The sequence below is a fragment of the Rhodococcus sp. NPDC058505 genome, from assembly GCF_042720095.1.
GTDB lineage: Bacteria > Actinomycetota > Actinomycetes > Mycobacteriales > Mycobacteriaceae > Rhodococcus_G.
In genome coordinates, this window is sequence record NZ_JBHXNB010000008.1 from 1 (window position 1) to 57,671 (window position 57,671).

Annotated in this window: 45 protein-coding genes, 1 rRNA gene and 1 pseudogene (1 of these 47 running past the window's edge); 24 read left to right on the top strand and 23 right to left on the bottom strand. The window is 68.9% G+C overall.

From position 1 onward, the window contains the following. Positions 1 to 93 (top strand): 5S ribosomal RNA (gene rrf / locus ACFWPA_RS08380); the annotation flags it as partial. A 1,037-nt stretch (positions 94 to 1,130) separates the two neighbouring features. Here the strand turns inward: rrf and ACFWPA_RS08385 are convergent. Next, the gene (locus ACFWPA_RS08385) at positions 1,131 to 1,487 is read right to left on the bottom strand and encodes an MmcQ/YjbR family DNA-binding protein (RefSeq protein ID WP_378569977.1); all 357 of its coding nucleotides are present in this window, start codon (positions 1,485 to 1,487) and stop codon (positions 1,131 to 1,133) included. An 84-nt stretch (positions 1,488 to 1,571) separates the two neighbouring features. On the opposite strand from ACFWPA_RS08385, the gene ACFWPA_RS08390 reads away from it, so the two are divergent. Both ACFWPA_RS08390 and ACFWPA_RS08395 read left to right on the top strand, forming a co-directional pair. Next, positions 1,572 to 2,030: a MarR family winged helix-turn-helix transcriptional regulator gene (locus tag ACFWPA_RS08390; protein ID WP_378506757.1), complete on the top strand. Its 459-nt coding sequence runs from the start codon at positions 1,572 to 1,574 to the stop codon at positions 2,028 to 2,030. Beyond that, positions 2,023 to 3,801: an AMP-dependent synthetase/ligase gene (locus ACFWPA_RS08395; RefSeq protein ID WP_378569978.1), complete on the top strand. Its 1,779-nt coding sequence runs from the start codon at positions 2,023 to 2,025 to the stop codon at positions 3,799 to 3,801. Before ACFWPA_RS08390 ends, ACFWPA_RS08395 begins: the two co-directional genes overlap by 8 nt. 6 nt (positions 3,802 to 3,807) lie before the next feature. Here ACFWPA_RS08395 and ACFWPA_RS08400 read toward each other — a convergent pair whose 3' ends face one another. Continuing rightward, on the bottom strand, positions 3,808 to 4,386 hold the full coding sequence (locus ACFWPA_RS08400; RefSeq protein WP_378569979.1) for a hypothetical protein: 579 nt from the start codon (positions 4,384 to 4,386) through the stop codon (positions 3,808 to 3,810). A gap of 120 nt (positions 4,387 to 4,506) precedes the next feature. On the opposite strand from ACFWPA_RS08400, the gene ACFWPA_RS08405 reads away from it, so the two are divergent. Continuing rightward, positions 4,507 to 6,063 carry a carboxylesterase/lipase family protein gene (locus ACFWPA_RS08405; RefSeq protein ID WP_378569980.1) on the top strand — a complete coding sequence of 519 codons (1,557 nt, stop codon included), beginning with the start codon at positions 4,507 to 4,509 and terminating at the stop codon, positions 6,061 to 6,063. On the opposite strand, the gene ACFWPA_RS08410 is transcribed toward ACFWPA_RS08405, so the two are convergent. Both ACFWPA_RS08410 and ACFWPA_RS08415 read right to left on the bottom strand, forming a co-directional pair. After that, positions 6,056 to 7,288: an MFS transporter gene (locus ACFWPA_RS08410; protein ID WP_378569981.1), complete on the bottom strand. Its 1,233-nt coding sequence runs from the start codon at positions 7,286 to 7,288 to the stop codon at positions 6,056 to 6,058. The genes ACFWPA_RS08405 and ACFWPA_RS08410 overlap by 8 nt on opposite strands. Positions 7,289 to 7,372: 84 nt before the next feature. Further along, positions 7,373 to 7,669: a DUF2470 domain-containing protein gene (locus tag ACFWPA_RS08415; RefSeq protein ID WP_378569982.1), complete on the bottom strand. Its 297-nt coding sequence runs from the start codon at positions 7,667 to 7,669 to the stop codon at positions 7,373 to 7,375. 65 nt (positions 7,670 to 7,734) lie between these two features. Between ACFWPA_RS08415 and ACFWPA_RS08420 the strand changes: the two genes are divergently transcribed. Continuing rightward, positions 7,735 to 8,100, top strand: coding sequence for a VOC family protein (locus tag ACFWPA_RS08420; RefSeq protein WP_378569983.1), 366 nt, complete (start codon positions 7,735 to 7,737; stop codon positions 8,098 to 8,100). A gap of 11 nt (positions 8,101 to 8,111) precedes the next feature. Here the strand turns inward: ACFWPA_RS08420 and ACFWPA_RS08425 are convergent, their stop codons facing one another. After that, complete coding sequence (locus ACFWPA_RS08425; protein ID WP_378569984.1) at positions 8,112 to 8,897, bottom strand: enoyl-CoA hydratase/isomerase family protein; 786 nt, start codon at positions 8,895 to 8,897, stop codon at positions 8,112 to 8,114. Between the two features lie 85 nt (positions 8,898 to 8,982). Between ACFWPA_RS08425 and ACFWPA_RS08430 the strand changes: the two genes are divergently transcribed. Continuing rightward, complete coding sequence (locus ACFWPA_RS08430) at positions 8,983 to 10,389, top strand: plasmid pRiA4b ORF-3 family protein (protein WP_378569985.1); 1,407 nt, start codon at positions 8,983 to 8,985, stop codon at positions 10,387 to 10,389. Positions 10,390 to 10,439: 50 nt separating this feature from the next. Here the strand turns inward: ACFWPA_RS08430 and ACFWPA_RS08435 are convergent, their stop codons facing one another. After that, positions 10,440 to 11,438 (bottom strand): MBL fold metallo-hydrolase, encoded by a 999-nt coding sequence (locus ACFWPA_RS08435; protein WP_378569986.1) that lies wholly within the window; start codon positions 11,436 to 11,438, stop codon positions 10,440 to 10,442. 481 nt (positions 11,439 to 11,919) lie between these two features. Between ACFWPA_RS08435 and recC the strand changes: the two genes are divergently transcribed. The 4 genes from recC (at position 11,920) to ACFWPA_RS08455 (ending at position 21,611) form a co-directional block, all read left to right on the top strand. Then, positions 11,920 to 15,186 carry an exodeoxyribonuclease V subunit gamma gene (gene recC, locus ACFWPA_RS08440; RefSeq protein ID WP_378569987.1) on the top strand — a complete coding sequence of 1,089 codons (3,267 nt, stop codon included), beginning with the start codon at positions 11,920 to 11,922 and terminating at the stop codon, positions 15,184 to 15,186. Further along, entirely contained in the window at positions 15,144 to 18,710 is a 3,567-nt protein-coding gene (locus tag ACFWPA_RS08445; protein WP_378569988.1) for a UvrD-helicase domain-containing protein, read from the top strand. The genes recC and ACFWPA_RS08445 overlap by 43 nt, the downstream gene beginning before the upstream one ends. After that, on the top strand, positions 18,707 to 20,548 hold the full coding sequence (gene recD / locus ACFWPA_RS08450) for an exodeoxyribonuclease V subunit alpha (RefSeq protein WP_378569989.1): 1,842 nt from the start codon (positions 18,707 to 18,709) through the stop codon (positions 20,546 to 20,548). The genes ACFWPA_RS08445 and recD overlap by 4 nt, the downstream gene beginning before the upstream one ends. Positions 20,549 to 20,639: 91 nt before the next feature. Continuing rightward, entirely contained in the window at positions 20,640 to 21,611 is a 972-nt protein-coding gene (locus ACFWPA_RS08455; RefSeq protein WP_378569990.1) for a hypothetical protein, read from the top strand. Between the two features lie 64 nt (positions 21,612 to 21,675). On the opposite strand, the gene ACFWPA_RS08460 is transcribed toward ACFWPA_RS08455, so the two are convergent. Then, positions 21,676 to 22,263 (bottom strand): hypothetical protein, encoded by a 588-nt coding sequence (locus ACFWPA_RS08460; protein WP_378506771.1) that lies wholly within the window; start codon positions 22,261 to 22,263, stop codon positions 21,676 to 21,678. A gap of 159 nt (positions 22,264 to 22,422) precedes the next feature. On the opposite strand from ACFWPA_RS08460, the gene ACFWPA_RS08465 reads away from it, so the two are divergent. Together ACFWPA_RS08465 and ACFWPA_RS08470 are read left to right on the top strand one after the other, a co-directional pair. After that, on the top strand, positions 22,423 to 22,932 hold the full coding sequence (locus tag ACFWPA_RS08465; protein WP_378569991.1) for a DUF3558 domain-containing protein: 510 nt from the start codon (positions 22,423 to 22,425) through the stop codon (positions 22,930 to 22,932). Between the two features lie 73 nt (positions 22,933 to 23,005). Next, positions 23,006 to 23,338, top strand: a complete 333-nt coding sequence (locus ACFWPA_RS08470) for a hypothetical protein (protein WP_378569992.1) — start codon at positions 23,006 to 23,008, stop codon at positions 23,336 to 23,338. A 33-nt stretch (positions 23,339 to 23,371) separates the two neighbouring features. On the opposite strand, the gene ACFWPA_RS08475 is transcribed toward ACFWPA_RS08470, so the two are convergent. Both ACFWPA_RS08475 and ACFWPA_RS08480 read right to left on the bottom strand, forming a co-directional pair. After that, positions 23,372 to 24,634 (bottom strand): hypothetical protein, encoded by a 1,263-nt coding sequence (locus ACFWPA_RS08475; RefSeq protein ID WP_378569993.1) that lies wholly within the window; start codon positions 24,632 to 24,634, stop codon positions 23,372 to 23,374. Between the two features lie 90 nt (positions 24,635 to 24,724). Beyond that, on the bottom strand, positions 24,725 to 26,164 hold the full coding sequence (locus tag ACFWPA_RS08480) for an MFS transporter (RefSeq protein ID WP_378569994.1): 1,440 nt from the start codon (positions 26,162 to 26,164) through the stop codon (positions 24,725 to 24,727). 102 nt (positions 26,165 to 26,266) lie between these two features. Between ACFWPA_RS08480 and ACFWPA_RS08485 the strand changes: the two genes are divergently transcribed. Then, positions 26,267 to 26,944 carry a helix-turn-helix domain-containing protein gene (locus ACFWPA_RS08485; RefSeq protein ID WP_378506776.1) on the top strand — a complete coding sequence of 226 codons (678 nt, stop codon included), beginning with the start codon at positions 26,267 to 26,269 and terminating at the stop codon, positions 26,942 to 26,944. Positions 26,945 to 26,978: 34 nt separating this feature from the next. Here ACFWPA_RS08485 and ACFWPA_RS08490 read toward each other — a convergent pair whose 3' ends face one another. From ACFWPA_RS08490 to ACFWPA_RS08505, 4 genes are all read right to left on the bottom strand, one after another. Next, positions 26,979 to 28,118 carry a DUF3322 domain-containing protein gene (locus tag ACFWPA_RS08490; protein WP_378569995.1) on the bottom strand — a complete coding sequence of 380 codons (1,140 nt, stop codon included), beginning with the start codon at positions 28,116 to 28,118 and terminating at the stop codon, positions 26,979 to 26,981. Next, positions 28,115 to 31,525 (bottom strand): ATP-binding protein, encoded by a 3,411-nt coding sequence (locus ACFWPA_RS08495; RefSeq protein ID WP_378570040.1) that lies wholly within the window; start codon positions 31,523 to 31,525, stop codon positions 28,115 to 28,117. Before ACFWPA_RS08495 ends, ACFWPA_RS08490 begins: the two co-directional genes overlap by 4 nt. A gap of 5 nt (positions 31,526 to 31,530) precedes the next feature. Then, a complete protein-coding gene (locus ACFWPA_RS08500; RefSeq protein WP_378570041.1) occupies positions 31,531 to 32,085 on the bottom strand; it encodes a DUF4194 domain-containing protein in 555 nt (184 codons plus the stop codon). Positions 32,086 to 32,165: 80 nt separating this feature from the next. Next, complete coding sequence (locus tag ACFWPA_RS08505) at positions 32,166 to 33,698, bottom strand: DUF3375 domain-containing protein (protein ID WP_378569996.1); 1,533 nt, start codon at positions 33,696 to 33,698, stop codon at positions 32,166 to 32,168. Between the two features lie 169 nt (positions 33,699 to 33,867). Here ACFWPA_RS08505 and ACFWPA_RS08510 point away from each other — a divergent pair, with 169 nt between their 5' ends. The 7 genes and pseudogenes from ACFWPA_RS08510 to ACFWPA_RS08540 all read left to right on the top strand — a co-directional run bounded on the left by ACFWPA_RS08510 (position 33,868) and on the right by ACFWPA_RS08540 (position 41,226). Beyond that, the gene (locus ACFWPA_RS08510; protein WP_378569997.1) at positions 33,868 to 34,269 is read left to right on the top strand and encodes an SseB family protein; all 402 of its coding nucleotides are present in this window, start codon (positions 33,868 to 33,870) and stop codon (positions 34,267 to 34,269) included. Beyond that, on the top strand, positions 34,266 to 34,781 hold the full coding sequence (locus ACFWPA_RS08515) for a WXG100 family type VII secretion target (RefSeq protein WP_378569998.1): 516 nt from the start codon (positions 34,266 to 34,268) through the stop codon (positions 34,779 to 34,781). Before ACFWPA_RS08510 ends, ACFWPA_RS08515 begins: the two co-directional genes overlap by 4 nt. Continuing rightward, positions 34,778 to 39,487: a putative T7SS-secreted protein gene (locus ACFWPA_RS08520; protein WP_378569999.1), complete on the top strand. Its 4,710-nt coding sequence runs from the start codon at positions 34,778 to 34,780 to the stop codon at positions 39,485 to 39,487. The genes ACFWPA_RS08515 and ACFWPA_RS08520 overlap by 4 nt, the downstream gene beginning before the upstream one ends. Then, on the top strand, positions 39,477 to 40,181 hold the full coding sequence (locus ACFWPA_RS08525) for a hypothetical protein (RefSeq protein ID WP_378570000.1): 705 nt from the start codon (positions 39,477 to 39,479) through the stop codon (positions 40,179 to 40,181). The genes ACFWPA_RS08520 and ACFWPA_RS08525 overlap by 11 nt, the downstream gene beginning before the upstream one ends. A gap of 176 nt (positions 40,182 to 40,357) precedes the next feature. After that, a pseudogene (locus ACFWPA_RS08530) lies at positions 40,358 to 40,423 on the top strand (hypothetical protein); the annotation flags it as partial. 87 nt (positions 40,424 to 40,510) lie between these two features. Then, positions 40,511 to 40,855 (top strand): hypothetical protein, encoded by a 345-nt coding sequence (locus ACFWPA_RS08535; RefSeq protein ID WP_378506781.1) that lies wholly within the window; start codon positions 40,511 to 40,513, stop codon positions 40,853 to 40,855. Further along, positions 40,852 to 41,226 carry a hypothetical protein gene (locus ACFWPA_RS08540; protein ID WP_378507056.1) on the top strand — a complete coding sequence of 125 codons (375 nt, stop codon included), beginning with the start codon at positions 40,852 to 40,854 and terminating at the stop codon, positions 41,224 to 41,226. The genes ACFWPA_RS08535 and ACFWPA_RS08540 overlap by 4 nt, the downstream gene beginning before the upstream one ends. Here ACFWPA_RS08540 and ACFWPA_RS08545 read toward each other — a convergent pair. The 5 genes from ACFWPA_RS08545 to queC form a co-directional block, all read right to left on the bottom strand. Continuing rightward, positions 41,139 to 41,492 (bottom strand): integrase core domain-containing protein, encoded by a 354-nt coding sequence (locus ACFWPA_RS08545; RefSeq protein WP_378506782.1) that lies wholly within the window; start codon positions 41,490 to 41,492, stop codon positions 41,139 to 41,141. The two genes, ACFWPA_RS08540 and ACFWPA_RS08545, sit on opposite strands and share 88 nt — an antisense overlap. Continuing rightward, complete coding sequence (locus ACFWPA_RS08550) at positions 41,476 to 42,027, bottom strand: VUT family protein (RefSeq protein WP_378506783.1); 552 nt, start codon at positions 42,025 to 42,027, stop codon at positions 41,476 to 41,478. The genes ACFWPA_RS08545 and ACFWPA_RS08550 overlap by 17 nt, the downstream gene beginning before the upstream one ends. Positions 42,028 to 42,104: 77 nt before the next feature. Continuing rightward, a complete protein-coding gene (gene queD, locus ACFWPA_RS08555; protein WP_378506784.1) occupies positions 42,105 to 42,482 on the bottom strand; it encodes a 6-carboxytetrahydropterin synthase QueD in 378 nt (125 codons plus the stop codon). After that, positions 42,479 to 43,114, bottom strand: a complete 636-nt coding sequence (gene queE / locus ACFWPA_RS08560; RefSeq protein WP_378506785.1) for a 7-carboxy-7-deazaguanine synthase — start codon at positions 43,112 to 43,114, stop codon at positions 42,479 to 42,481. The genes queD and queE overlap by 4 nt, the downstream gene beginning before the upstream one ends. 1 nt (position 43,115) lies before the next feature. Beyond that, positions 43,116 to 43,811 (bottom strand): 7-cyano-7-deazaguanine synthase QueC, encoded by a 696-nt coding sequence (queC, locus tag ACFWPA_RS08565; protein WP_378506786.1) that lies wholly within the window; start codon positions 43,809 to 43,811, stop codon positions 43,116 to 43,118. Between the two features lie 105 nt (positions 43,812 to 43,916). Between queC and ACFWPA_RS08570 the strand changes: the two genes are divergently transcribed. Genes ACFWPA_RS08570 through dbpB (ACFWPA_RS08585) form a run of 4 tightly spaced genes read left to right on the top strand, consistent with a single transcriptional unit; the run spans position 43,917 to position 48,270 of the window. Beyond that, positions 43,917 to 44,807 (top strand): hypothetical protein, encoded by an 891-nt coding sequence (locus ACFWPA_RS08570; RefSeq protein WP_378506787.1) that lies wholly within the window; start codon positions 43,917 to 43,919, stop codon positions 44,805 to 44,807. Beyond that, complete coding sequence (gene dbpB / locus ACFWPA_RS08575) at positions 44,804 to 45,943, top strand: DGQHR domain-containing protein DpdB (protein ID WP_378506788.1); 1,140 nt, start codon at positions 44,804 to 44,806, stop codon at positions 45,941 to 45,943. The genes ACFWPA_RS08570 and dbpB (ACFWPA_RS08575) overlap by 4 nt, the downstream gene beginning before the upstream one ends. Continuing rightward, positions 45,940 to 47,163, top strand: coding sequence for a tRNA-guanine transglycosylase DpdA (gene dpdA / locus ACFWPA_RS08580; protein WP_378506789.1), 1,224 nt, complete (start codon positions 45,940 to 45,942; stop codon positions 47,161 to 47,163). The genes dbpB (ACFWPA_RS08575) and dpdA overlap by 4 nt, the downstream gene beginning before the upstream one ends. A gap of 9 nt (positions 47,164 to 47,172) precedes the next feature. After that, positions 47,173 to 48,270, top strand: a complete 1,098-nt coding sequence (gene dbpB, locus ACFWPA_RS08585) for a DGQHR domain-containing protein DpdB (protein ID WP_378506790.1) — start codon at positions 47,173 to 47,175, stop codon at positions 48,268 to 48,270. A gap of 60 nt (positions 48,271 to 48,330) precedes the next feature. On the opposite strand, the gene ACFWPA_RS08590 is transcribed toward dbpB (ACFWPA_RS08585), so the two are convergent. The 5 genes in view from ACFWPA_RS08590 to dpdH are tightly spaced (each overlapping or abutting the next) and all read right to left on the bottom strand, a layout consistent with a single transcriptional unit that may run on beyond the window. After that, on the bottom strand, positions 48,331 to 50,322 hold the full coding sequence (locus ACFWPA_RS08590; RefSeq protein ID WP_378506791.1) for a hypothetical protein: 1,992 nt from the start codon (positions 50,320 to 50,322) through the stop codon (positions 48,331 to 48,333). Next, positions 50,319 to 50,843 (bottom strand): phospholipase D-like domain-containing protein DpdK, encoded by a 525-nt coding sequence (gene dpdK, locus ACFWPA_RS08595; protein WP_378506792.1) that lies wholly within the window; start codon positions 50,841 to 50,843, stop codon positions 50,319 to 50,321. Before dpdK ends, ACFWPA_RS08590 begins: the two co-directional genes overlap by 4 nt. After that, positions 50,840 to 55,237, bottom strand: coding sequence for a protein DpdJ (gene dpdJ, locus ACFWPA_RS08600; RefSeq protein ID WP_378506793.1), 4,398 nt, complete (start codon positions 55,235 to 55,237; stop codon positions 50,840 to 50,842). The genes dpdK and dpdJ overlap by 4 nt, the downstream gene beginning before the upstream one ends. Then, positions 55,234 to 55,920 (bottom strand): hypothetical protein, encoded by a 687-nt coding sequence (locus ACFWPA_RS08605; protein WP_378506794.1) that lies wholly within the window; start codon positions 55,918 to 55,920, stop codon positions 55,234 to 55,236. The genes dpdJ and ACFWPA_RS08605 overlap by 4 nt, the downstream gene beginning before the upstream one ends. After that, positions 55,913 to 57,671, bottom strand: the 3' portion of a protein-coding gene (gene dpdH, locus ACFWPA_RS08610; RefSeq protein WP_378506795.1) for a protein DpdH. The gene runs 1,247 nt beyond the window's last position; 1,759 of the gene's 3,006 nt are visible here — the last part of the coding sequence; its start codon lies beyond the right edge, outside the window; the stop codon is at positions 55,913 to 55,915. The genes ACFWPA_RS08605 and dpdH overlap by 8 nt, the downstream gene beginning before the upstream one ends.

Below are 57,671 nucleotides of genomic sequence, written 5' to 3' on the forward strand. Positions count from 1 at the left end.
ACGCCCGGTCCCATTCCGAACCCGGAAGCTAAGCCCTCCAGCGCCGATGGTACTGCACTCGACAGGGTGTGGGAGAGTAGGACACCGCCGTACATTACTTGTTCGGGAGCCCCGGAACTTGACCCCTTTTGGGGGGTTGGGTTCCGGGGCTTTCGGCGTTTTCGGGGGTGGGTCGCCCGGTGGGGTGGGTGTGTGCACGCGGCAGAAGCCGTGTGCGCAGGGGGGATGTGGTGTTCGCGGGGGTGTTGAGCGCGGAACACGGGTGTGGGTGCGGCAGAAGGTATGTGCACACGACCGCTGCCCGGTCCGCGCGGGTATTGCTGGCCTCGCCTCGGGGCGCACGCGGCCGCTGGCATGCATCACGCAGACGAGGTGTGCACACGGGAAATGTGGCGTCCGCGGGGGTATTGAGCGCCGAACCCCGCTGCGCGCATCCCACCCCTTCCACGGGCACCCATCAGCTGTGTGCACACGCGGGATGCGGTGTTCGCGGGGGTGTTGAGCGCGGAACACTGGTGTGCACGCCGCAGAAGCCGTGTGCACAGCGCGGGTGACCACGCCGCTGCCACCAGCCCGACCACGGACCCAGCGACGACACCGCCCACTGACGGCGACCGCCAGCCAACGCATGCGACGGCGACACCGCAGGTGTGCACACGCCCACTGCCGCGTCCGCAGACAGATTGCGCGCCGAACACCGGTGTGCACGCGGCAGGAGCAGCTGTGTGCACACGCCCGCTGCCGGGTCGGCACGGGTATTGCTGGCCTCGCCTCGGGGGCACACGCGACCGCAGGCATGCATCACGCAGACGAGGTGTGCACACGGGAAATGTGGTGTCCGCGGGGGTGTTGCGCGCCGAACACTGGTGTGCACGCGGCAGAAGCCGTGTGCACAGGGGGGATGTGGTGTCCGCGGGGGTGTTGAGCGCCGAACACTGGTGTGCACGCGGCAGAAGCCGTGTGCACAGGGGGGATGTGGTGTCCGCGGGGGTGTTGAGCGCCGAATACCGGTGTGGGCGCTGCAGAAGCTATGTGCACATGGGGAATGCGGAGTATCCGTGTGCACGCAGCAGGACCTGTGCGCACAGGGGCAGCGCCGCGCGCACATGGGTGTGGTGTGGACTAGGAGGCTACTCGTCGTAGAGGCTGCCGAACTCGTGTGCGTCGACGAGCCGCTTCGGCGCGGTCAGGCACCAGGCTTCGGTGACGAGCTCGAGGAGTTCGTCGGATTCGATGCCCTCCAGATGGACGACGATCCAGCCGAACTGGCCGGCGGTGAACTGGATCTCGAACACCTCGGGGCGCTCGGCGACCAACGCAATCTGTTCGTCCAGGGTCGCCTTCAGCCCGACGGTTCGGGTCTTCTCCCAGATGTAGCCGTAGCCCTTGCCGCAGACCTTCAGCGCGGTCCAGTTCCCGGCATCGACCTGCTCGGTCTCGGGCAACGTGTCCAGCATCGCGATGAAGCCGTCGAGGGTCACACTCATGCCCCACGTCTACCAGAGGTGTCCGACATTCAGCCTTCCATACCCGGGGTATCGGATAGCCGCGCGCGGCGTTATAGTTGCGGAATGCAACACAGTGCTGCCGTCGCTCGGGTCCACGACGAACTCGTGCACCTTGTTCGGCAGCTGATGACGGGGGATCGGGGTGGTGACGGAGCCCCGTCGTTCGCCCAGCATTCGGTGTTGTCGTACATCGACCGCAGCCCCGGCTGCCGCGCGACGGAGATCGCCGACGCGTTCGGGGTGCACCGCTCCACGGTGTCCCGGCAGATCCGTGGATGCGTGGACAGCGGCTGGGTCGTTGCCGAACCGGGGCCGGTGCGGACGGGGCACCCGCTCACGCTCACCGATGCCGGGCGCAGCGTGCTGGCAGCGGCGGGTGTGCGCCGCCGAAGCGAGGTCGCCGGCCGCGTCGAGGACTGGACCGACTCCGACATCGCGCTATTCGCCGACCTTCTGCACCGCTTTCGCGTGCCGACCCCCACGCCCGACAACGACACGACCGGAGGCGCTCCGCATGCGTGAGTACGCGACGACACCCACCTTCACGATCGCCGACGACGACGCCCTCGTCCGGACCGTGTACTCCCACGCCGACACGACCCCGGACCTCGTGCTGTTCTCCCGCCCGCGCGGCGACCGGTGGGTTGACGTCACGGCCGCCGAGTTCGCGGACCTGGTCACCGGCGTCGCGAAGGGGCTGATACAGGGCGGCGTGCAACCGGGGGACCGGGTGGTGCTGCTCTCGGCGACCCGATTCGAGTGGACGCTGCTTGACTTCGCGATCTGGGCGGCAGGTGCGGTGTCGGTGCCGATCTACGATTCATCGTCGGCAGATCAGGTGCAGTGGATCGTCGAGGATGCGGGTGCCACCGTCGCGATCGTCGAAACCTCCTCGCACGCAGAGTACTTCGCTGGCACCGGCGTCCGGGTGCTGGAGATCGAGGACGCAGCTATCGAGACGCTGCTCGCGTCCGGTGCCGATCTGGACGACTCCGCCGTCGAGCAGCGGGTTTCCGCACTGCGGGCCGACGACCCGGCCTCGCTCGTCTACACCTCCGGGACGACGGGGCGGCCCAAGGGATGCGTACTGACGCACCGGAACTTCCTGTCCGAGGTCCGGGGCATCCTCGCGGCGAGCATCGGTGACGTCGCACGCCCAGGGAATCGGATGCTGACGTTCCTTCCGCTCGCGCACGTGCTGGCACGCGCGGTGTCGCTGGCGATGTTCGAGGCGGGCGGTACCCAGGCGCACTGGTCGAACTTCGGCACCATCGTCGGGCAGTTCGATCGGTTCCGGCCGAATGTGATCCTTGGGGTGCCACGGGTTTTCGAGAAGGTCCGCGACGCGGCGGCACAGCAGGCGTCGACGGGTGGCGCGCTGCGGGCGCGAGTGTTCGCCTTCGCCGAGTCGACGGCTGTCGAGTACAGCGAGGCAATCGATCGGGGACGGCCGTCAATGCTGTTGCGGTTCAAGCATTTCGTGGCCGATCGCCTGGTATACTCGAAGTTGCGTGCGGTTCTCGGTGGCGAGTGCTGGTGGGCGATCTCCGGCGGCGGGGCGTTGATGCCGCGGCTCGGACACTTCTTCCGCGGGCTCGGGGTCCCGATCTACGAGGGCTACGGTCTGACCGAGTCCACCGCAGCGCACTGCGTCAACGTCCCGGGTGCACAGCGGATCGGCAGCGTCGGACAACCGCTCGGCGGCAACGCGGTCCGGATCGCCTCCGACGGGGAGATCGAACTGCGCGGTGGTGTCGTGTTCGGCCGCTACTGGAGGAACGAGACGGCCACCGTCGACGTATTCGACGACGGCTGGTTCCGCACCGGCGACCTCGGGTCCCTCGACGAGGACGGCTACCTCACCATCACCGGACGGAAGAAGGACCTCCTCATCACCGCAGGCGGCAAGAACGTGTCGCCGGGGCCGCTCGAGGATCGGATGCGCTCCCACGAACTGGTATCGCAGGCCGTGGTTGTCGGCGACGGCAGGCCGTTCATCGGGGCGCTGGTCACGGTCGACCCGGATGCGTTCGCGCGCTGGCGGTCCGAGAACGGCAAGGGCGGCGAGGCGACGGTCGCGGACCTCCGGGACGATCGTGACCTGCGGGCGGCGGTGCAGCGGGTGATCGACGACGCCAACACCACTGTCTCGCACGCCGAGGCGGTCAAACGTTTCGCGATCCTCGCCAGGGACCTCACCGAGGGGGACGGTGAACTGACCGCGACTCTGAAGATCAAGCGGAACGTGGTTGCGCAGCGCTACGGCGCCGAGATCGACGCGCTGTACTCCTGACTCCGGTCACCACAGGTCGTAGGCGACGTCCGACACGGTGAAGCCGTGGCCGGATCCGCTCTCGCAGGTGACCCCGGCGCGCCGATCGACGGTGCACGTGAACCCCTGCACGCGCAGCGGAGAGCCGTACGGCAGCGCCTTCGCGGGACCGTCGAAGCGGTGGAACGCCGGATCTCCGGTGCTGACAAACTCGCCGGGCTCCCCGGTGACGACCCGGATCGCGTTGGGGATGGTCGTTCCCGGGCCGCTGGGTGCTGGCACCCGCGGCGCGGTGCCAGGGAGACTGCCGTGACAGCCGGCGACCGGGGCCGGAGTGGTGATCACCGCGCACTCGAACTTCCCGCTGGGACTGGTGAAGTAGTACGAGCCGCCCGCCTCGCCCAGGTAGTCGGCGACCTGCGCGGCGGGTGCGAGGCTGGGGGTCACGGAGGTCGACCGCGTGGTCGTCGCCGCCGGGGCTGGTGCGGTCGTGGTGCCGGGACCGGGCTGCTCCGCGGCCGGGCCTGCGGCCCCGTCGACGGTGTTCGCGCAGCCCCCGACCACGCTCAGGGTGGTGAGCAGCAGGATGATTCGGGTGGTGCGCACGTCGGTCATGGTAGGGGACCGTCGCGGACCGGCCGGTCGGGAGTCCGTGTCGCGCGCACCTGCTCCCCGTGCCGGGTTGGTACGTTGGCGATGAGTGACCGCGACGGAAGGGAGGCTGTCGTGCACACCGACGAGACCAGTGCCGTCACGGGACCGCGAACGCTGACGGTTCGGGTGGCGGACGGCGCGGTGCGTGGTCACGCGGCGGGCTCGGTGTTCGCGTGGATGGGCGTGCCGTATGCGACGGCAGGACGCGATCGGCGGTTCCGCCGCGCGGCACCCGCCCGGGCGTGGGATGGCGAACGCGACTGCCGTGACCGCGGGCCGATCGCGCCGCAGGCCAAGGCAATGCAGGTTCCGATCGACCCGGGCCTGGCGCAGGACGAGGACTGCCTGTCCCTGAATGTGTGGGCGCCACGCCCCGCCGAGGAGCCGCGGCCGGTGATGGTGTGGATCCACGGCGGCGCGTACTGCGTGGGGGCATCTTCCCAGACCGTGTACGACGGTCGCGGACTCGCCGAGACCGGGGATCTGATCGTGGTCACCGTCAACTACCGGCTCGGGGTGTTCGGGTTCCTCGACCTGTCGTCCTTCGGGGATGGGTTCGAGCCCAACCTCGGGTTGTGGGACCTGGTGACCGCACTGGAATGGGTGCGGGACAACATCTCCGCGTTCGGCGGCGACCCGGGGAATGTGACCGTGTTCGGTGAGTCGTCGGGTGCCGGGGCGATCACGACGCTGATGACCGCACCGCGCGCGGAGGGACTGTTCCACCGCGCGATCGCCCAGAGCGCCCCCGCGACCTCCGTGTACGGCGCGGTGCGAGCGGCCGCCGTCGCGTCCCGTTTCCTCGAACTGGCCGGGGTCGCACCGTCCGAGGCCGACCGCCTGCACGACTTGCCGGTCGAGGACCTGCTCCGTGCCGGGGACGAACTCCTCGACGAGATCGTCATCACGGTGCCCGGCACGCTGGCGATGGCGCCGGTTGTCGACGGTGACCTGGTGCCCCGCTACCCGGTCGCCGCGTTTCAGAAGGGGGTCGCACATCGGATCCCGCTGATCATCGGAACGAACCGGGACGAGGCGTCGATCTTCCGGCTCACCCGATCCCCGATCCTGCCGGTGACGGCGGACACGGTGACGCAGATGTTCGCGGCGATCGCCGACGACCACCCGGACATGCCGCCGTCCCGGATCGCCGAGGTCATCGCCGCCTACCCGGACTACACGAAACCGACCGGGGCGATGGCGATCTCGCGTGACGCCGCATTCCGGATGCCGTGCCTGTGGATCGCGGACGCACACTGTCGGCACTCGCCGACATGGGTGTACCGCTTCGACCACGCAACCCCGATGCTCCGGGCGGCGCGCGTCGGGGCCGGCCACGCCACGGAATTGCCGTACGTATTCGGCAATTTCGGCACCCTCAACATGGACCCGACGTTCTGGCTCGGCGGCCGCAGGAGCGCCGTTCAGGTGTCCGGGCGCGTGCAGCGGCGGTGGCTCGCGTTCGCCGCATACGGCGTTCCGGCGGCGTTGGACGCGTCGAAGCACTGGGCTCCCTACACCGAGGAGGGCCGCTCGACCCTGCTGATCGACAAGACCGACACCCTCGTCCCCGACCCGGATGCGGCGTTGCGGGCCGCGTGGGGCAACGAGGTGATGGGGTTCAGCTGACCGGCGGGGTGTCGAGTTCCCGCAGCGCGGGCAGGCCGATGCAGGCCACGCCGAGCACGCACACCGGGATCGCCAACGCGAAGAACGTCGGCTGCAGGCCGACCGCGTCGATCATCGGGCCAGCGAACAGGTAGCCGAGCGGGCCGGCCGCATAGGCGGTGGAGGTCATCACCCCGACGACGCGGCCGCGCATGTGCTCGGGGCTGCGGGTCTGCATGGCGTAGTTGGCAATCGGGCCAACCGGCCCGAACACGAGTCCGACCAGGACGGCGAGGGACAGGGTCAGCCACAGCGGCGGCAGGAAGGCCATCCCCACCATGCAGAGGCCGAGCACGGTCACCGCGACGAGCATCAGGGTGCGCCGCCGGATCCGTGCCGCCAGCGACCCGTACGCCAGTGCGCCGACGACCCCGCCGACGCTCATTGCCATCAGCACCCATCCCAGCTGTGCGGGCTGCTCGAGGTCGGCGAAGTGCACCGGGAACAGGACGCTCTCGACCGGCAGGTACAGCGCAACGATCGCCATGTCGACGAGGGCCAGGGTGCGGAGCAACTTGTTGCGCCACACGAACTTCAGGCCCTCCACGGTGCCCGACCACATCGACGCCGGCCGCGACTCCCGGTCGGGTGGGCCCGCGCCGTCGAGACGAAGGAACGCGATCGTCACGATCGATCCGGCGAAGCAGAGTGCGGTCACCCATAGTGTGCTCACCGGCCCGAGCGCCGCGATCAGCACGCCGCCGACGCCGGGGCCGATCAGATACGCGACGTTGTAGTTCGCCTCGTACAGACTGTTGACCCGGTCCAGCCGCCACCCCGACGCGGTGGTCGCCGCGGGCAGCATCGACTCGCGGGCGGAGATGCCTGCCGGGTCGAAGGCGGCCCCGAGCGCGGCCAGGACCGCGATCAGCGGCACCGACAGCCCGATCGTCGCCGACGAGATCGGGATCAGGGCAACCGACAACGCGGACAGCACATCGGAGACGAGGGAGGTGCGGCGACGGCCGAACCGGTCCACCACCGTCCCCGAGAACAGCGACGACAGCAGCAGCGGCAGGGTCGCCGCTCCGGCGACAACGGCAGCGTCGGTGGCCCGTCCCGTCTGCTGCAGCACCAGCCACGGCAACGCGACGATCGTGATGCCGTTGCCGGTCGCCGACAGCAGGGTGGCGAGGTTGACCAGCAGCAGCGGCATCAGTCGGCGGGTCGCCGTCGACGTGGTCATGTCGGGACTCTTTCAGGACGGAGGAGACATGAGTCGACGCTAGCCCGCCGCGCGCCGACGCGCGAACCGTTTTCCGGCGCAGGCTCAGTGCCCGCCGGACTCGATTCCGAGCCGCTCGCACGCCGCGTGGTACAGCGCGACCACCTCGGTGCGGATCGAGGCCCGGTCGGTGACCGGCCCGAGCCACGGCACCCGCACCGGCCGTTCGGTGCCGTCGACCGTCGCCACCCACTCGCCCGCGGTGGTGTCCAGCCCGGTCATCCGGGCCGCGGTGGCATCGGGTTCGGCGAAAGCCCGCACGATCGCGAGATTGTCGGTGGCGTGATCGCCGTTCATGTGGCCGGTGACCGCGGCAATCACCGCGTCGTCGAAGTCGCTCATGGCGCAAGCCTACGGTGGGCTCGTCTGGGCGGCGGGGTCGGTGGCGTGCGCCTACGCTCGACGTCATGACCCGTCCCGCCATTGCCGTGGACTACACGGTGCTCGACTGCCCGGACCCGGCGGCGCTCGCCGGGTTCTATCGCGACGTGCTCGGGTGGCGCCTCACCCGATCCGAGGACGACTGGGTGATCCTGCAGGGCCCCGGTGAGCTGCGGCTGGCGTTCCAGCAGGCCCCCGACTTCATACCGGTCGACTGGCCGGCGCACGGCGCCCGGATGCATCTGGACCTGGTCGTCGACGACATGGACGCGGCGGAGCGGTGGGTGCTGGGGCTGGGGGCCCAGCTCGTCGAGGGCGACGCCGACCATCCGACGTTCCGGGTGTACCGGGACCCGGTGGGGCACCTGTTCTGCCTCTGCCGCCGCGGCTGACGGCCGCCGGCTCAGGCTCCTGCGGGTAGCGTCGTGAAGTCCGGCTCCCTGCCCTCCGCGAATGCGACGAGCGCCTCAAGGTTCGCTGGCCCACCCATCAGCTCGGCGAAGCAGGCGTTCTCCCGTTCCCGTGCGGCCGCGATCTCCGCCCGCAGCGGCGCCGTCATCGTCTGCTTCACCGCCATCAGGCTTGAGATCGGTTTGGCCGCCAGTGTTTCCGCGTGCCGGACGGCGACCTCCATCAGGTCGTCGGGCGCGCAGACCTGGAAGACCAGACCCATCTCCTTCGCCTGCTCGGCGCGGATCCACTCGGAACTCATCAGCACCCACGCCGCGTTCTGCCTGCCGATCAGCGCGGGCAGCAGATAGCTCGACGCCGCCTCCGGCGCCACCCCCAGCCCGGTGAACGGGCACTTGAGCTTGGCGTCGGTGGACATGAACGCCAGGTCCGCGAAGCCGATGATCGTGGTCCCGATGCCGAGACCGAGCCCGTTCACCGCGCAGATCAGCGGCTTCGGGAAGTCGGCGAGGGTGTCGAGCAGGCCCATGAAGCCGTGCGTGCCGGGGCGGAAGTTCGGGTCGCTGGTGCGGGCGTGCATTTCGCGCAGGTCGGTGCCCGCGCTGAACGCGCGACCGTTGCCGGTGAGCAGGACCACCGCGACCGACGGATCCTCGGCCGCGTCCCGCAACGCCTCGGTCGTCGCGTCGTACAGCGCTTCGTTGAACGCGTTCAGCGCGTCAGGGCGGTCGAGGGTCAGGGTCCGGACGCGGGCGCGGTCGTCGATGAGGATGCTCATGCCCGAATAGTAGAACGCGTTCCAGTGTGTCGGGGTCGTTCGCGGCCGCCGTGCCGCTGTCCCCGCCCTGTTCTAGGCTCGGGAGATGGGAGTCTCCGAGCCTGGCCGGCACCTGCGGGTGGTGCCCACCGACCCCGAGGCGCTGCGCACCTTCGTCGCCGAGATCGGTACCTCGCCGCGAGTCCCGGCCGGGCGGCGGATCGCCGCGTACCGCCTGCGGGTCGAGTTGAGCGGGGTCGTCCCCGCGGTGTGGCGCAGGCTGGTGGTGCCGTCCACCGTCACCCTCCACGAACTGCACGTCGCCGTCCAGGTCGCGATGGGCTGGACGGACACCCACCTGCACCAGTGGGTCCTCCCGGATCCGTCCGGTGCGGTGCGGGAACGGTTCTCGATGCGGGAGAGCATCGAGGACGGCTTCGGCGACGGCGACAGGTGCGACGAGGACGTTCGGCTCGGGGACGTGCTCGGCGCCCCCGGCGACCGGCTGATCTACGAGTACGACTTCGGCGACGGGTGGGAGCACAGCGTCGTGCTTGAGGACATCGACCCGGCCGCAACGCTGGACGCCCCGTCCTGCCTGGCCGGCGAGCGGGCCTGTCCGCCGGAGGATTGCGGCGGTGTGCCCGGGTACGAGCGGCTGGTGGACGTGCTCGGCGACGTCGGACACCCCGAGCATCACGAGCTGCGCGCATGGGCGGGCTACGGCTTCGACCCGGAGTCATTCGACGTGGCCGCGGCCGACGCGGCGGTCGCCGCCAGGGACGCGCTCCGGCTGCATCCGCCGGTACTGGACTCGCGGGTCGCGCCGCTCCTCGAGCGGATACCGTATCGCGCTGCACCCCATGTGCATTCGCTGCTTGAGCGGGCGGACCTGCAGAGTGGTGAGTGGTCGGAGATCGAGAGCATGATCGACGGTGCCCTGGTGCACCTGCAGTGGCTGCTGCGCCGGGCCGGCGCCGACGGCATCGCCCTGACCTCGGCCGGCTATCTGCCGCCCGCCGTCATTGCCGCGGCCCGCGACGAACTCGACTGGGGCACAAGGTGGGTCGGGTCCGGCGATCGCGAGGTGAGCAATCCGACGTTCCGGGAGTTACTCGAATCCGGTCGCGCGTTCGGCCTGACCCGAAAGTACCGGGGCAGGCTGCTGTTGACGAAAAGAGGTGCGACGCTGGCGCGTCAGCGAAACCAGCTGTGGGAGCATGTCCTCACCGCGCTCCCGCTCGGCAGGCACGAGGTGGAACGCGAGGCGGGACGGCTGCTGCTGCTGACCGTCGCGGCAGGCGCGTCTCGACACGAACGGCGGGCCGCGATGTCCGAGGGACTGGCGGCATTGGGGTGGCGCAACGCCGACGGCAGCAGGGTCACCGAGTTCGACGCGTACTGGGACGCGGCGGAGACCGCACGCTACCTCCGGATGATTGGGGCGCTCGGCGCGGTCGAGGGCACCCCGGACTGGGCGCGCGGCGTCGCCCGCATGTCGCTGTCGATGTGACGGGCGGGTGCCGGGCCGCGGCACCGTCGCCGCCGCCCGGCATCGACTGGCTACCGGCGGGCGAAGCGGGCGGGCTCGCTGCCCGGCACCTGACCGACCTGCTCCCGCGTCACCAGATGCCGCAGATGCGCGGCCGCCTCGGACACCGCCATGTTCCGCGCCAGCGGATGGAAGTCCGACCACGGCCGGTACCACTTCATCCGCTCTGCCACCTGCCACAGCGTCAGCTCGTCGTCGCCGAACGCGGCATACAAGTGATCCAGACGCTCCTCGTGGTGCTCGACGAGTTCCTTCGCTCGCCCCGGTAGGTCGGTGATCGGCAGGCCGTGCGCGCCGAGCCCGCGGGTGATGCCCATTGACTGCACCCGACGCAGCGAATCCATGAACTCCGCCAACGCGTCCCGCTCCTCGATCGGGTACACGAAGTTCCCGACGTGCGGGGTCGTCTTTTGCAGCACGTGGTCGCCGGTGAACATCACGTCGGCGTCCTCGAGGTAGAAGCAGGCGTGACCGGGGGTATGGCCCGGGGTGAAGGCGACCCGCAGGTTCCGCCCGGCGAGCGCGATGACCTCCCCGTCGGTGAGGGTGCGGTCCGGTGCGGATTCGGGACCGGCCGGGGGCTTGCCCAGCGCGGCCGCCCCGAACGCGTCCCGATGCTCCTGCGGTGCGCCGGCCCGAACCATGTTCTCCTGCTGGTCGGTCACCCACACCGCATCGTGGGACGCCGACATGAACCGGAACATCTCGTGGTCGGCCTCGTGCATCGCGATCCACGCGCCGGACGCGTCGCGGACCCGGCCGCACAGGCCGGTGTGGTCGGGGTGGAAGTGGGTCAGCACGACGCCCTCGACCTCGGTGATCGAGTGCCCGACCGATTCAAGTCCGCCCGTCAGACCCTCCCACCCTTCGTCGCCGTCCCACCCGGCGTCGACGAGCACGATGCCGCCTGGCGACTCCATCGCGTACACGAGGGTGCTGCCCAGCGGATTGTGGGTCATCGGAACCGTGATCTGGAAGATGCCATCGCCGATGGCCACTGCGTCGGACATAGTCACTACCTCTGTACCGGTGAAATTGGTTAACCCTTTCGTTCATCACTACCGCACGAGTGGTGTGCAGCACAGCCCGGGTGTCCACTCGGTGGACATCCTGTGACGCAGGTAACCGCGCGCTGCGGGGTGGGTGTGCCCGTCGACGGCCGTGTGCACACGGGTGTTGCCGCGTGTGCGGGGGTGTTGGGCGTGCAGTGGGGGTGTGGACGCAGCAGCGGGGGTGTGCACACGGGTGTCGGTGCGGGCGCCCGTCGGCGGCCGTGTGCACACGGGTGTTGCGGCGTGCGCGGGGGTGTTGGGCGTGCAGTGGGGGTGTGGACGCAGCAGCGGGGGTGTGCACAGGGGTGTTGGTGCGGGCCCTCTCGGCGGCCGTCCCGGCGGCGTCGGGGGTGATGTGGTGCCGGCTGCGCGCGGCCGACGGGGTGGTGTCAGTCGCCTGTGGTATCCCTGACTCGACCGAACCGATCGAGGGGGGAACGTGCTCACACTGCACCGCGCCGAGCGTTCGGACACGCTCGCCGACGCCCTCGCGGCCATTCTCGCCGCACCCCTCGCCGACCCGTTCACCCGCGAGGTGATCGCCGTCCCCGCCAAGGGCGTCGAACGGTGGCTGACGCAACGGCTTTCGGATTCCCTCGGTGCCGCACCGGACGGTGTCGACGGGGTCGCGGCGAACATCGACTTCCCGTCACCGACCCGGCTCGTCGACGAGGCGCTGGCCGCGGCGTCCGGGACCGACGCGGACGCCGACCCGTGGCACCCGGCGCGGGTCCTGTGGACACTGCTCGACGTCGTCGACGTGAGCCTCGACGAACCGTGGGCGGCGGTCCTGGCCCGGCACCTCGGGCACGGCGACGCGGGCGGGCATCGGATCGGGCGCCGCTACGGCACCGCCGCGCACCTCGCGGAACTGTTCCGCTCCTACGGGGACCAGCGGCCCGCGATGCTCGTCGCCTGGGCCGCGGGCCGCGACGACGACGGCGCAGGGGCCGCGCTGGCGGCGGACCTCGCCTGGCAGTCGCAGCTGTGGCGCAGGCTGCGGGACCGGATCGGGGCAGCGAGTCCGGCGGAGCGACTCGGCCCGGCCTGCGCGAGGATCCGCGCGCATCCCGACATCGCCGGGCTGCCGGACCGGATCTCGGTGTTCGGCCCCACCCGCCTCACGACCGCGCAACTCGAGGTGCTCGACGCGCTGTCCGCCAATCGCGAGGTGCACCTGTGGGTTCCGCACCCGAGCCCGACCATGTTCGACGCCCTCGACCGGTCCGTTCCCGCGCCAACCCGCGCCGCCGACACCAGCGGGCTTGAGGTGACGCACCCGCTGCTCGCGAGCCTCGGCCGCGACGTCCGCGAGCTGCAGGCCAGGCTGCGCCGCGACGACGTCGTGCACCGGCACCACCCGGCGGCGCCGCGCCCCACGACCCTCCTCGGATGCCTGCAGGATGACCTCGCCGCGGACCGCGCACCGAGTCCCGCGGACTGCGACACCACCATCCAGATCCACGCCTGTCACGGCCCGGCCCGGCAGGTGGAGGTGCTGCGCGAATCGTTGCTGCACCTGTTCACCGAGCTCCGCGACCTCGAACCCCGCGACGTGCTGATCATGTGCCCCGACGTCGACACCTACGCGCCGCTGATCCGGGCCGCGTTCGGGCAGGACGGCATCGGGCATCCCGGGCACGCGCTGCGGGTCCGGCTCGCGGATCGTGCCCTGCACCAGACCAATCCGGTCCTCGCGGTGCTGGCCACCCTCCTCGACCTCGCTGACGGTCGCGTCACCGCCAGCGAGATCCTCGATCTCGCCGCCGCCGAGCCGGTGCGCCGCCGGTTCGGGTTTTCCGACGACGACCTGGAACGTCTCCGGGAGTGGGCCACCGCGGCCGGCGCCCGCTGGGGCATCGGCCCCCGTGAACGCGCCGCCCACGGACTGCCGGACTTCCCGCAGAACACCGTCCGCTCGGCGCTGGACCGGATCCTGCTCGGCGCCGCCACCGACGACACCGGCGGCGAATGGCTGGGCCTCACCCTCCCACTCGACGGTGTGGACAGCGGCGACATCGACCTCACCGGCAAGCTTGCCGAGTTCGTCGACCGACTCGACGTGTCCCTGCGGGGGCTCGCGGGCCCGCAACCGGCCCCGGCGTGGGGAGCGGCGCTGACGCGGGCGCTGGACCTGCTCGTCGACGTGCGCGAGCGGGACGCCTGGCAGCTCGGGCAGGCGCATCGGGAACTGGCGGCGGCGATCGAGCACGGCGCGGCCGACCTGCGGTTGGCGGACGTGCGGGCGATGCTCGCGTCGCGGCTCGCGGGCAGGCCGACCCGGTCCAACTTCCGGACCGGCGAGCTGACGGTGTGCACGATGGTGCCGATGCGGTCGGTGCCGCACCGGGTGGTGGCGCTGCTCGGCCTCGATGACGAGGCATTTCCGCGCAGTCCCGGAGTCGACGGCGACAACGTCCTCGGACGCACCCCGCTGCCGGGGGAGCGGGATCCGCGCAGCGAGGACCGGCAGCTGCTGCTCGACGCGATCGGCGCTGCGGGGGAGCGGCTGCTGCTGTTCTACACCGGGATGGATCCCGTCAGCGGGGTGACGCGGCCGCCCGCCATCCCGCTCAGCGAGGTGCGGGACGTGCTCGACGCGATGGTCGGGCGGCCCGCGGCCGTGGTCACCACGCACCCGCTGCAGCCGTTCGACGCCCGCAACTTCCGCGGCCCGCGCCCGTTCAGCTTCGACACCGCCGCCCTGGCCGGGGCCATGTCCGCGCAACGTCCCGCCGCCCCCGACCGCGGGTTCCTGCCCGAGCCGCTGCCTGCGCTGGCGCCCGGGGACGTGGACCTGGCCGAGCTGATCGCGTTCGTCGTGCACCCGACGCAGGGGTTCCTCCGGCAGCGGCTCGGGGTGCGGATCGCGGACCTCGACGAGGAGATCGCCGATGCCCTCGACCTGGAGCTCGACTCGCTGGCCAGGTGGTCGATCGGGGAACGGATGCTCACCGCGATCCTCGCCGACGACCGGGACTTCCCCACCGCCGTCGCCGACTTCCGGGCAGCCGAGTGGCGCCGCGGCACCCTGCCCCCTGCCGCGTTGGGGGGCCGCGCGCTCGAGGGCATCGAGGAGGCGGTGCGGGTGTTGGCGTCGGCGGGGCGGATGCCCGGACGCCCCGGCACCGTCGACGTCGACCTCGACCTCGGGGACGGACGCCGGCTGACGGGCAGCGTCGACGGCGTCCACGAGGACGTCGTCGCCCGCACCACCTTCTCCAAGCTGGGTCCGAAGCATCGGCTCACCGCCTGGGTGCAGCTGCTGGCGCTGTCCGCCACCCAACCGGACCGGCGGTGGCGCGCCGACACGATCGGCAAGGGGCCGGTGCGGCGGCCGACGGCGTGGCGATCACACCTCGTCGCCCCCGCCGACGCGCGTGCGCAGCTCGATTCTCTGATCACCTTGCGGGACAGCGGCCTTCGGGCGCCGCTCCCGATCGCGACCGCGGCGACCGCCGCCTATGCGGCGCGCCGCGCCTACGGCGACGCGGTCGAGTCGGCGCTCGACTCCGCGGCCAAGGAATGGGGCAGCGCCTTCGGCGACGGGAAGGACAGACACGTGACGTACCTGTACGGCGCGGACGCCCCGCTCACGGTGCTCACCGCGACCCGCGCGAGCGGGACGGAGGGCACCCGGTTCGGGGACCTGGCCCGCGCGCTGTGGGAACCGCTGCTCGCCGCCGAGACGATGGGTGCGTCGTGAACGCCCCCGGCGCGGACCGGGCCGCGTTCGACCTGCTCGGTGACCTGCCGTCCGGGACGACGGTGCTCGAGGCCAGCGCCGGGACCGGCAAGACGTACGCGATCGTCGGGCTCGCCGTCCGGTACGTCGCCGAACGCGGCGTCGACCCGGAGCGGCTGCTGCTGGTGACGTTCAGCCGCGCCGCGACCAAGGAGCTGCGCGAACGCACCCGCGACCGGTTCGCCGGTGTCGCGGCCGGGCTCGCCGACCCGGCGGCGAGCAGCGACCCGCTGGTGCCGTTCCTCGCGGCCGCCGACCCCGACACGGTGGCGTTGCGCCGCCGCAGGCTGCTGCAGGCCCTGTCCAACTTCGACGCCGCCACCATCGCGACCACCCACAGCTTCTGCCAGCGGATGCTCGACGGCATCGGCATCGCGGGTGAGCGCGACCCCGACACCGAGCTCGTGGAGGAGGCCACCGAGCTGATCGACCAGACCATCTCGGACCTGTACCTCGCCCGGTTCGGCAGGGAACCGCAGCCGTCGCTGTCCCCGGACGAGGCCCGAAAGGCCGCACGGGCCGCCATTTTCGACCCGCAGGCCGTCCTCGCCCCGACCGGCGCCGATGGGACGGCCGGTGACATGGGCGGCACCGCCGCCGCTGGTGACGCCGTCGCGTTCGCGCAGGATGTCCGCGACGAGGTGTGTCGGCGTAAACGCGCGGCGGGCGTCCGCGACTTCGATGACCTGCCCGCTCTGCTGCACGGTGTCCTCACCGACGCGGAGCACGGGGCGGACGCGCGCCGCCGGGTCCGGGAACGCTACGACGTCGTGCTGGTCGACGAGTTCCAGGACACCGACCCGCAGCAGTGGGGGATCCTGCGCGCCGCCTTCCACGAGCACGTCACCCTGATCCTGGTCGGCGACCCGAAGCAGGCCATCTACGCGTTCCGCGGCGCGGAGGTGTTCGCCTACCTGGACGCGGTCACCGAGTCCCGCACCCTCGAACTGACCACCAACTGGCGCAGCGACCGACCACTGCTCGCCGCGCTGGCGCATGTGCAGGGCGGGGCCGCTCTTGGGCATCCCGGCATTGTCGTGCATCCCGTGTCGGCCGTGAAACCCGCACGGGTGACGGGGGTTCCGCCGATCCGCCTGCGCCACCTGACCCGCGCCGGCGCCGGACCGTTGGGCAAGAGCGGGTTCCCGGCCGTCGCCGCGCTCCGCTCCCGGGTCGCCGACGACGTCGCCGCGGACATCGTGCGGCTCGTGTCGGGCGCGCGACCCGGCGACGGCGGTGCCGCGAGTGTGGGCGACGGCGGTGCCGCGAGTGTGGGCGACGGCGGTGCCGCCAGTGTGGGCGACGGCGGGGTTGTCGACGGCGGTGCCGTCATCGATCTCGGTGCCGACGACCCGCTCGGTGCCGGGCCGCGTCCGGTCCTGCCCGGGGACATTGCGGTCCTGGTCCGCACCAACCGGCAGATCACCCTCGTTCACGACGCGCTCGACCGGGCCGGGATCCCGGCGGTCACGGTCGGCGGGCTGAGCGTGTTCGTCACCCCCGCCGCGCAGGACTGGCTGTGGGTGCTGCAGGCGCTCGAGCAGCCGCACCGCGCGGACCGGGTGCGGCTCGCCGCGTTGACGCCGCTGCTCGGCCGCACCGCCACCGACCTCGACGCGGGCGGGGACGAGCTGGTCGCGCGGATCGGTGGCGGGATCCGCGAGTTCGCGCGGGTGTTCGCGACCGCCGGGTTCGCGGCGATGGTGGAGCGGCTCGCCGCCTGGGGCGCGCTGGAGAAGCGGTTGTTGGGGCGGGTCGGCGGGGAACGAAGGCTGACCGACCTGCGGCACATCGCGCAGCTGCTCGGGGAGGTCGCCGTCGGGCAGGGCCTCGGGCTGACCGCGCTGACCCGGTGGCTGACCGACCGGATGCGCGACCCCACGTCCGGGACCGTCGACCGCAGCCGACGCCTCGACTCCGACGCCGCGGCGGTGCAGATCGCGACGGTGCACGCCACCAAGGGGCTCGAATACCCGATCGTGTACGTGCCGTACGGGTGGGACGCCGCGAAGAACCCGACCCCGGACCGGCTGCTGCTGCACGACGACGCGCACACCCGCATCCTCGACGTCGGCGGCCCCGACGGCCCCGACTACGGGGATCGGCGCAGGCGGCACGACGAGGAGGAGGCGGGCGAGGAGCTTCGGCTGCTGTACGTGGCGCTGACCCGCGCCAAGTGTGCGTTGGTGCTGTGGTGGGCGCCGGCCGCGTCGACGTCGTCGGCGCCGCTGCACCGAATGCTGCTCGCCCGCGCCCCCGGCGCCGCCGAGGTGCCGCGCGGACTGCGGGTCCCCGCGGATCCCGAGGTGGCACACCAGTTCTCCCGGTGGGCGGACGGTGTTCCCGGCATCCGGGTGGAGGCGGTGCCGCCCGGCCCGGTCCTGGCCGGGACGTGGGCGCCGCAGGCCGAGCGCGTGCAGACGCTGACCGCGGCCCGGTTCGACCGCGCGCTGGACGCGGACTGGCGCCGCACCTCCTATACGGCGATCACCGCGGCCGCGCACGCGCTCGCGCCTGCGGCGAGCGAGCCGGAGGAACCCGACCTCGGCGACGAGCCGGAGGATCCGCCGCTGACGGTGCCCGCCGCCGACCACGTGGGCGGGCACCTGCCGTCCCCGATGAACGGGCTGCCCGCCGGCGCGGCGTTCGGCACCCTGGTGCACGCCGTCCTCGAGTACGTCGACACCGCCGCCGCGGACCTCGCCGCCGAGGTGCGGCAGCGGTGCCGTGACGAGGTGACCGCCGGATTCTCCGGGGTCGACCCGGACGCGCTGGCGGACGCGCTGATGCCGGTCCTCGCGACACCGCTGGCGGCTCCGGCGGTGGGCCGCACCCTCGCCTCGATCGCGCCTGCCGACCGGTTGCCGGAACTCGACTTCGAACTGCCGCTGGACCATCCGGTCCGAGCGCCGGACGGCGACGCCGCGGATCGGGTGACGCTCGCGGGCGTGGTGACGCTGCTGCGTAGGCACCTGCCCGCCGGTGATGTGCTCGCCCCGTACCCCGACCTGCTGGCCGAGCTGGGGGCGGCGCCGCTGCGCGGCTACCTCACCGGCAGCATCGACGCCGTGCTGCGGCTTCCCGGTCCGCGGTTCGTGGTGGTGGACTACAAGACCAACCGGATCGCGCCCGGCGACGTCAGCACCGCGCACTTCACCAGGGATTCGATGGCCGCGGAGATGATGCGCTCGCACTACCCGCTGCAGGCCCTGCTGTATTCCGTTGCCCTGCACCGCTACCTGCGGTGGCGGCTGCCGGGATACGACCCGGCGGTGCACCTCGGCGGCGTGCAGTACCTGTTCGTCCGCGGCATGGCCGGACCCGACACCCCGGCCGGGTGCGGCGTATTCGACTGGCACCCGCCCGCCGAACTGGTGACCCGGCTGTCCGACCTGCTCGCCGGCCACCCGGACCGGGGTGAAGGGAACCTTCAGCCCGTCAGACCGGGTGAACGTGTCCTTCATCCGAGGGGGGAGACACCATGACCGACGCGCGGATTGCGCAGCGCGGCAAGGGCGCGCTGCGGGTGTTCAACGAGGCCGGTGTCCTCGGCGCCGCGGACGTGCACGTCGCGGTGCGGCTCGCGCAGCTCGCCGGTGAGACGTCCGAGGCGGCGGTGCTGGCGACGGCGCTGGCCGTCCGCGCGGTCCGCTCCGGATCGGTGTGCCTGGACGTCGGCGGCATGCGCGACATCGGCGTCGACGCCGTCGCCGCCGACGACGGCACCGAGGTCGACCTGGACGCGCTGCCGTGGCCCGACCCGGCGGACCTGCTCGCCGCGCTGCGGGTCAGCCCGCTCGTCGTCGGCGGCGAGGCGGGCCCGCTGCGGCCGCTGCGGCTCGTCGACACCGTCGGCGGCCCGCTGCTGTACCTGGAGAAGTACCACCGGCAGGAGGACACCGTCCGGCGGGTGCTCGACTCCCGCGCGGGCGATCGCCCGGACGTCGACGCGGCCGAACTGCGCGCGGGTCTCGCGGACCTGTTTCCGGAGCACGCGCCGGACCGGCAGCGGGTCGCGGTCGCGGTCGCCGCCACCCACCGCACCGCCGTCATTGCGGGCGGTCCGGGCACCGGGAAGACCCACACCGTCGCCCGGGTGCTCGCGATGCTGCTGCGGCTGCAGGGGCCGACGCTGCGGATCGGGCTCGCCGCCCCGACCGGGAAGGCCGCCGCCCGACTGCAGGAATCGGTGCACCAGCACCGGGACCGGCTCGCGCTGCCGGAATCGCTGTCCGCGTCCACGCTGCACCGGCTGCTCGGGTGGGGCCATCGCGGTCCCCGCTACCACGCCGGGAACCACCTGCCGCACGACGTGATCGTCGTCGACGAGACGTCGATGGTGTCGCTGACCATGATGTGCAGGCTGCTCGAGGCGCTACGACCGCAGGCCCGGCTGATCCTGGTCGGCGACCCGAACCAGCTCGCGTCGGTCGACGCCGGGGCCGTTCTCGCCGACCTCGTCGACCGGCCCGTCACCGCGGCCGCCCATCCCGTGCTGCCCGCCGTCGTCGGCGCCGACCTCGACGCCGACGGGTGGGACGACGGCGAACGGGACCGGGTGCGCGGCGGCATCGTCCGGCTCACCCGCGGGTGGCGATTCGACGAGGAGATCGGGGCCCTCGCCGACGCGGTCCGCGACGACCAACCCGACCGGGTCCTCGACCTGCTCAACTCCGGCAGCGACCGAATCGAATTCCTGGCCCCCGACGACCTCGACGCACTGCGCCGGGACGTGCTCGACACCGCAGCGGAGGTGACGGCCGCCGCCGAGGCGGGGGACGTGGCGGCGGCACTGGAACTCGCCGAGCGGCACCGACTGCTGTGCGCGCACCGCGACGGCCCGTTCGGCGTCGCGTGGTGGGAACGGGCGTCGCTGGAGTGGATCGGCACCGCGACCGGGCACCGCCTCGACCCCGACGCGTGGACCGCCGGCCGCCCACTGCTGGTGACCGCCAACGACTACGACGCGAAGATCTACAACGGCGACACCGGCGTCGTCGTGCGGGGCGGCAACGGCGAGGAAGGCGGCGGCGACCTGGTCGCCGCGTTCGGTCGCGGCGGAGACCCGCTGTTGCTGCACCCGAGCCGGATCTCGTCGGTGCAGTCCGTGTACGCGATGACCATCCACCGCAGTCAGGGCAGCCAGTACGGCACCGTGTCGGTGATCCTCCCCGACGAACGGTCCTCGCTGCTGACCCGGGAACTGCTGTACACCGCGATCACCAGGGCCAAGGACCGGGTGCGGATCATCGGCACCGAGGACGCCGTCCGCGCCGGCGTGCGGCGGCGGGTGCGGCGGGCGAGCGGGCTGCGGCTGGGGTGAGCGTGCTGATTGTCCACAGCCGAGGAAGTCGGGGGAACCGTAGCCGTGGACGGCGCATCGAACCAGGTACACACACCTTGGGGAGGCGCACATGGGGTACACCACCGAATTCACCGGCCAGATCCGGATCGATCCCCCGCTGAACGCGGCGGAACGCGACTATCTGACCCGGTTCGCGCGGAGCCGGAGGATGCGGCGCCCCGCCGGTCCGTACGCGCTCGGCGACGCGACCGACGAGCACCTCGACATCGCGCTACAGAACAATCCGCCCTACGGGCAGCCCGCGCTGAACTGCCAGTGGGTGCCCACCGCGGACGGTTCCGCGCTGGAATGGAACGGCCACGAGAAGTTCTACCGCTCGTCAGGGTGGATGACCTACCTGATCGACACGTTCCTGCGGCCCGGCGCGTTCCTCCGCAACGAGATGCGCTACGAGAGCGCCTGCGAATTCCCGCCCCAGCTGGCACATTTCACCTTCGACCACACCCTCACCGGGACCGTCGTCGCGACCGGGCAGGACGGCGCCCGGTGGTGCATCGAGGTGATCGACAACGAGGTGGCGGTGCGGGAGGTGAACGGACCCGCCCCCGTCGAATACGCGGTGTTCGTGGTGCCGCGGCACGACGACTACCAACTCGACCGCGAATTCGACGCGGCATTCGACCTGGGCCGCAACCAGTTCGCACGGATCAGGGCCGACGATCCGACGCTGCCCGAACTCGTCGCCGACTGCGTGCGGTCCGTGCACCCCGGCGTCGTGGACGGCGACTTCGAGGGACTCGCCTCACTGGTCGACCCGGGGATCGGGCTGCGGGTCACCATCATCGACGATGCGGTCCGGATCGGGCTGCTCGCCGACCCCGGACTCGACGACGCCGACCACACGTTCGGGCTGGTGCAGCGACTGGTCGCGGCGCTGACCGTGCAGCTGGGCTGGATCGCGTTCGACCCGGCGCAGCGGGTCGCGGTGCGCCCGACCACGGCGTTCCGCAACCGGGCGATCGACCTGATCCGCGGCTGGATCGACGAACCCGAGGGGCGCTACCTGTGGAACGTGGTCTGACGGGACGGCCGGTGCGGCGCCCCGAAGGGTGCCGCACCGGCCGCAGGTCCGGTGGTTGCCGCTGCTACTGCTGCGGGGCGCCGACCGGGATGCTGTCCCCGAGATCTCCGGCCTCGGCTGCGTCGCCACACCCGCAGTCGCCGCAGCCGCAGCCGCCGGCGCCGCACTCACCGGCGTAGCTGTCGTCGTCGGCATCGCAGTCGAGGGTGCCGCCGAACCGGGCCGCGAAGTCGTCGTCCAGCTCGTGGGTGAGGTCGTGCAGCTCGTCGACCAGATTCAGCAGGTGCTGCGGGGCGAACGGGTCCGCGTCCAGGATCGTCGACGCAAGCAGGTGCCCGTCGTCGAGGACGAAGCGCAGCCGCGGCCACTCGTGCGCCAGCCCGACCAGCTGGTCGGCAGCCTTGTCGCCGTCGGTGAGCCCGTCGAGCAGGGACGCCCACACGTGCAACTGCGGGCCGTCGTCGGCGACCGTGACGAACACCCCGAAGCCGTGCACGGGGATGACGATGTCACCGTCCTCGTCGGTCTCCGGTGCCTCGCCGAGCAACTCGGTCAATGCCCGCACACACAGCGTGTGCAGTTGGTCGCGGTCCTCGGTGGCGACGGCGAAAGCTCCGTCGAGCTGCAACGGCTGGTCGTCCTGGTCGGTCATGGTTCCTCTTCGCTGGTGAGCGCGGTAGCGGTCGCCGACCACGGTAGCGTGCCCGGCCGACAACAACGGTGCGGAGTGACGGACGGAACCAGCAGCGGACCCGCCGCGTCTGGGTACTGTGAGCGGACATTCTGCATGGGGGTGTGACGGATGAGGACGGTGGGGATACTGCTGTTCGCGGCGGCCGCGGTGGCGGTCGCCGGGTGCGGCACGGTCAGCGGGGAGGCGGGGCCCGAGCAGCCCACCGCCAGCAACCCGGCGTTCGATCCGTGCGACGACATTCCAGACGACGCGATCCGTGCGGTCGGGATGGATCCGGCCACCGAGTCGCGGGACATTCTCGGGGTGCACCAGCCGGGGTGGAATCTGTGCGGATGGAACAACGCGACGCACTTTCTGTCGGTGCTCGCGACGAACTATTCCATCGAGGATGTCAGGCGGAACGCTGACTACGAGAGTTTTAGCGATTCGACGATCGGTGAGCGATCAGTCGTGCAGTACCACGATGCGACGGATCGTGCCGGGACCGATTGTGACCTCGCGACCGCATCGGCTGGTGGCGCGGTCGTCATCTCAGTATCGGAGTCAGGTGAGAGACCCGCTGATCAACAGCCGTGCTCCGTGGTATGGGAAGCAGCGACGACGTTGCTTCCATTTGTCCCCGAGTAGTCAGTCCTTGATAGCGATCGGAGCCAACTTGCCGGAAAATGAGGTCTCAGAATGGAACTCGCTGGGTACTGCGGTGGACGAAGGTCGGCTCAGCCTTGAGCGTGGGGTGGCGACGAATTGCGCGCGGGCCTGTGCGGAGTTCGCCGACGAGCTTCGCGCACTCCGCGAGCGGGCGCGGCAGTTGGGGAAGATCGACGGATTCGGCACCTTCCCCAGCGGCATCGCCCTGGCGACGAAGTTCAGTCGCAAGGCGGTCGGTGGCGACTATTCGATGGTGCAGGCGTTGACCGATCACATCGCGGAGGTGGAGGCGATGCGGGAGGTGTTCGAGCGGATCGAGGCGCGGTACGCGGCCGCGGAGCAGCGCGGCGAGGAGCGGTTCGCGGCGATCGATCCGGGTCGCTGACCCCGCCCACCCGAGGTCGGCAACCGGTCGCGGTCAGTCGAACGGGTCTGGTTGGTCGGTGTTGAACAATTCCATCTGGCGCGGGCTCGGCGGGCCGAGCGCGACCACCCGCAGGGCGGCGCGGAGCGAGTCGACGGTGGCCTGCCAGCCCGCCATCTCGTGATCGCACGCCCCGGCCTCCTCGTCGTCGCCTGCGCCGCGTGCCGCGACACCCGACTCCCGCCATTCGTAGACCTGCTCCTCACAGATGTCGAGGTAGCGCAGGATCGTGTCCCGGTCGTGGTCGCACACCCGCGCGACCTGACCGGCATCGAGTGTCCCGGTTCCGGTGGCGTCCAACTGGATCAGCGTGAGCAGCCCGGCTGGCAGGTCGTCGGCGGAGTCCCGGTCGGGCTGCGCGCGCGCCGCCGCGCGGGAGTCGTCACAGAATCTGCCGCCGAGCCGCTGCTCGAACCGGTCGTCGAGGGTGCGCAGGAAGGTGGTCATCCGGTCGAGATGATCGCTCAGCTGCGCGCCGGCATACGGCGACCCGGGGAGGTCGATGACGGCGTTGATCTGATCGGCGGTCAGCGTCAGCCGGATGAAGGTCAGCTCCGCGTTGAGGTCGGCGAGCACCTCGGCGGCGCGGGTGCGTCCGGTGACCTCCCGCAGCAGCGGCACCAGGATCCGGACCTGCGGCTGCTTCGGATGGGGGAGCACATATCCGGCGAATCCGTCGAGGGTGACGGGAAAGTCGTCGTCCTCGTCGGTGATCGGCGGGGTGCCGTATTTCCAGGCCAGCGTCCGCGCGACCGCCTCCCGCAGCTCGCGCGGGTCGGCCGGGTGCTCCAGTTCGGGCAGCGTCATCGGCGCCGGCTCGACCGGTGCGTCCGCCATCGCCGCGGTCAGGGTGGCCGGGCCGGCGCCGGTGCGGGCGTGCACGAAGCTCGGATGGGTGAGGCCCGCGATGTCCCGCAGCACGGTCACCGATGCCGCGGCCGCGCGGTCGACCTGCCGGATCGGCACCTCGAGCGTCACCTGGTCCGGGTGCCCGGGCTCCTCGTCCCACCCGCCCGCGCGGGCCGCGTCGAACAGGACGCTGTCGACCGCGAGATCGTCGTGGCGGGCGGTGCAGACGAGGTGCATCCCGGCCCGCCAGAAGTCCACCGTCACCAGCAGCGTCGTCCGGTCCACCGACAGCGCCCCGAGCACCAGCGTGTCGTCGTGCTCGAGCAGCGCCAGCCGGTCGGCGAGGGCGGTGCGGAACTCCCGCCACGCACCGTCGACCGCGCTGTCGAATGCCTGTCCGTCGGACATCGGGGCCCCCTCCTGCGTGACGATCGTCGATGCGGACGGTACCGGCGTGCACCGACACGACGGCCGCCGCGGCGTCGACGGCCCAGGTCGTCAGGCCCTGCGGGAGTGGGCGACGAGGGCGACCGCTGCCGCGACGCCGACGAGGCTGCTGGCCGCCGCCACCCAGAACGCCAGCGAGTACGGGTAGGCGGGGTGGCCCGCGACGGCGCCCATCGCCAGCACCGCCGTCACCACCGGTGCCGCGGCCGCTGACCCGACCGTCCGCACCACACTGTTCAGTCCGACCGCGGCGGCGGTCTCCGCCGCGGGCGACAGGGCCACGACGAGTTGCGCGCAGATCGCGTACCCGATCCCGTTGCCGATGCCGAAGACCGCGAACCCGACGACCACGCCCCAGGTGGTCGGCCACAGCGCGAGCCCGGCGGCACCGACCGCCATCACCGCCGCGGCGATCACCGCGGTGCCGCCACCGCCGCACCGGGCGACCAGCGCGGGCGTCACCCGGCCGCCGACGAAGACCATGACGGCGCTCGGCAGCATCGTCACGGCCGAGACGGTCACGCTCATGCCCTGCCCGAATCCGGTGCTGGTCGGCGCCTGCAGAAGCAGTGGCAGCGCGACGTAGCAGACGTACGGGACGAACCCAATGACGACGGTCAGCACGCTGACCAGCGCGAGCGCGCCGTGCCGGAAGGTCCGCACGTCCACCACCGGTGCGGCGCTGCGCAATTCGACGCGGATCAGCAGGCCGAGCAGGACGAGACCCGCGGCGCCGACGCCGATCGTTGACGGCGACGCCCACCCCCAGGCGCCGCCCTGCGATACCGCGAGCAGCACGCCGACGAGTCCGGCGGTGAGCAGGATCGTCCCGGGCCAGTCGGTCGATCCGGCCGCCCGCGGCGACCCGCCGCGCGGCACCCACACCGCGACCGCCGCGGCCGACGCGACGATCAGCGCCGCGGCGACGACGAACAGCCAGCGCCACGACAACGCGTCAACGACCACCCCGCCGAGCACCAGCGCGATGCCGGCGCCGAGGCCCACCATCCCCGGAATCCAGCCGAACGCCGTCGCCAACTGCCGCCCGGTCAGCAGGTCCCTGGCGAGGGCGAGCGCCAACGGGAAGGTGGCGGTGCTCACGCCCTGCACCACCCGCGCCGCGAGCAGCACCCCGAGATTCGGGGCCGCCGCGGCGACGAGGGTCGCGGCGGCGAAGACGAGCACCGCGGCGAGCAGCACGCGGCGGTGTCCGAGCCGGTCCCCGAGGTTTCCGACGACGGGGGAGAGCACCGCGCCGGCGAGCAGGAAGGCGGTGAGGATCCACCCGGTGCCCTGCGCGGTCGCGCCGAGGTCGCGGCCGATCGTCGGCAGGGCGGGCACGACGAGCGTCTGCATCAGCGAGAACGCGAACACCACCGCGCTCAACGCGAAGATGAACAGTCCGGGGTGCGCGACCCGGTGATGGTCGGGGACGGCCGCGGGCGCCGCGGCCTCGATCCGGTCGGGGATCGTCTCGGGTGGCATTGGCATGGCGTGCTCGCTTTCGGTGCGCGTGGCTCAGATTCCAATCGGAACGGAATGTTCGTTCCGATTGAAAGTAGCACGCCGGAAGCGGCCCCTACACTGAGCGCCATGCACGCGTCCTCCGAACCGGGTCGTCCCCTGTCCGGCCGGCAGCGGGAGGCCCGGTCCAATGACCTGGCCGTGCTCGCCGCCGCCCGCGAGGTGTTTTCCGCCCAGGGGCACGGCGCCTCCATGGCCGACATCGCCCGCCACGCGGGCGTCGGGATCGGATCGATCTATCGGCGCTACCCGACCAAGCAGGACCTGGTCGGGGCGCTGCACCTGCAGGGGGTGCGGGAGGCCGGGCTCCTCGTCCACGCCGTCGCCGACGAGTGCGCCGCCGCAGCGCAGGCCGCGCGCGGCGGCGAACCGTCGGGCGCCGTCGCGACCTTCCTGTCCCGGCAGATCACCGGTGCCACCGGGCCGATCCTGCGACCGCCGGACGTCGGCAGGCTCATCGACGAGGAGCTCGCCGCCGCGTCCGAGGACCTGCGGTCCGGGCTGGAGCGTCTCATCGCCCACGACCGCGCGTTGCGCCTCATCCCCGAGGGATTCACCGCGGCCGACGTGATGCAGCTGCTGCTGCACCTGCGCCCGCCGCTCCCCGGCCCCCGCGCGCACGCCGACGCGCTGCACCTGCGTTACCTGCAGTGGGTCGTGCGGGGCCTGCGCGAGCTGGCGCGCGCGGACACCGCGCTCACCGACAGTCCCGAGTGGGACGAGTGGATGGGGTACTGGCGGGACTGAGTCGACCGGCCCAGGTGGTCGGCGACCACAGCGGTCAGGGGGAGGGGGCGTCGTCGAGGTGCTCGAGCACGTACGGCCACGGGATGCGTTCCTGCTCGAGTCGCAGACCCTGCCTCCGCAGCATCGCCAGGGTGGCGGCCTCGTCCTCGGTGAGGGCGGTGAATTCGCCGGTGGCCGGGGCGGGTTCAGGGACCGCGAGGCCACCCCAACGGTCGAGGGTGGTGCGGTCCATCAGCACGCTCCGCACACCGGGCAGGTGGTGGCGCAGCCGATCGAGGATCGCGAACCCGTGACTGTCCAGGTCGCCCCAGTACCGGACCGCGGTACCGGCCAGCCACGGCAGGGCCGCCACCTCGTGCACGGCGTACCCGCCGCCGTGCACCGCGACCGTGCCGGGCAGGTCGGGCAGCGCGTGCACGCCCTCCTTGTTCTCCAGGATCAGCACTGTCGCTGGCCGCAGCGGCAGGGTCGCGAGTTCGTCGATCGACGCGGCGAACACCCGCGGTGCGCCGGGTAGCAGACCGCGGTCCAGGACTGCGACGTCGAGCAGCCGTGGCAGCGTTCGCACCCCGAGCACGCCGTCACCGCGGATCCCGGTGAGCAGAGTCTCGGTCAGCCCGCGGTGCCGGGTGATCCACTTCGTGTCCACCCCCGGCACTGGAAGCTGCCGGATCAGCAGCCCGGACGCGGGATGCTCGAGCAGCCACCGCAGTGCCCCGCGGAGCCGGTCGAAGTCGGTCTCGTCCAGCGCATCCCACGCGGTGGCGGTGGACGCGAGGGCGGCGGGCAGGTCGGGCGCGTCGGGGGCCAGCGTCAGCAGCCGCGCCCGGCGGGCGAGGAGCCGCCGCCACTCGTCGGCGCGGCCCGCGGCGTCGGCGATGGATGCGGCGCCGCGCAGCACCACCCGCATCGGCACCTCCTGCGTGCCGAAACTCGGCCAACGTCGGGTCACCCATTCGACGTCGCCTGCGCCGTCGTGGCCGCGCCACACCCGCACCCACTCGCGGATCGCATCCGGGTCGGCGGCGACAGTCGCCTCCGACGGTGGGTGCAGTGCCACCGACAGCGAATCGTATTGCGCCGCAGCCGGATCGGTCAGCCAGCGCCGGCGTCGGGAGGTATACGCGGCGCGGGCCTTCACCGCGACCGCGGGCGGGGAGACGCGGCCGGTCACGCGGGGTCGGCGCCGTCGTCGGTGGGGGACCCGGACACGACCGGGTTCGGGCCCGCGGCCGCGGCGCTGGTCTCACTCGCGGCGTCCGTGCCCGGTGCCGGCTCGGCGCGGGGTGCTCCGGGTGTGTCGTCCTCCCAGCCGATCAGCGCGATCTGCGAGTACCGGTTGTCGCGGATGCTCACCGCTGCCGCGCCGCCGATGTACTCCTCGAGGGTCTGCAGCAGCTTCAGCGGGGTTGCGAGCACCATGTGGAAGCCGAACTGGGTGAACACGTCCAGCGCGCGCCGGGTGTAGGCGGAGTCGGCACGGTCGAAGGCCTCATCCAGGATCACCGTCCCGTACCGCGGCACGCCGTCGCCGTCCGGGGCGAGTTGGTAGCGCAGCGCCGCGGCGAGGCAGAAGAACACCAGCTTCTGCGCCTGACCGCCGGACAGCCCGGAACTCGAGTCGTGATAGTTGCGGACCTCCCCATCGCCGTCGACCTCGACGCCGATGAACCCGACGTGCAGGCGGGTGTCGAGGACCTGCCGACGCCAGCGCTGGTCGGCGGGCTCCCCGGACGCGAGCCGGTCCAGAACCGCGGACATTCGCGCGAACCGTTGCTCGGCGGCCGGTCGCCCCTCGTCGTCCCAGGCGCCGCTGTTGATCGCGTTGAGGTCGTCGAGGAACTCGGTGGCGGCGGGGGAGCGGCGTTCCCGCACGTCGATCCGCAGCCACCGGTCGGTGTCGAACGCGGACCGCTGCAGCGACACGTTCACCGGGTCGACACGGGAGCGGATCTCGCCGGGTGCCTTGCGGATCGCGCGCGCCAGTTCGCCGATGTTGCGCACCGACTGGTCGTGCAACAACTGGAAGAAGCGGTCCTCGTACTGGGGCAGCCCGTCGGACCGCAGCCGCGCCAACACGGTGAGGGCGTCGTCGACGTAGTCGGCATCCGCGCGCAACTCCCCGGCGCGCGATTCCCAGCGCGCCAGGTACTTCGTCAGGAGGCCGGTGATCCGCGTGTTCGCGGTGGACAGGTCGTGCTGGGCGCGACGGTTCTCGTCGGCGATGGCCTGGCTCACCGTGTACACGGCGCGGTCGATGTTTGCGGACGTCAACCTGCGGGACACCTTCGCGAAGCGGGCGTCGATGCGGGCGTCGACGGCGTCCGGCACCTCCGCGGTCGCCGCGTCCCGGGCCTCGGACACCTTCGCGTCGAGCTCGTCGAGCTGTTTCACGTGCATCGTGAGCGTCGCCTCGGCGTTCGATCGTGCCGCCGCGGCCTCCGTCTCGGTGACTCGGGTGCGGTCGAGTGCCGCGGTCAGCGCGGCATGTTCCGGATTGTCCTGCTGCCAGCCGGCCAGCCGGTCGTCGAGGGCGGCCAACGTCGACTCGGCGGCGGCCAGATCGATGTCCGTCCACTGCGCGTCGAGGACGGTCTGCGCGGACTGGTTCTGCCGGGCGAGGTCCCGGTCGCGGCGGTCGAGGTCATCGAGACGGGTGGTCAGCGCGGTGACGGTGGCGTCGAGGTCGCCGATGCGGCGGCGCAGGTCGGTGAGCTTGGCCTCGTTGTCGAAGCCGAGCACCCAGCGGCTGCGGTCGTCGACGCGGCGCCGGTCATCCTTCTCGTGCCGCTCGGCGGAATGCTTGACCTGTCCGGCGCGGGTCACGGCCTGCGGGTGGTCGGGCAGGTCGTCGACGGAGTCGACGCAGGCGTAGTCGAAGTGGTCGGCGAGATGCCGGTGGATCCACCCGGACATCGGTCCGGTGGCGACGTCGACGCGACGCACCAGCGACGACGGCCCGGTCTGCGTCGTCGGCGCCGACGTGATCCGCACCCGCCGGTACACCAGCCGGGCGCCGAGGTGGGTGCCGTCCACCGCGGCGGCGACGTCCGGGTAGGCGTCCTCGGGGACAAGCATGGTCCGGGCGAAACCGCCGAGGACCCGCTCGATCGGCCCGGTCCACTCGGTGTGCTCGGCGCGGACCGCGATCAGTTCGCCCGCAAAGGGCAGCTGGTCCTCGCCGAGCCCGGTTGCCGCGCAGAGGGTCTCCCTGACGCGGAGGAGTGCGGGGTCGATGTTGGAGCGGCGGCGGGCCAGCGCCTCCCGGTCCTCGGTGAGGCGGTCGCGGTCGCGGGCAGCGGCGGCCCGCCGGTCGGAGATCCGGTAGCGCTCGCCGAGTCGGTCCTCGTGCCCGTCGGCGGCGTGCGCGAGCTGGTCCTCGAGTTGGGTGCGCAGGACGACAAACTCCTCCGCGGTGGCGGGGACCGCCCCGTTCCACGCGGTGACGGCGTGTGCGATCCGGTCGCGTCGGGCCCGGACCCGCGCCACGGTGCGGACCTCGGCGTCCCGCTGCGCGGTCAGGACGGACAGGCGTCCACCGTCGACCCCCTCGATCCGGACGCTCAGGTCGACGGTGTCCTGCCTGGCCCGCTGCGCGGCGTCCGCGGCCTCGACGGCGCCCGCCTCGAGCAGCGGTGTGCGGGCCCGCATTTCGGTCTGCTCACCGAGGAGCAGCTCGAGGGACCGTTGGGCGCGGACCGCGTCGAGGTGCGCGGTCTCCTCGTCGGTGTCGCGGCGCGTGGTGAGCGCGGTGCGGCGAGCGGCGGCGAGCTCGTCGAGCGGGGCTAGGGCGTCGACCTGGTTCCGTGCGTCGACGACGACGCGGTGCGCGTCGCGCAGGTCATGGAACTGCGCGACCGCGCGGTCGGCCATGTCGAACGTGCCGGGGGTGTCGAGCATGTAGTCGCGCAGCAGCTGGTCGAGGCTGCTCAGCGACTTCGCGGACAGCGTGCGGTGCAGCAGCCGCTGCGCGCTCTCCGTCGAAATTCCCAGGCGGGAGCGGAAACTGCGGGCGAACGGGCCGTAGGACGGGTTGACGGTCGCGTCCGGCCAGCGTTTGCGGATGCCGCGGGTGTCGATTCCTCGGGTGACGAACGGTGCCAGCTCGGTGAGGTCCAGTTCCTGGTCGAGGATCAGGTGCAGGTGGCCGACGTCGGCGACCGCGTTCTGCCCGCGCCCGAGGTGCATCAGCTTGACCAGCGTGACCGGCGGTTCGTCGCTGCCTGTGCGGTAGGTCAGCGCGACCGCGCTCCAGGTGGCGCCGTCGCGCAGGTAGGCAGTGACCAGGCCATCGGTGTCGACGCCCGCCTCCCGCCGCCACGCGCCGCGCACGTAGCTGACCAGGGTGCGACCCGACTTGGCGGATTCCTGGGCGGCGGCGTTGAATTGAACCCGGTCGCCGGGCATCAGCACCGAGGAGATCGCGTCGATCAGCGTCGACTTGCCGGAGCCGGAGTTGCCGGTGATCAGAAAGCCGGTGCGGGCCACCGGGACATCGTGGTGGCCGTGCAGGGTCCCCCAGTTCACCACCTGCACGCGGGCCAGCCGGCGCTGGCCGGGATGCACCGGCGTTGGCGCGATGGTGGTCACGGGGACTCCTCCTCGGCGATCCGGCGGAACTCGGCGTCGACGGCGGCGACCTGGTCGGCGTCGAATAGTTGCCGCAGCACCGGGGAGATCTCCATCCGGTCGTCGGTGCTCGTTCTTGACAGCAGCGAGTACTTTCCGAGCTTCGTCCACGACGCGGTGACCCGTTTCGCGTAGCCGGCGGGGTCGGTGTCGCCGCCCGCGCGGTACATCTCGAGTTGTTCGGCGATCTCGTCGCGGTCGACGATGACTCGCTCCCCGGGTTGGGCCCGCAGCAGCCGCTGCCGCAGCGCGAGCAGCATGACGGTGTCCATGAACGTGAGTCGTTCGGTACGCAGCACGGTCGGGGTGTCGAGATCGCCGGTGTCCGCGGGCCGGGTGAATGCGAGTTCGTTCTCGTCGTCGACGACCAGGTCGAGGAACACGTCCGCGACCCGGGACCGCAGCAGCCGCTCCTCGCGGACCACGGTGCGCCACACCTCCGGGTGTTTCGCCGCGGTGATCAGCGGACCCTTGAGCAGCTGAACCAGGGCGCGGCGGGTCGGCAGGTCCAGGTCGCCGGTGTCGCCGGGATAGCGGGCGGTGGGCGGTTCGAGATCGGCTGGCGGATCGGCGTCGGCTGCGGCGGTCTCGGTCACGGCGTGACCTCCTGGATCGGGACGTCGAGTGGCCGGTCGGCGGCGGTCGCGGACGGCGGGCCTGCGCGGCGGGTGAACTCATCGGCGGTCGGATCGAACAGCAGCCGCCGGATCGTGGCGCGGCGTTCGGTGCCCGCCGCGGACGTCCACCCGATCTCCTCGACCTCGTCGACGCGGTGCCCATGCCGGGTGGCGAGCACCATCAACCCGACCGCGCTGGCCAGGCCCTGGGTGGCGGGATGCGCGCGCAGCACGTCCCCGACCGAGGCGCGGCCCCGGTCGCGGAGCGTGGCGGCGACGTTTCCGGTCAGTTCGTCGAAGTCGATCTCCGACTCGCGGACCAGGCGGCGCAGGTCCTCAAGGTCCACCACGCCCGGCTCCGCGGTCCGTACCGGCTCGGTCACGAGGTCGTCGCTCGGATTGTGCAGTCGCAGGGCAGCGACCGATTCGATGCCCATGCCGATCCGCACCAGGTCCAGGCCGACGGTGTCGAACGGGCGGCGGACCTTCGCGACCGCCACCGCCTGCTGCTGCGCTGCCCGCAGCAGTTTTTGCAACCGCCGGTGCTCCTCGTAGGTGCGGGACTGCACGAAATGGCGCAACGAACGGGAAAGCGATGTCATCGTCGAATGAACCTCGGACGCAGCGGTTTCCATCTCGGTGAGCAGCGCCCGGAAGCGGCGGCGCTGGTCGGCGTCGAGGGCGGCGGCGAACGGGCGGTCGAGGATCGCGTCGATCCAGTCGTCGAGCTGCGTGGACCGGGCGGGGTCGAGGATCATGTCGTAGAACGCGGTGAAGCTGCGGCCCGCGTCGGACTGGCCGATCAGGTCGACACCGCGGAACACGTCGCCGAGGGTGTCGCCGCGGTCGGTGTCGTCGTCGAGGATGCGGGCCCGAAGGTCCCGGTTCAGGTCCTCGAATCCGGCCCGGACCCGCGCGAAGTCGCCCGGCACCTCGGAGGCCAGCGCGAGGATCTCCGCGGACCGCTCGACGGCCCTGGCCCCGTCGAGGATCGGGAAGTCGCCGGACTCGACGGCCGCGATCTGCCGGTCCAGCTCGTCGCGTTCGGCACGCAACGCGGCCAGCCTGCTCTCGCTGCGGGGGTCGGAGTCCCTGGCGAGGGCCTGCAGTTGCGCGGACAGCGTCGTCAGCCGCGACTCCGTCACCGTGCTGACCTGCCCAGTAAGGCCGGCGACGAACGTCATCGCCGCGAACGCCCCGTCGGTCGGTTCCAGGGTCTCCTCCCGTGCCGCGTCGCTGCTGCGGCGCAGCAGAAATCCGGCGCGCACCCAGTCGGCGCAGTAGCCCTGCCCGGTGCGGGGCAGATCGAATCCAGCGTCCCGCAGCTCCTGCAGGTCCGCGTCGAGCAGCGCGAACAGTTCCGGGGCCGGCAGGCGGCGGGTGCCGTGGTCGAAGTGCCTGCTCAGCAGGGCGAGGACGGCGGGCGCATTGTCGGAGCGCAGCAGGGACCAGCCGGAGCTGTAGTGACGTTCTCGCTGGAGGCGGTGGACGTCGCCGGTTGCCGACACTGTGCCTCCTCTCGTCGCTGCCGATCGTGCGGGGCCATCGTGTCACGGGCGACCGACACGTTCGCGCCGTCACGCGCACGCACTGACCGGCCGGGGGCGGACCGGGCCCGCCGGCCGCTATGCTGACCGGGCGCGCCGTGGGGGAGCGCAGCGATCCGGGGGGATTGACGTGGGGGACAGTGCTGACGGCTGCGCGCGGTGGCGCGCCGAGGTCGAGGCATTCCGGCAGGGATTCGGGCATCCGGGCCAGCTGACCGCGGCGCTGCGGGACGCGCCGGTGCTGCTGCCCGTCACCCCCGACGACCGGCTGCTGATCAGTACCGTCCGCGGCGTCGACTGGCTGTGCGTGTTCACCGGCGAGGCGCAGTACGCCGCCTACCTCGACGCGCGCGGCGCCGCGGCGTTTGCCCGATACCGCGCGCTGCCCGGGGGCCGGGTCCTCGACGAGATCGCCGCCGCCCTGCCCCGGCCGACCGGCGTCGTGGTCGACGCCGCGGGTCCAACACCGATGGCGTTCCCGCCGGACACGGCGCCGGGGGCGTTCCTGGATCCCGCGCGGGCGGCGCGGTGAGCGGCGAACTCCGGGTCGAGCCGCAGGTCCTCGTCGACGCGGCGGCCGGGATCACCGCGATCACCGGTGTGCTCGCCGACCTTGGGATCGGGGAGACCGCGGCGTCGGGCCGCGGATTCTCGTTGCTCGCGCTGTCCCCGCTCGAGGCCGGGCACCGCGACGTGCAGACCGCGTTCGAGGCCTGCGTCGAACGGTGGTCGTGGGGTGTGCGGTATCTGGTGCAGGCCGCGAATTCGATCGCCCGCACCCTCGACCTGAACGCGGGCCGCTACCACGACATGGAGCAGGCCGCGGCGACGATGCTGAAGACGGTGTGGTCCGACGTCGTCGGCAACCCGCACCTGAGCGAGGCGGAGATCGCCGCCCGCGGCTGGGGCGAGACCCTCGCCGACAACCCGATCAACCACGTACGCAGCCCCGACTACAGCGTCGACGCGTTCGCCGAGGCGTACCGGTCGATCGGCGCGGATGCGGCCGTCGTGTCCGGCATCGTCGCCGGGGAGGCGCCGTGAGCTGGCTCAGCGACACCTGGGACGACGCGACCGGCGCCGCCGACGCGGCGGGCGAGTTCCTCACCGACACCGCCGAATCCGCCGCCGAGACGGTCGGACAGGCCGTCGACGCCGGACTCGACGGGGCGGCACGGCTCGCCCGCGGCGCCGGCGCGGACCCGGTCGCGGACGCCCTGGCCGGGCTCGGCGACCGGATCGCCGACGCCACCGGCGGCGCCGTCGACGAGCTCGAGCTCGGGCAGTCGGAGGATCCGCGGGACCTGGTGCGCGGCGATCCGGCGGCGATCGCCGACGCGGCGGCCGTCCTCGCCGACCTGGCGTCCGGCATCGCCGGGGCTGGGGACGCGTTCGCCGCCGTCGACGCCGCGGGCTGGACCGGCAGCGCCGCCGACGCGTTCGACGCCGTGTACGACCGGCAGCCGGGCCTGTGGCACGCCGCGGCCGACGCGATGACGGCGGCGGGGGAGGCGCTCACCGGGTGGGGGCACGCGGTCGCGGCCGCGCAGGGGCGGGCGGCGGACGCGGTCGCGGTGTGGCGGGAGGCCGGCCGCGCCGAGGCCGCCGTCGGGGACGATGCTGCGGCGTCCGACGCGGCGAAGGCGGCCGCGGCCGCGATGCTCCGCGGCGCCCGCGCCGAGCGGGACGGGGTCGCCGCTCGGGTCGCGGCCCGGCAGGCGGAGGTCCCCGCGGCGGCGCCGACCGCACCGCCGTTCACCGAACGCCTCGCCGCCGACGTCACCGACCTGCTCGCGGTCGGCGAGGCGGCGAAGGTGAACTTCACGGCGGGCCTGGTCACCTCGCTCAGCGGCATCGCCGGGTTCGTGCGGCAGGTCAACCCGGCCGACCGCTACAACCTGACGCACCCGGCCGAGTATGCGGCCGCGATGTCGGAACTGACCGCGGGACTGTTCGTCGCCGCCTCCGACCCGGGCGCCGTCGTCTCCGCGATGCTCACCGATCTGCGGGAGCACCCGTTCGAGGTGTCGGGTGGCCTCGCCGGGGACGCGCTGCTCACCGCCGCGACCGGCGGCGTCGGCGGGGTGGGGGCCGCCGCGGTGCGCGGGACCGAGCACATCGTGGACGCCGCCGACACGCTGGCCGACACCGCCCGGCTCGTCGACCGCGCGCCGGACGGGCATCGTGCCGCGGACCCGCCGCCGGACACCACGCCGGCCTCCGTCGACCCCGCGGCGCCGGGACCGGAGCCGCGGCCCGATCCGACGCCGACCCCGCAGCAGCTCGCCGACGCGGACCGCGGCGCCCACCACGCCGCGACCGACCGGGGTGTCGAGGCCGACCGGACCGGCCACCAGAACACCGAGGGCGGCGACCCCGTCGACGTGGCGACCGGCGAATTCCTGCTCCCGGAAACCGATCTCACGCTTCCGGGGGTGCTGCCGCTGGTGCTGCTGCGGCGGCACCGGTCGAACCACCGGTTCGGGCGCTGGTTCGGGCGGAGTTGGTCGGCGACCCTCGACCTGCGGGTGGTCGTCGAGGACGCGGGTGTCACGTTCCTCGCCGAGGACGGCGTCATGCTCAGCTATCCGCACCCGGAGGTCGGCGCGGCGGTGCTGCCCGCATCCGGGCAGCGGTGGCCGCTGACCCGCACGGAGGCGGGCGGCTACCGGATCGACGACCCGGACCGCCGGATCAGCTGGCACTTCGCACCGAAACCCGAGCTGGCGGGACTCGATTCGGCGCTCGGCAACGTGGCGATCAGCGCGATCACCGACCGGCACGGCAACCGCATCCTGCTGCGCTACGACGCGGACGGCGCGCCGAGGGAGGTCGTGCACTCCGGCGGCTACCGGGTGCGGGTCACCGCGGCGGCGGGCCGGGTGACGGCGCTGGCCGTGGTGGACGGCGACGCGGCCGTGACGGTGCGCGAATTCGGGTACACCGACGGCGATCTCACCTCGGTGACGACCGGGGACGGCGGCACCACCCGCTACGAGTACGACGCCGACGGCCGGATGCTGGCGTGGGTCGACTCCAACGGCACCCGGATGGACAACGGCTACGACGCGTCCGGACGGGTCGTCACCCAGCGCGGCACCGCGGAAATCATGAACTGCCGCTTCGACTACCGCGAGCTGCCCGCCGGCCGGGTCACCGTCGTCACCGATTCCCTCGGCGCCGCCACCACCCACGGCTTCGACACGGACCTGCGGCTGCGGGACCTGATCGACCCGGCGGGCGGGCACACCCACACCGACTACAACGACCGGCGCGAGCCGCTGCGGGTCCGCACCCCGGACGGCGCCGTCACCGGCTACACCTACACCCCGGACGGGGACGTCGCCCGCATCGTCCGCCCCGACGGCGAGACGCTGACCGTCGACTACGGCGCGCCGAAACAGGCTGTCGCCGTGCACCATCCGGGTTGGGAGGTCACCAGGCAGGCGTGGGACGGCCGCGGCAGGCTCGCCGCGGTGACCGACTCGTCCGGCGCGCGGACCACGTACCGGCACCACGACACCGGCGCGGTCGCCCGGATCACCGACCCGACGGGTGCGACCACCCTCGTCGACTGCGACGGGGCGGGGCTGCCGGTCGCGATCACGTGTCCGTCCGGCGGTGTCACCCGGATTGAGCGGGACGGGTTCGGGCGGCCGGTCCGGGTGACGGACCCGACCGGCGCCGTGACCACCCGGCGGTGGTCGCCCGGCGGCCGGCTGATCGAGGCCACGGATGCCGACGGCGGCACCGAAACCTGGTGTTACGACGGGGAGGGCAACCTCCTCACCCACAGAAATGCGGTCGGCGGGGTCACCGCGTACCGGTACGGCCCGTTCGACCTGCTCACCGAGCGCATCGACCCCGACGGCGTGAGTACCCGGTACACCTGGGACACCGAACGGCGCCTCACTGCCGTCACCAACCCGCTCGGCGACACCTGGACCTACCGGTACGACCCGGCCGGACGCCTGATCGCCGAGACCGACTACGCCGGCGCGACCACCACCTACACCCGCGACGCGATGGGCAGGGCTGCGGCGGTGACCGGCGCGACCGGGGTCACCCGCACCCACCGCCGCGACATCCTCGGCCGGCTGACCGAGGTGCGCGCCGACACCGGGGAGTACCGCCGCTTCGGCCACGACGCCGCCGGCCGGGTCACCGCCGCCGCGTCGGGGCGCGGTGACGACGTCACGCACCTGATCGAACGGGGTTACACCGCAGCAGGTCTCGTGTCGAGCGAGACCGTGGACGGCCGCCGGGCGGGATACGAGTACGACGCCGCGGGCCGCCGCACCCGCCGGTCGGGCGCGTCGGGCGGGGACACCGGGTGGCGGTGGGATCCGGCGGGACGGTTGGCGGCGCTCACCGCAGAGGGGCGCACGGTCGGGTTTACCCACGACCCGCGCGGCGCAGTGTCGGGGTGGCGGCTCGGCGAGGTCGCGGTGACGCACACCCACACGCAGTCCGGGCGCATCGCCGCGCGGACCGTGACCGCGCATCCCGCGCCGGCTCTCGACCTCGGGCTCGGCGGACCGTCGAGCACCGTCCTGCGCGAGGACGGGTACGACTACCGGGCCGACGGCCACCTCACCCGGCACACGCGCCGCGCGGGGGAGACGGGGATGCGCACCGACTACCGGCTCGACCCGGTCGGCCGGGTCACCTCCGTCGACCGCGGCGACGGGCCGGGGGAGCGGTACGGATACGACGGGCTCGGCAACATCACCCGCCGCGGCGACGACCGACGCGAATACCGCGGCAACCTGATCATCCGGGACGGCCGCACCCGCTACCGGCACGACGCGGCGGGACGACTGGTCCGCAAGACAGTCACCCGGCCGTCGCGGAAGCCGGAGGTGTGGCGGTACCGGTACGACGCATTCGACCAGCTCATCGAGGTCGTGACGCCCGACGGGCAGCGGTGGCGGTACAGCTACGACGCGTACGGTCGCCGCACCACCAAGAACCGGATCGCCCACGACGGGACCGTCGTCGAGCGGACCCGCTTCACCTGGGACGGCGCCCGACTCGTCGAACAGGAGTCGGCCGGGCAGATCACCCGGTGGACGTACCGGCCGGGCGGGTTCACGCCGCTGACCCAGTCGCGGGTCGACGGCGAGTTCTTCGCGATCGTCACCGACCTCGTCGGTTCACCGGTCGGGTTGGTCGACCCCGCTACCGGGGTGGAGGTCGGGTCGGCGTCCGCGGACTTGTGGGGGCGGGCCAGCTGGCAGGGGGAGTCGACGCCGCTGCGGTTCCCCGGCCAGTACCTCGACGACGAGACCGGGTTGCACTACAACCTGCACCGCTACTACGACCCCGCGCTCGGCCGGTACGTCACGCAGGACCCGCTCGGGTTGGCGCCCGCGGCGAATCCGAGTGCGTACCCGCACAATCCGACGGGGTGGATCGATCCGTTGGGGTTGGCGCCGGAGGCGTGCGGGGGTCACCGACCTCCCAATATGTCGCCCGATGGCGCGGGCCGCCATGGTGCGTTCAACCAGGTGAAACGCGATCTGGGTATCCCGGTCGGGCAGCAGCCGCTGGCTGTCGACCCGAACTATGATCGGCGAGGACGATTGCAGCCGGGTAGCAGCTATGTATTCGAGGTACCCGTCGAAGGTGGGGGGACGAGAAGAGTGACAATCCGAGACGACGCCGGGGGTCACATTTTCGTCGACGACCCATCCCAGAATCGGGGACCGCACTTCAACGCCCCGAACGGTGATCACTATGACTACTGAGAGCGGTGATCTGTCGCTGGACCGGGCATCGTGTGCGGACGTACCGCTCCTTCGGTCGGTTTCGGCGGAGCTTTCGGACATCGACGTCCTTGGTATCGAGGTGAATCGTTCATCAGTTGCAGGACTAACCCCAGCTGCCGGCGTAGCGGAGGCGGCGCACGCTGCATCGCAAGCGTTGTCCTTGCTGTCGGACGAGTTATGGGGGCTCATGCTGGTCGCAGCGTCCTGGCCTACCCAGCCCCCCAATCGACTTGCCGCAAGCCTCGCGATGAAGCACAGGGTCTGGGGGCAATGGGAGAGAGAATCCGTCATGCTTCCGGTGGGTGCCCGGCACGATTTTCCGCTCACCCGGTCGGACGACAGGCTGCGGTTCGCGGGATGGCTTGACTGCGATATCGAGGAGTTCGGAGTTGCCATCGAAGTGACGCGAACGCATCCAGCGCTCTGCGTTCTGCATCCGGAGTCGGTGTCGGGGGATTTGCACTCGGTCATTGACCGCGCACTACAGGGTCTCGGTGATCCGGATCCCGACGGGGGCGAACTCCTTCGTCGACTCATTCCAGCACTTCAGCTGGGGGCACTAATCGTTCGTGGATTTGGCGTCTTCGACGACCGACGTGTAGGCGTCGACATTTACGCGCAGGCGCGAAGGATCGATGCGATCGAGGACAAGCTACCTGGCCAGGCGCAATAGCACACAATTATCGGATCATACCGATCGGGAGTGCCCTGTTTGGCTGCGTCTCACTCGGCAACCCGTGTCGAACCGCCCCGAGACGGTCGAGGTTCGACCACTTGGCCGTACGCACTGATGTCACAGGCGGGTTCTGGTAGGACTCTTGCGACGACGAGACCGGGCTGCACTACAACCTGCACCGCTACTACGACCCCGCGCTCGGGCGGTACGTCACGCCGGACCCGCTCGGGTTGGCGCCCGCGGCGAATCCGAGTGCGTACCCGCACAATCCGACGGGGTGGATCGATCCGTTTGGGTTGGCGCCGGAGGCGTGTGGGGGAAATCGTGTGTCCACGCAGTCCGGCTACCCGGAGAGCCCAATCTCGGCTGAGTACTTGCGGTCTGAACTTCTCGATCGACAGCTGTCGAGTCTATTCACGGATGACGGACGATTGCATGACGATGTGCTCGCGGGGGCGTATGACGTCATTCGAGGGGAGAATATTGGCAATCCGGAGTTCGCCCGGCAGGTCGCGGAGCGAGGTGGTGATGTTCGTGACTGGGCGAAGTTCACGAGTGGGTCGATGCCTTGGCAGCATGGCCGCGTGGAGGCTCACTTCTACATGAACCGGATGACTCTGGAAGTGATGTACGAATTGGACTACAAGTCGAAAGTGATGTGGTCAAGGTGATCGTAGAGCTGAAGCCAGCAGGTGAGCGGGTTCCCAATACTGTTGGGGCGCCATATCCGACCCTGCTGGAGGGCAGATCAGATGTGCTGGAGATTGCAATCTCGCATCGGTCCGACACCACGTACCGGGTAATCGACAAGTCCGGGCTGGCGTCGATCTGGCCGGCTGGGATGTTCGACGTCGTGGACAACACGGTGCCTGATGGATGGATCTTGATCCCGGGTCGAGGTGGGGGGCTGATGATCACCCACGGAAGATTCGCTAGGGCGGGCTTCTGGGAGGACTACTTCGACGGCCATCCCGACGCGGTAGAGGAATTCGCGGACGTTGTTTCCGAACTTGGCGGTGGACGGTATCCGGTGAATCGGTGAGACGGGGCTGTCGGTGGGGCAGTCCCTTGGTCAAGCGACTGAAGGGGAACGTTCCTCCCGATGGCGGAGTGTTGCCGGTTGTGATTGTAGGTGTGCGACCACCCCGGCAGCACCGTCTGCCGGGCTTGTTCGGACTTGTAGTGCCGGGCGAAGGCCCACTCGGTCGCCATGGTGCGGTGAAACCGCTCGATCTTGCCGTGTGCCTCCGCCGATGAGGGCGGGTGGGGCAGTCCCAAAAGTGTACAGTGGCTACGCGGCAGGGGCACTCGTCAACCGCGTGGATACAGCCTTCCCTGCGGCAAGATAGAGCATGGTTGCCCACATCTTTCCGATCAACTGGCCCACCATGGCGGGTGCGACCGCCGCCCATCCGAAAGCGATCCACAAGAAGACAACGGTGTCTGCGATGGCGCCAGCGATCGACGAGGAGACGACAGCAGTGGCCCAACGCCGGTCTCCGAGGCGTGAGCGTTCCCGAAGTGGTGTGTAGACAGCGAAATTGAGCAATTCGGCCACCGCGAAAGCAGCGGCGGACGCCAGTGCGATGAAGGGGTCGGCGATGATATAGGAGATCAGGACTCCGACCGCCACTGTTGCCAGCATCCCTGCCTTGCCCAGTGCGTCCTGTGTGGCGTCCCGCGCTGCCAGAGCAAACCCTGCGAAGAACGTTCCCGCCGTGGCTTGTTGGCCGAATCCGACCGGCACGAATCCGAATCGAGTTGTTGCCCAGTTGGCCGCGACTACGCTGCCAAGCAGCGCGATCGCCGCACCCGAACCGATCAGGGTGGACTGGTTCTTCACACTTACAACGCTTTCTGCAGAGTCTGTTCCATCAACTGGAAGATTTGCGGACGTAACCACCGGTCATGCCGAGCGACTTATGGTCCGGCATACCCTCGGTAGGTGGACCCGGATGTGCAGGTCTCACGAACGGTGATCGCGGAGAGTCCCGGCAGACCCGGGTGCAGGCGCTCCCACAGCCAGACCGCGAGTACTTCGCTGGTCGGGTTCTCCAGTCCTTCGATCTCGTTGAGGTAGTAGTGGTCCAGTTGCTCGACGAGCGGTCGAACAACCTGCTTCAAGTCGCCGAAGTCCATGATCCAACCCAGCGTCGGGTCGACCTGGCCCTCGACGTGAACGGAGAACCTGTACGAGTGTCCATGCAGGCGTGCGCACTTGTGCCCTTCAGGCACATTGGGGAGTCGGTGAGCGGCCTCGAAGCTGAACTCGCGGAAGATCTCGCTGGTGACTGTCACGGTATTCCTAGGAACTTGTGGGTCTGGAGGCTGAGTTGCCACTGTGGGTTTCGTAGGCAGTAGTCAACCGCTGCTCGGGTGTTGTCCGCAACGTCTGCGCCGTCCATAGGCTGGAGGCGGAAGGACGTGAAGGCAAGGTTCTCGTAGTCGGCAGGGTTGTTGTCATCCTGTGGATAGACGAGTTTGAGTTCATTGCCACCTGACACAACCAACTCGGCGCCCTGCTTGGGACTAACGCACAGCCAGTCGATCCCGTCCGGGACCGGTTGTGTGCCATTCGTTTCGACCGCGACATAGAAGCCGCGGCGGTGGAGTTCCGACGTGAGGGCAGAGTCGAGTTGGAGCAGTGGTTCGCCGCCAGTGCAAACAACCATCCGATGCTCGGTGTCCCCGGAGGGCCATTGCGCCGAGATCTGGTCTACGAGTTCGCCGGGTGTCTGGTACTTGCCGCCGTTGATCCCGTCGGTTCCAACGAAGTCCGTGTCGCAGAACTGGCAGATTGCACGGTGACGGTCTTCCTCGCGACCTGTCCACAAGTTGCAGGACGAGAACCGGCAGAACACCGCTGGGCGCCCCGCATGCATGCCTTCGCCCTGCAGCGTGTAGAAGACTTCTTTGACCTTGTATGCCACGTCAGGCGCTCTGGTACTTGAGGGGGTCCGTCAGGCCCGCGTCGGCGAAACCCTTCAAACGCAGAAGGCACGAATCGCAGTGTCCACAAGGCCAACCCTGCTCGTCGGGGTCATAGCAGGAGGACGTCAATCCGTAGTCGACGCCGATGCTGAGGCCGGCCTGCACGATCTCGGCCTTCGTCATCGAGATCAAAGGGGTGTGGATCTTGATGCGCGCACCCTCGACGCCGAACTTGGTTGCAAGGTTGGCCATCGACTCGTACGCAGCGATGTACTCGGGGCGGCAGTCCGGGTAGCCGGAATAGTCGAGGGAGTTGACGCCGAGGAAGATGTCGGTTGCGCCGACGGTCTCGGCGTACGCGAGTGCGAACGAGAGGAAAATTGTGTTCCGTGCCGGCACGTAGGTCGACGGGATCTCGTCAGGCGTGTTCACCTCGGCAGCGTCATCGTGCTTCGGAACGGCGATGTCGTCGGTCAGGGCGGATCCGCCGAACACTCGAAGGTCGATGTCGGCGACAACGTGTCGGGTTGCGCCGAACGCCGTCGCAACGCGGCTGGCTGCTTCGAGTTCGACGGTATGGCGTTGTCCATACCGGAACGAGAGCGCGTAAGCGTCGTATCCCTGATCGCGGACCATCGCGAGCACCGTCGTCGAGTCGAGTCCTCCGCTGAGAAGTACTACAGCTGGTGTGCCCACCGGGCCTCCTGGTTGTTCGATCGTGAGCTTTCAGAAGCGTAGCGGAAACTGCGATGCTGAGTCGCATCGATAGTAGGGTAGTTTCTACTTACGAAAGGAGGTGCTGTGCGGCAACTGACACTCGTAGTCAACTGCACTGACCGCAAGTCGGTCAGGCCCCATCCCTTGCTGCAGGTACGCTCCCTTGCCGCCGGCGACGGTGACAGTCGCTTCATCGAGTGGGCTGATCGGCTGTCGACTGTGCCCGCCGATGTGGAGTTGCGGACCCTGTACCAGGGTGAAGCCTGGGTGCAGGCGACGGGTCTGGCTCGGGATGCGGCGACAGCTGGATTCGACGTCACACTGCTCGTTGCATCCGCGGGATTGGGACTGCGGAGTTGCGCAACACGGGCCGCGGCATACTCCGCAACTTTCGCGTCGGGTCAGGACGATACCGTCGCCGCCGGTTCATCCGGAATCCGTGATTGGTGGCACAGGCTCGAGGCCCTGCCGGCATCGCTCAAACTAACGGACGTTGCGGGTAAGCGCACGCTGCTCGTCCTGTCGGAGAACTACGCGCGCGCCCTGGAGACTGACCTTGAGGCGTTGGGGCGACGGGGTGGCGACCTTCTCCTGGTGGGCGGGGCGCGTGATATCGCAGGGATACCTCGACTCGCGTCCGACCGCGCTCTCCGCGCCCACCTTGGTGGCACTGCTTCAAGCGTCAGTTTGCGGATGGCGCGCTCGTGGCTTGCGCTGCGTGAGTCGAACGAGTTGTACTGTGCTGCTGACGACGAGCGTTGGCAATCGTGGGCGAGTGCGGTTCGAGTCGAGGAACGGTACGACCGAATGCCTCTGCGGGACAACGAGGTGACGGAGTTGATCGAGGAACTGTTGACGCACGATCCCACCCTGTCGGCGACGCGTGCCCTTCGCCGCCTTCGTGACGCAGGCGTTGCATGCGAGCAGAAGCGCTTCGGTCGGTTGTTCAAGGCTGTTCGCGGAGGTGCGGCATGACCCAAAGGGAAGCGAAGATAGAGCGACGCGCGCTGCGTATTCAACAGAATCCTGAGATGCCGGTGTACCTCTTCGCGCTTGCGGCCGAGGAAATCGACGCGGTCGCCGACGTGGCGAGGATATCTCGCGACGAGGCCGGAAAGCTGATCGGATATCAACGGCCGGAACGGAAGAACCACGTCAAGCAAATTCTCGACTACCTCAACTCCGGTGAGGTGTTGTTCCCGAACGGCCTGATACTGGCGTTGCCCGAGACCGTCAGGTTCAGAGCGAGCCGAGGACCGGCCACCAGTGACGGTCTGTCGACCGCGGGGACTCTCGAGATCCCGTTGTCGACCGACCCCGATGCGCCGCGCCCGGCCTGGATCGTTGACGGTCAGCAGCGAAGCCTCGCGTTGGCGCGGACCAAGAACAAGAGAATTCCTGTCCCGATCGCGGGGTTCGTTGCGCCGACACTCTCGATGCAGCGGGAACAGTTCCTCCGAATCAACACGGTGTCGCCGTTGCCGGCGAATCTGGTGACGGAGTTGCTGCCAGAGGTCGTTGCGGCACCGTCGCCTCGCCTGTCGGCGCGCAGACTTCCCTCGGCCCTCGTCGACATGCTGAACCAGGATCCCGAGTCGCCCTTCTGTGGACTGGTGAAGCGGGCTTCGAGCGATACCGAAGAGCGTCGACGCGCAGTGGTTACCGACACGAGTTTGGTTGAGTCGATCAAAGAGTCGCTTGAGTCGCCTTCGGGGGTTCTGTTCCCTTATCGGAACATGGCTACAGGCACGACTGACACCGAAGGGATCCGACGTCTGCTGCTCATCTACTGGGCGGCGGTCCGCGAGGTCTTTCCAGACGCGTGGGGTAAGCCTCCGGCGAAGTCTCGACTGATGGGTGGCGTCGGCATCCGAGCGATGAGTCGATTGATGGACAGGGTGATGGTGCATCTGGATCTGACCTCCAAGTCGATCGATGCGGAGGTTCGGCGCGAACTCGAACGTGTTGCCCCGCTTTGTCGGTGGACTGATGGGACCTGGAACGAACTCGGACTTCCTTGGGACGAGTTGCAGAACACACCCCGGCATATTTCGGCGCTGTCAAACTATTTGGCGCGGAAGTACGTCGAGGCCAGAGCGGGGAAGAAGTGAAGTTCTACTTTCCGGATAGCCAGGATCTGGTCAGTCCGACCTACGATTTCATCAACGATGAATACTCGCCGATGCGTGTGCGGCAACGAGACGACCGGTACGCGCACGAGGTGTTGACCTCTCCTGCGTACGACGGGATCCTCGTCTCGAAGGCGATTGTCGACGGTTCGATCCGAGGCGTCGGAAAGTACACCATGGCGCAGCGGCAGAGGCTCTATCGGCTTGGCGTCGAACGGTTCTTCCGACTCCCGGAGGGTGTCGCGACACTCGGTGACTGTGGTGCGTTCAACTACGTCGGGGAGACGGAACCCCCGTACACCGTCGAGGAGGTGCTTGACTTCTACGAGGAGTGCGGATTCCAAGCGGGAGTCAGCGTCGATCACATCATCCTCGGATACCAGAAGCCCGGCGCTACGACCGACCCCCCGGAGGACTGGGTCGAACGGCGGAAGATCTCACTTCGCTACGCCGAGGACTTCCTCGAGGTCGTCCGGGCTCGCAAGAGTCCGGTTGAACCGGTCGGCGCTGCGCAGGGTTGGAACCCCGCAAGTTACGCAGACAGCGTGCAGGAACTCCAAGCGATGGGATACTCGCGAATCGCTCTAGGAGGAATGGTTCCTCTGAAGACGCCAGACATTCTCGATTGTCTTAGGGCGATCGATGAGGTCCGCAACACCGGCACAGAACTACATTTGCTTGGTGTCACCCGAATCGACTCGATCGAGGCCTTCGCTAGTCTCGGGGTGACGAGTTTCGACAGTACGTCGGCGTTCCGCCAGTCGTTCATGGATGATCGCGACAACTTCCACACCCGCGACACGAAGTATGCGGCGTTGCGGGTGCCGCAGGTCGACGGAAACGTGAAACTCAAGCGGGCAATTCTGGCCGGCGTGGTCTCGCAGGGGGACGCGATTGCCGCGGAACGCCACACCCTCCGTGTGCTGCGCGCCTTCGATGATGCTCAGGCTTCTGTAGGTGAGGCGATGTCGGCGCTTCTCGCGTACGAGTCGCTGATCGGGGTCTCGACCAGTTACGCCGGACAGTACGAGCGGACTCTCGTGGCTGTTCCCTGGCGGACATGCCGGTGTGGACTGTGTGAGAAGCACGGCATCGAGATGATCATCTTCCGCGGTACCGAACGAAACAAGCGCAGGGGATTTCACAACCTATCTGTGCTCGCGGAACAGATGGCATCGCTGCCGACCGTGAATCGAACGTGAGAGGTATACGTGGCCGATAAGTACGAGATTCGAGTGCCTGCGATCGAGGTAAAGCAGGGTGAGCGTCGTATCTACTGCTTCGCTGTAGATGGCAAGAAGATTCACGACTTTGCGACGGTGTCCCGAATCCACCGTGATGATGACGGGGCGCTCGATGGGTATCAGCGACCGGAGGTCTTGAGCCATATCAAGGCGATCAGACGCTACCTGGAATCGGATGGTGCGATGCTGCCGAATGCTGTTGTGCTCGCATTCGATTCGCGCGTCGTGTTCGAGTCGGCGCGGCGACGTAGCGTCGTGGACTACGCGGTTCCCGGCGAGTTGGTAATCCCCGTTGACGAAGGACTTGCCGAGGAAGACAAGCCGGCACTGCTGGTTGACGGGCAACAGCGCAGTGCCGCGATCCGCGATGCCGACCTGGGGGAGTTCCCCGTCGCCGCAGTCGGGTTCATCGCGAACTCCGAGGAAGAGCAGCGCTCGCAGTTCATCCTCGTCAACAACACGAAGCCACTGCCGAAGGGCCTGATTCATGAGTTGCTCCCGGACACGGAGGGCTACCTACCGCCGAAGTACGCGCGCCGGCAACTGCCTGCGCAGGTGATGATTCGGCTGAACGGTGACCCCGAGGGGCCGTTCTATCAGAAGATTGCGATGCCCACGTCGCCGGCCGGCGATATCAAGGACAACACGATCCTGAAAATGATCGAGAACAGCCTGTACGACGGCGCGCTGTACCAGTATCGGAATGCTGAGGACGGTACCGGCGACGTCGAGCAGATGGTGCTGCACCTCACTGCCTTCTGGAAGCTCGTTGAGGACACCTGGCCGATCGAGTGGAAGCTTCCGCCTCGCAAGTCTCGGCTCACGCATGGCGTCGGGATCCAGGCCTTGGGCTACGTCATGGACGCACTCACCGAAGGGGTTGTGCCCGAGGACTTCAACGAGGTGCGTATCGACCGAAAGCTTGGTTCGATTGGAGACATCGCGGCATGGACGGGGGGCGCGTGGAACCTCGGTCCTGACGACCAGCGCCGTTGGAACTCGCTGCAGAACACGCCGAATGACGTGAAATTGCTGACCAACGTCTTTCTGCGGGTTATTCGCTAACCGCTACTTGGATTGACGAGGCAACGCGAGTTGTGAGCATGTCGTCAACTCCGTCGCCCGTCATGTCGATAGCTCACTAATGCCGAGTTCAACGGTTCGCATCATGGAGGCAGATCCAGATCCGTCTGCGTGTCGGATGAGTCCCCTTCCGGCGTTGTCGGTGATAAAACCGGTCGCAGCATGCGTCGCACGACGGGTTGCCATGACGATCAGGTCGGCGTTGCGGGCATGTTGTCGCAGGGCCGTGTTACCCACCTTATCGGACGAAATGTGGACACGACTCGAGGGCCACTGCAGACGCACGGCTTCTTCCACGCGCGCAAGGCAACCCGTGTCAAGGCTGTATAGAAGGATGACCAAACGTCCCATTTGGTCGTGTTCTATGGCTGAGGTGTTCTCGTCGTCGTCCCAGGCAAGGGTGAGCCCGACGTCATTGGAGACCAGCGCGGCGAGTCGCCGTAGTGCGGGGGACAATCTGTGCCGCAGGTGATGAAGCGGAGCGACCAGTGCGGCGACGAAGGTTTCGCGTTCGTCAGAGTCGGCGTTGGGCCCGGATGCAACCACATCTGCAATGTCGAGTACTCGAGGAGCTGCGCTGGCGGCGACCCACTGAGGCGCGTATGATCGTAGATCCGACAGCATGTCGCGGTATGGTGCGGCTGCCGGTGACGCACGTAGGAAGATCTCGAGCAGAGCGCAGATGGCGCCCAGATCATTGGGCCCGAATCGTTCTGCGACCATGTACTGGCGCAAAAGGGCCGCAGCCGTCTGCATCGCTGGATGGTTCAGCTCGTCGGCCTCGAGAAAGGCTGCGACGCCGGACAGCAGTCCGTCGGTCGCGATGTGTGGCAGATCATCAATCGCATCGGCGAGCGTCCCATCGTCCATCCACGCCGGAGTCCAGCGCTGAGAGTCCTCGAGGGCAAGTTCTGGAGATTGTGCTGCCGAGAGTTCCTGCACCCAGGTAAGCCACGAGTCGAGGACGGGGGAGCGGTCGTCGTCTCGGTCGGTTTCGTTGTCGGGGTCGACATCAACCGACGTGGCCGCGAGGTCGGTGTCAATCGATGGGCCGTCGTCAGCGCGATTGCCGCTGACCGGCCCTGTTTCGGGCAGCAGGATGCCGAGGATGTCTGGGGCGATCGCCGCGGTCGTGGCCAGTGCCGTCGCCAGGGCCGTTTCACCACGCGCGGCGGCGACGAGTGCTCCCACCGTTGCCGCATCGCGGTCGTTGCTGGTGGTGAGGCGGCCGTCCACGAGCATTGCTACATCGGGTTGCGCTTCTTGCACGGCGGCGATGGCTTCAGCCAGGTCCGCTGTCCTCAGCGGAAGGCTCAGGGTGGTGCGCGCCCAGGCGCCAAGCACTGCCTCGCGAACCGACACTGGCGGTTCGGAGTACACGATTGTAGGCAAGGCCCCATGCGCGAGGATGGTTCGATCCCGCCCGAGACGAGCTAGTCGCCGGATCTGTAGGTACGCGACGTTCTCGTGAGAGATTCCTGCGAAAGCTTCGATCTCCGCGAGAAGGGTTGCCGATGTCTCGGCGGATCCGTTGGCAAGGGCGAGTTCGAACTCGCGCAGCATCCTGCCGGTGGGGCGTGCCCGCGTGGGTAATCGCAGCGGTTGGCCGCGCAGCGAGTCAACCATGCGCTTGACGGCTTTGTATGCGTGTCCTGCCGTGGCTTGCGTTGGTCGCAGGATGAAGGTCGTGCCTGGTCCTACGAGGTCGAGAATCGATGCCTCGACTGGGTCTCGGGGGTTGAGGTGAGCGACGCGTCCGTCGAACGGGCACCAGTTGTGGGCGAGTGCGGCTTCGACCAACGGACGCACACGGCCAGCGTGGCCAGTATCCCAGCATATGACGTAATAGATCGCAGCCGGCCAGGATTGCTCGCGACGGGGCAATACAATTGGGCACTCGTCTCGAGTGGTCAACGCCTCGAGGAAAGGACCCAGCGATGCTGCTACTGGTTGCTGTTGATCCTTGTTCGGCCAGACCGTGTTGGGCGACGAGAAGAACCGTGACAGGAACTGCTCTGGATCTGGCTGCGTCATGATTGACCGCCGATCCATCGCGTACGAACGTCGAGTCGTTGGCGGGCTGCGTTGGCGGCCCCGACTTCAAGGTCGAGTGCTTCTTCGTTTCGCTGGGTTCCGTGCCATGTGAAGTTCATCGAGCCTTTCAGTACCCACGTCCAGCCGATCATGATCTTTTCGTGGAGGTCGTCGCTGGAATACAGGTGCAGGTTCTCCTTTACACACATTCGACTCAGTCGGTGGACGAAGGTCTCGTTGTGCGGATCGGTCCGAACGGCGACGTGTAGGTGGGTTCCGCGCTGGGTCAGGAGCGCGAACACCTCGGTGAGACTCAGGGAGGACCGTGCCTCTGTGCCGACAACTGCATCGAACTGGTGGATCGAGTTGTCGATGACGGTGATGTCCGATACCCAACCGGTGACAAGCCAGAACTCGTCGCTGGGTTGGAGCAGTTCGGACACGAGGGCAGCGGTGAGGACATCACCGATGGCGAGGCCGCTTCGGGGGCGGGTCCGAACTGTTCGGGTGGCGTTGTTCATTGCAGTTCCTCTGCGAGCGAGAGAACGGCACGCACCATCCCTCGCCGGTGGTGGATTCCGGTGACTCGCCCGAAAACCCGCAGTCCGTTGTGTTCGGCTGCGGTGACGATGGCCTGTCGAATGCATTCGGCCAGTACATCTTTATGGCGATAGGGTGCAGTGAGGACGACACGGCCACCGGTCTCGATGTACTGCGTGTACTCCATGAGCCACTGGGGTTGTGTGACGTCCACGGTGGCGCTTCTATCCCGGACGATGTCGTCAAGCACAAGGCGTTCGACCACAACATCGTCGCGGTAGGGGTGCCAATGTTCGAGCCGGCGCAATCGAGCTTGCGGACCTCGCAACCAGAGCAGTGAGAATGCTGAATCCGACGTGAGGGGTGCGATCCCGTATCCGAGGTCACCTTGACTGGCATGGAAAACGAGGGTGCGCGCGTCGATCTCGACCCCCAGGCGGGCCTCATGGTGTGTCCACGACTTTGCGAGGTCCGTGACGAGGCGATCAATCATCTGAGTCGATCCTGGACGCAGGAATCGGGCGGCGAATGTTGATACCAGCAGGTGTCCGGGTGGGCCGTCCGATTCCGTCCATGCGTTCAGGAGATCATCGAGAGCTTCGTCCATCTGTTTGGTTCCAGCAGCACCACGGAAGTGTGCAACCGCGTGCGCGATTGGGCTTGTCGAGTCGAGAAGGTTACCAAGCACTTCCTGCAGGGCATGGTCCACGTCTTCTGCGTCGGTAGGTGAGCATGCACGACTGACCGCGTCCCAGAACTGGCGTGGATCTTTGGTGTAGTCCCGGTTCAAGGCCTCGATAAGGCCGAGTCCGCCGATCGAGGTTTCCGACACGATGATCGTGTATGCGCGGACTGTCGCGTCGAACTCGACGTCGACGGCCAGGTCGCTGTCCTCGGCGTCGGGGATGCTCTCTTCGGCAGCGGCAAGGATGGCGTTGGCGAAGGTGTCGAGAAATACGCGATCGAGCAGGTCGGTGGTGTCGGAGTATAGGTCGGGGGATGCCAGCAGTTGGCCGTGTTCGTCCAGTACCGATCTGACAGTTGGATCCTCTGAGAGGGACAGGAGATCGGCGAGAGTCCGACCTGGATTGTCCGCGTCACTTTCGTCGGCTCGATACGCCACTGTCAGGAACTGTGGAAGATCGTCGGCCCACCGACCGTGCGTAAGGGTGGCCGGGATGTCGGTGGTGCGATGGTCCGCGAATCCGAGGGCGGTGAACGCATGCAGGTAGATCTCGGCGAGTCGTTCCCGCTGAAATAGGTTGGCGATTTCGTCGAGGCGTTCGTCCTCGAGTACGCGACGACGGAAGGCCAACGTCCGCCATGGCGCGCTATTCGCGAACTCGCGTAAGAACCCTTTGTCTGCGTTGGGGAGTCGGCCGGTGACGACCATAGCGTCGACATCGAGTTCAAATCCAAGTGCTGCTACTTGGCCATCAATTGCGTACCGGACATGGACGGGTTCGCGGGTTCCATTCGCTTTCAGCACTTCGCCATCGGATCCAATTGTCATCCGACGGACTTTGAGAGGGCTACCGCCTAGGTGTAGTGCGAACGCACACGTGTCCACGAAATCCGACCACACCGAGGGCGTCGGTATGTCTGCCTGATGTAGTGATGCCCGATCGAACTCGAATGTTGATCGCCACCGCGGTCTTGCGTTTGAGGAGTCTTCGACGTCCTCGGGGGGTGTACCTAACTTGATTGCCAAGGGCCGCACTACGTCGTAGCTCTGTCCCTCGGTGGTGGTCCATTTACCCAGTCGGTGGCCTCGTGCAACGATGTCGTTGAGTTCGAGGTAGTCCCATGGCGGCGGGGTCGGAAGCCAAGTACGTGCTCGGGCACTCGTGTAGCCGAAGCGGCGGCTTACCTTTCCCGGTACTGCTTCGCGCAGCGCTTGGGCGATAGGGGTGGGTGGTGGCGGTTGTTGACCGCCAAGTTCATCGGGGAGATCGAAATCCACGTCTGGACTGTTCAGGGAGGCGAACAGCGAGGCACTCATGAACTCGGGGAGAGGCGAACGCGGTACAGCGCCGGGGTCAATCTCGCCGCTGAGCGTTGTCCATCGTGATTCCAGTCGGCGCAATGCGGTGGGGACGACGGAGAGGAGCAGAGAGCGGGGCTCTTCCCATAACGCAGCCTGGACTTCAGTCGGTGTCAGCATCAGCGATCGGCGGAGATGCTCGGCAAGTTCCTGTTGGCGTTGTGCGTTGCCCAACAGTTCGGTCAACTCGCCGATGACATGCTTGGTTCTCGGGTTGGTCCAATTGCCTCGCGGTAGGGCAAGGATTTCTCGGACGTCAGCAAGTGCCCTGCGGCCGATCCAATCGAGCAGGGAGTGGGTGGCCTGCATCTTGATGACATAGCGGTTGTTGATCGGGAGTGTGCGCGCGTCGATCTCCGGATCCAGCAACTTCTCGTACGTCTGATAGGCAATCCGGTCACGGCCGTAGTCCGAGAGGACGACGGCCGTGATCGGTCGCATCTCGAGTCGCCGCCCCGCTCGTCCCCGTCGCTGCAGGAACGAGGCAAGGTCCCGGGGCGCTTTGTGCTGGATGACAGCGCCGACACGGGGGTCATTGAATCCGACCTCCAGCGATGAGGTGGCGGTGATGATGTCAGCGCTGGAGTCGGTGCCGGCGTCCTGGGAGGATGTCCGGGCGATTCGCAGCGGTCGGTCCATGCGGTGCAGATGCGCGGGTAGGTCCCACGACTGCCCATCGGCATACCTGTCGCCTGAGTGCGGCGCCTGCGGGTTACGGAGATCGGCCAGGACAGGGTCGCCGGGCCGGCCTGTTCGCTGTTTGATGCCCTCGGCGTTGCGAAGGTTGTCGTACAGACGGTTGATCACATCGAGGTTGTCGGTGAACGCGAATGCGACGGAGCCATAGTGGTGAGGGGTGGTGTCCAGTACACGACCCAGGAGCATGGCGGTTTGGATCGTGGTCGAGAGCAGGGAGGTTCCCGAGATGGGGTCACCGCGAAGGACAATGCCGTACTCGCGGCTGATCCGCAGCATGTCCCCGTCAGCGGGAGCGATCACCTCGACGTTGCTGCGATCGGTCCCTGTCAGGGTGGCGAAGAAGTCGCCGGCGTCGCGTAGCGTGGCGGACAGTCCCACCATTACCGGATTCGGTTCCCCCCGTCGGCTATTGGCGTGGCGCCATCGGCGGAGCATGAGGCCAACTTGCGCACCGTGGGTCCCTGAGTAGGTGTGGACCTCGTCGAGAAGTACGAGGCGAGTGCCGTTGGCGCCGCGCCATCCCAGCAATTTGCCCAGACCGTAGGACGTTGATTGCTGACTGAGCATCTCGGTGGAGCTGAACAGAATGTCGGGCGGATTCGCGGCCATCGATTCGCGAGTCAGAGCCAACGTGCCAGGCTGGGTCGAGTAGTTGCAAGTGGAGCAGGTGAGGCGTTCGTTGTGTGCGGCGCAGTCCACCTCTGACCATGTCAGTGTGCCGCGGCAACTATCGACAGGACACGTGAAGTAGGGGCAAACCCACCCCTGCCCTTGCCGCTTCCAACTCGACCAGCGCCCACCCAACTGGGTGGAGTCCTTGGGCGTGGCGCCGTACAGCAGTGCGATCCGCGCAGGGCGGGACCCGGGTCCGTTCAGTGGGCCCAATTGGTCGACTGTTTTCAGTGCCTCTCGTGCCTGGTCACGCAGCAATTCATTGCGTGGATATAGGGCCAGGGTGTGTGGCCCGGCCCGACGGGTGTCCGCAGTCGCGGCAATGTCCAGCAGAGCGGGGAGGTAGAAGGCGAGGGTCTTGCCGGATCCTGTTCCAGCGGTGATGATCCGGGCCGAGAGTCCGGGATCGACGAGCGCAGACAGTATTGAGGCGGTGGCATTGAGCTGAAACGACGCCAGGAGGGAATCGCCGACGATGCGCGCGAGTATGTCGGCGTGGACTGGAGACCACCCCGGCGTCGAGGCGAGACTGTTGCTGGCTTCGATGGGTGTGATTGAACGCCGTGGGTAGCGTCGCGGTGCTACGCGCAGTCGATAGTCGGCTACCAGGGTGCTCGAACTGCGCCACCAACCGGGGACGGCGGGATCCTTAGGCGGCCAAAGTTGGCGCAGTGTGCGGAGTAGGCGCAGCGTCTCGCCGAGTCTGGTCCGGTACCTCGGTGTCGATACCGGGAGACGGTGGAGTAGTCCCGTGTCCAGTAGGTGGCGAAGATACTCGTCAGCGGTCGGTAGGTCTTCGTGTGAACGCTTGGCATCAATATCCAACTGCGCATCGATGGCATTCTCAACCTCGTCTCGGCTGAGGAACCCATCGACAATGCCCCAGGACAGCAGACGAAGTTCGACATCCTCGAGCCGACTCAGGAGATCGCCGACACCGGACCAACGGTCGTTGGTCATGATAGAGCCAGGTACAGTTGGTCGGCCAGTGCCTCGTCACGCTGCAGAAGTAGAAGTTCCTCTTCGCTGAGATCGGCAAGGCGTACGCGGCCGTTCCCGAACTTTGCGAGGATGACATCGAGATCCGACGTACCGACGTCGGCGAGGATCTCTTGTACCGACTCGAGCGTTGTCACAAACACTGTGATATCTGAGGCGGTAAACTTCGACATGTCAGCAGTCTTTTTCAGATCGCTGATCCGCGCAATCACATCCGACCGTGTGGATGCACCGAGTCGTGGAATGAGGCTCTGCGGAAGTTGAGCGATGGACGCATCAGCCCACGACTTCCACGCCAACTTGTTGTCGGCCGCAATCGCTGCATACGCCGTGGTGACGTCCCTCGTTCGGGCAGTAAGAAACTGAAGTGTCGGGCGACCGATGCTCTCGACTTGCTCGCGCAGCTTCGTGGCCGGCTTGGCCAGTCCTTCGATGGGATGGACGGGGGCGCCGACCTCGTTGAGTTTGCTATGCAGGCGGAGAGTCGTACCCAACGTGGTGATTTCGGTTTGCAGCTTTCCCAGCGCAGTCTTGATCTGGTTCTGCGCTTGCTGTTCTTGCTCGGTCTCACTACGCGCGCGTGACAGCGCGCTGAGCCGCCGGGCCCGGATCGCCAAACTGGTGTCGACAGTGTCCTCAGCCATGAGGCTCGGTCTCCTCGATTGTCGCGAACCACTGCGTGATGGTGGCCATTACTTGTTCGTCGATGTCTGCCGTGGTCCCGGTGTCGGCTTCCGCGCTGGCGATTCCCGCCTCGATCCAGTTCGCGCTGTAGTCGAGGTAGTCCGCGATGGCGGGTAGGTCAGCCCCTGCATCCGTGCCCACGGTGCTGAGTCGTGGAAGACCGCTCTGTGTCTTGGCGGACTCGACGAGTCTCGTGATCGTCGACATTGCGCTCTGATCCCAGGAGCGGGCATCCTCGTTTCGTGCAAGGACGCTGGCAAGGTTCTCGCGGACCTTGACATATCCGTGGCTCTGGCCGGTGCGGGTTGCTTCGGAAGTGGCGTCAATTGTTTCGATCAACGTCACTCCGGTTGGGAGGTGCTTGCGAATGCGATCGAGCAAGGACTGCCAGTACTCGAGCTGCGAGTCGGTGGCGCGGGTCAGTTCCTTCAGTTTCCGGTGCGCTTCCTTGCACCATGAGGGCACATCGATCTCGTCGTTCGAGGCGGCGAGGACCTTTGCCTTCCGCACGATGAGTGTCATCCGATAAGGGGCTACGGCGTACACGGCTCCAGTTACGCCTTGGGAGGGACCGACTGCGCTGAGGAAGTACTTGACTACGTCCTTGCGCTGCGAGACGTAGGCGTTGTAGGCGGCCTGCCAGTTTGGTGAACGCGCCGCATTGTCGGCCCGTGGTGTGGTCGGGTCGTCCCAAAGTGCGGCGTTGATGTAGTCGAGGTCGGCGGCCTTCCGGGGGAGGTGTCCACAGGCAGCGGCACCTTTGATCAACGACGCGGTTGCCTTCACCAAGGAATCCTCGTCGACAGCCAGCACGTCGAGGATCCGCCGCTTGGCTTCGTCGACATGTTCGGAGACGATCTGATCCAGGCGGGGTAGGCCCGGCCCGGCCTGTTGCCAGAGGCCAGCGCGGATGAACAGGAGGCCACGGAACATCATTGCGGTGCGGGCGTCGCGCGACAGTCGCACGACGGGTTCCGCGTTGATATTCTCGTTGGCACCTTCAATGGATACTCCTCGCGCGTTTTCCGGTACCGCCTTCTTCAGAGTTTCCGCAGTGGGCTCTTTGATGACGGTGTCGAACCATTGAACCCGCGCAAGCAGGGCTTCACGGACAATGGATCGCAGGTCGTTAGCCAGTCCCTGGGGAAGGGTCGTCCCAGTGGACCAGGCGTCGACGTCTTCGAGATCCTTCCGCAATGATGGGGGTAGGGTGCCGTCTGGCCCTCGCGTCTTCCCTTTGTCTGGGCCGCGGACTGGATCCGAGCCCGGTTTGGTCCGATCGACAAGGTCGCTGGGGATTGGTTGTTGGGAGAACGCTCGGAGGACGCCAGCATCGATTTGCTCGGTTCCCTCGCGTCCCCAGAATGTCAGCAGCGTCTCGATTCGGCCAGCTTCCGGATCGGGGAAGGCATTCTCGATCCGCTCCCTGACTTGGGTGGGTAGAAAGGGCAGTGCGGCCCTCGCCGACTCGTCTCTGAGCAGCGCCGCCGGAGGAAAAACTCCGTCACGGATCGTGCGAATGTTGTCGGTGAGGACATCGCGAACTGCTCGTGCCAGGACTCTGCGTGGGTTGAAAACGATCCGTTCGCCGTCCGTGTCCGCGCAGGCTCGCACGGCGCGAATGAGCGCTGCCTGGTTGTATGGATACAGGCCGTAGCCCTGCCCCGACGCGCCGAAGGCGGTGTGGCAGGGGGCCTGGAACTGGCATTCG

Excerpts from the sequence above, each read along its gene's own strand:
- ACFWPA_RS08605 (WP_378506794.1), bottom strand. The coding sequence starts at position 55,920 with ATGGCTGAGGACACTGTCGACACCAGTTTGGCGATCCGGGCCCGGCGG.
- ACFWPA_RS08455 (WP_378569990.1), top strand. The coding sequence starts at position 20,640 with ATGGGGTACACCACCGAATTCACCGGCCAGATCCGGATCGATCCCCCG.
- ACFWPA_RS08390 (WP_378506757.1), top strand. The coding sequence starts at position 1,572 with ATGCAACACAGTGCTGCCGTCGCTCGGGTCCACGACGAACTCGTGCAC.
- dbpB (WP_378506788.1), top strand. The coding sequence starts at position 44,804 with ATGACCCAAAGGGAAGCGAAGATAGAGCGACGCGCGCTGCGTATTCAA.
- ACFWPA_RS08385 (WP_378569977.1), bottom strand. The coding sequence starts at position 1,487 with ATGAGTGTGACCCTCGACGGCTTCATCGCGATGCTGGACACGTTGCCC.
- ACFWPA_RS08435 (WP_378569986.1), bottom strand. The coding sequence starts at position 11,438 with ATGTCCGACGCAGTGGCCATCGGCGATGGCATCTTCCAGATCACGGTT.
- dpdK (WP_378506792.1), bottom strand. The coding sequence starts at position 50,843 with ATGAACAACGCCACCCGAACAGTTCGGACCCGCCCCCGAAGCGGCCTC.
- ACFWPA_RS08475 (WP_378569993.1), bottom strand. The coding sequence starts at position 24,634 with ATGTCCGACGGACAGGCATTCGACAGCGCGGTCGACGGTGCGTGGCGG.
- ACFWPA_RS08485 (WP_378506776.1), top strand. The coding sequence starts at position 26,267 with ATGCACGCGTCCTCCGAACCGGGTCGTCCCCTGTCCGGCCGGCAGCGG.
- ACFWPA_RS08415 (WP_378569982.1), bottom strand. The coding sequence starts at position 7,669 with ATGAGCGACTTCGACGACGCGGTGATTGCCGCGGTCACCGGCCACATG.
- ACFWPA_RS08590 (WP_378506791.1), bottom strand. The coding sequence starts at position 50,322 with ATGACGCAGCCAGATCCAGAGCAGTTCCTGTCACGGTTCTTCTCGTCG.
- ACFWPA_RS08410 (WP_378569981.1), bottom strand. The coding sequence starts at position 7,288 with ATGACCACGTCGACGGCGACCCGCCGACTGATGCCGCTGCTGCTGGTC.
- ACFWPA_RS08430 (WP_378569985.1), top strand. The coding sequence starts at position 8,983 with ATGGGAGTCTCCGAGCCTGGCCGGCACCTGCGGGTGGTGCCCACCGAC.
- ACFWPA_RS08460 (WP_378506771.1), bottom strand. The coding sequence starts at position 22,263 with ATGACCGACCAGGACGACCAGCCGTTGCAGCTCGACGGAGCTTTCGCC.
- dpdJ (WP_378506793.1), bottom strand. The coding sequence starts at position 55,237 with ATGACCAACGACCGTTGGTCCGGTGTCGGCGATCTCCTGAGTCGGCTC.
- ACFWPA_RS08420 (WP_378569983.1), top strand. The coding sequence starts at position 7,735 with ATGACCCGTCCCGCCATTGCCGTGGACTACACGGTGCTCGACTGCCCG.
- recD (WP_378569989.1), top strand. The coding sequence starts at position 18,707 with ATGACCGACGCGCGGATTGCGCAGCGCGGCAAGGGCGCGCTGCGGGTG.
- ACFWPA_RS08525 (WP_378570000.1), top strand. The coding sequence starts at position 39,477 with ATGACTACTGAGAGCGGTGATCTGTCGCTGGACCGGGCATCGTGTGCG.
- ACFWPA_RS08395 (WP_378569978.1), top strand. The coding sequence starts at position 2,023 with ATGCGTGAGTACGCGACGACACCCACCTTCACGATCGCCGACGACGAC.
- ACFWPA_RS08425 (WP_378569984.1), bottom strand. The coding sequence starts at position 8,897 with ATGAGCATCCTCATCGACGACCGCGCCCGCGTCCGGACCCTGACCCTC.
- ACFWPA_RS08480 (WP_378569994.1), bottom strand. The coding sequence starts at position 26,164 with ATGCCAATGCCACCCGAGACGATCCCCGACCGGATCGAGGCCGCGGCG.